The organism is Mycobacterium timonense, from assembly GCF_025821985.1.
Taxonomy (GTDB): Bacteria; Actinomycetota; Actinomycetes; order Mycobacteriales; family Mycobacteriaceae; genus Mycobacterium; species Mycobacterium avium.
The window spans coordinates 170,415-226,207 of record NZ_JACKSY010000026.1 but is presented as its reverse complement, the minus strand read 5'-3'; the positions used below and the strand labels follow the sequence as shown (position 1 = coordinate 226,207).

At 70.9% G+C, this 55,793-nt stretch carries 55 protein-coding genes and 2 pseudogenes (2 of these 57 cut by a window edge); 25 read left to right on the top strand and 32 right to left on the bottom strand.

The annotated features are described in order from the left end of the window. The 3 genes in view from H7I87_RS09310 to H7I87_RS09300 are tightly spaced (at most 52 nt apart) and all read right to left on the bottom strand, a layout consistent with a single transcriptional unit that may run on beyond the window. Nucleotides 1-160 carry the beginning of a CheR family methyltransferase gene (locus H7I87_RS09310; protein ID WP_003878844.1) on the bottom strand. The gene continues 1,691 nt to the left of window position 1, outside the view, so only the first 160 of its 1,851 coding nucleotides appear in the window; it begins with the start codon at nt 158-160; the stop codon falls past the left edge of the window. Between the two features lie 52 nt (nt 161-212). Next, complete coding sequence (locus H7I87_RS09305) at nt 213-971, bottom strand: STAS domain-containing protein (RefSeq protein WP_003874786.1); 759 nt, start codon at nt 969-971, stop codon at nt 213-215. Further along, nucleotides 968-1,984, bottom strand: a complete 1,017-nt coding sequence (locus H7I87_RS09300) for a chemotaxis protein CheB (RefSeq protein WP_009978522.1) — start codon at nt 1,982-1,984, stop codon at nt 968-970. Before H7I87_RS09300 ends, H7I87_RS09305 begins: the two co-directional genes overlap by 4 nt. A 126-nt stretch (nt 1,985-2,110) precedes the next feature. Here H7I87_RS09300 and H7I87_RS09295 point away from each other — a divergent pair, with 126 nt between their 5' ends. Together H7I87_RS09295 and H7I87_RS09290 are read left to right on the top strand one after the other, a co-directional pair. Next, nucleotides 2,111-4,231 (top strand): catalase, encoded by a 2,121-nt coding sequence (locus H7I87_RS09295; protein WP_009978523.1) that lies wholly within the window; start codon nt 2,111-2,113, stop codon nt 4,229-4,231. An 89-nt stretch (nt 4,232-4,320) separates the two neighbouring features. Continuing rightward, nucleotides 4,321-4,578 (top strand): DUF7218 family protein, encoded by a 258-nt coding sequence (locus H7I87_RS09290; RefSeq protein ID WP_003874783.1) that lies wholly within the window; start codon nt 4,321-4,323, stop codon nt 4,576-4,578. A 4-nt stretch (nt 4,579-4,582) separates the two neighbouring features. Here H7I87_RS09290 and H7I87_RS09285 read toward each other — a convergent pair whose 3' ends face one another. From H7I87_RS09285 to H7I87_RS09260, 6 genes and pseudogenes are all read right to left on the bottom strand, one after another. Further along, nucleotides 4,583-5,158 carry a nucleotidyltransferase family protein gene (locus tag H7I87_RS09285; RefSeq protein WP_033726119.1) on the bottom strand — a complete coding sequence of 192 codons (576 nt, stop codon included), beginning with the start codon at nt 5,156-5,158 and terminating at the stop codon, nt 4,583-4,585. Further along, nucleotides 5,149-6,051, bottom strand: a pseudogene (locus H7I87_RS09280) (glycosyltransferase); the annotation flags it as partial. The pseudogene H7I87_RS09280 and the gene H7I87_RS09285, both read right to left, overlap by 10 nt. 17 nt (nt 6,052-6,068) lie before the next feature. Beyond that, nucleotides 6,069-7,037: a glycosyltransferase gene (locus H7I87_RS09275; protein WP_050483958.1), complete on the bottom strand. Its 969-nt coding sequence runs from the start codon at nt 7,035-7,037 to the stop codon at nt 6,069-6,071. 285 nt (nt 7,038-7,322) lie between these two features. After that, complete coding sequence (locus tag H7I87_RS09270; RefSeq protein ID WP_009978530.1) at nt 7,323-8,378, bottom strand: DNA topoisomerase IB; 1,056 nt, start codon at nt 8,376-8,378, stop codon at nt 7,323-7,325. A 173-nt stretch (nt 8,379-8,551) separates the two neighbouring features. Further along, nucleotides 8,552-8,950: a heme-binding protein gene (locus tag H7I87_RS09265; RefSeq protein WP_003874774.1), complete on the bottom strand. Its 399-nt coding sequence runs from the start codon at nt 8,948-8,950 to the stop codon at nt 8,552-8,554. Nucleotides 8,951-9,182: 232 nt separating this feature from the next. Continuing rightward, nucleotides 9,183-10,019: an SDR family oxidoreductase gene (locus H7I87_RS09260; protein WP_033726117.1), complete on the bottom strand. Its 837-nt coding sequence runs from the start codon at nt 10,017-10,019 to the stop codon at nt 9,183-9,185. Nucleotides 10,020-10,243: 224 nt separating this feature from the next. Here H7I87_RS09260 and mbp1 point away from each other — a divergent pair, with 224 nt between their 5' ends. Together mbp1 and H7I87_RS09250 are read left to right on the top strand one after the other, a co-directional pair. After that, nucleotides 10,244-10,480 carry a microaggregate-binding protein 1 gene (gene mbp1, locus H7I87_RS09255; RefSeq protein WP_011725860.1) on the top strand — a complete coding sequence of 79 codons (237 nt, stop codon included), beginning with the start codon at nt 10,244-10,246 and terminating at the stop codon, nt 10,478-10,480. Nucleotides 10,481-10,623: 143 nt separating this feature from the next. Continuing rightward, a complete protein-coding gene (locus tag H7I87_RS09250) occupies nt 10,624-10,935 on the top strand; it encodes a DUF3349 domain-containing protein (protein ID WP_011725859.1) in 312 nt (103 codons plus the stop codon). Here H7I87_RS09250 and H7I87_RS09245 read toward each other — a convergent pair. From H7I87_RS09245 to H7I87_RS09235, 3 genes are all read right to left on the bottom strand, one after another. After that, entirely contained in the window at nt 10,899-11,663 is a 765-nt protein-coding gene (locus tag H7I87_RS09245) for an endonuclease/exonuclease/phosphatase family protein (RefSeq protein WP_024637751.1), read from the bottom strand. The genes H7I87_RS09250 and H7I87_RS09245 overlap by 37 nt on opposite strands. A 62-nt stretch (nt 11,664-11,725) precedes the next feature. After that, complete coding sequence (locus H7I87_RS09240) at nt 11,726-12,493, bottom strand: PIG-L deacetylase family protein (protein ID WP_033726115.1); 768 nt, start codon at nt 12,491-12,493, stop codon at nt 11,726-11,728. After that, a complete protein-coding gene (locus H7I87_RS09235; protein ID WP_003874781.1) occupies nt 12,490-13,443 on the bottom strand; it encodes an acyl-CoA dehydrogenase family protein in 954 nt (317 codons plus the stop codon). The genes H7I87_RS09240 and H7I87_RS09235 overlap by 4 nt, the downstream gene beginning before the upstream one ends. A 318-nt stretch (nt 13,444-13,761) precedes the next feature. Between H7I87_RS09235 and H7I87_RS09230 the strand changes: the two are divergent. Continuing rightward, nucleotides 13,762-14,085: pseudogene (locus tag H7I87_RS09230) on the top strand (glycosyltransferase); the annotation flags it as partial. A 9-nt stretch (nt 14,086-14,094) separates the two neighbouring features. Here the strand turns inward: H7I87_RS09230 and H7I87_RS09225 are convergent. Continuing rightward, the gene (locus H7I87_RS09225; protein WP_033726112.1) at nt 14,095-14,967 is read right to left on the bottom strand and encodes a glycosyltransferase family 2 protein; all 873 of its coding nucleotides are present in this window, start codon (nt 14,965-14,967) and stop codon (nt 14,095-14,097) included. Between H7I87_RS09225 and H7I87_RS09220 the strand changes: the two genes are divergently transcribed. The 10 genes from H7I87_RS09220 (at nt 14,957) to H7I87_RS09175 (ending at nt 27,169) form a co-directional block, all read left to right on the top strand. Next, nucleotides 14,957-16,042 (top strand): NAD-dependent epimerase/dehydratase family protein, encoded by a 1,086-nt coding sequence (locus tag H7I87_RS09220; RefSeq protein ID WP_176217675.1) that lies wholly within the window; start codon nt 14,957-14,959, stop codon nt 16,040-16,042. The two genes, H7I87_RS09225 and H7I87_RS09220, sit on opposite strands and share 11 nt — an antisense overlap. Nucleotides 16,043-16,053: 11 nt before the next feature. Continuing rightward, nucleotides 16,054-17,694 (top strand): carbamoyltransferase family protein, encoded by a 1,641-nt coding sequence (locus tag H7I87_RS09215; RefSeq protein WP_011725866.1) that lies wholly within the window; start codon nt 16,054-16,056, stop codon nt 17,692-17,694. Further along, entirely contained in the window at nt 17,691-19,181 is a 1,491-nt protein-coding gene (locus H7I87_RS09210) for an HAD-IIIA family hydrolase (RefSeq protein ID WP_011725867.1), read from the top strand. Before H7I87_RS09215 ends, H7I87_RS09210 begins: the two co-directional genes overlap by 4 nt. Beyond that, nucleotides 19,178-20,209, top strand: a complete 1,032-nt coding sequence (locus tag H7I87_RS09205) for a glycosyltransferase family 9 protein (RefSeq protein WP_003874693.1) — start codon at nt 19,178-19,180, stop codon at nt 20,207-20,209. Before H7I87_RS09210 ends, H7I87_RS09205 begins: the two co-directional genes overlap by 4 nt. Next, nucleotides 20,206-20,775 carry a D-sedoheptulose-7-phosphate isomerase gene (locus tag H7I87_RS09200; protein ID WP_023863257.1) on the top strand — a complete coding sequence of 190 codons (570 nt, stop codon included), beginning with the start codon at nt 20,206-20,208 and terminating at the stop codon, nt 20,773-20,775. The genes H7I87_RS09205 and H7I87_RS09200 overlap by 4 nt, the downstream gene beginning before the upstream one ends. Further along, entirely contained in the window at nt 20,772-22,181 is a 1,410-nt protein-coding gene (locus H7I87_RS09195; RefSeq protein WP_003874691.1) for a PfkB family carbohydrate kinase, read from the top strand. Before H7I87_RS09200 ends, H7I87_RS09195 begins: the two co-directional genes overlap by 4 nt. Nucleotides 22,182-22,195: 14 nt before the next feature. Next, a complete protein-coding gene (locus H7I87_RS09190; RefSeq protein ID WP_023863254.1) occupies nt 22,196-22,891 on the top strand; it encodes an SDR family oxidoreductase in 696 nt (231 codons plus the stop codon). Then, the gene (locus H7I87_RS09185) at nt 22,882-23,847 is read left to right on the top strand and encodes a glycosyltransferase family 9 protein (protein WP_033727231.1); all 966 of its coding nucleotides are present in this window, start codon (nt 22,882-22,884) and stop codon (nt 23,845-23,847) included. The genes H7I87_RS09190 and H7I87_RS09185 overlap by 10 nt, the downstream gene beginning before the upstream one ends. After that, nucleotides 23,844-25,148 (top strand): UDP-glucose dehydrogenase family protein, encoded by a 1,305-nt coding sequence (locus tag H7I87_RS09180; protein WP_023868235.1) that lies wholly within the window; start codon nt 23,844-23,846, stop codon nt 25,146-25,148. The genes H7I87_RS09185 and H7I87_RS09180 overlap by 4 nt, the downstream gene beginning before the upstream one ends. Before the next feature lie 227 nt (nt 25,149-25,375). Continuing rightward, nucleotides 25,376-27,169 (top strand): thiamine pyrophosphate-requiring protein, encoded by a 1,794-nt coding sequence (locus H7I87_RS09175; protein ID WP_023860991.1) that lies wholly within the window; start codon nt 25,376-25,378, stop codon nt 27,167-27,169. A gap of 10 nt (nt 27,170-27,179) precedes the next feature. On the opposite strand, the gene H7I87_RS09170 is transcribed toward H7I87_RS09175, so the two are convergent. Then, a complete protein-coding gene (locus tag H7I87_RS09170) occupies nt 27,180-27,845 on the bottom strand; it encodes a UdgX family uracil-DNA binding protein (protein WP_011725872.1) in 666 nt (221 codons plus the stop codon). Between the two features lie 64 nt (nt 27,846-27,909). After that, nucleotides 27,910-28,470: a hemerythrin domain-containing protein gene (locus tag H7I87_RS09165; RefSeq protein WP_003874684.1), complete on the bottom strand. Its 561-nt coding sequence runs from the start codon at nt 28,468-28,470 to the stop codon at nt 27,910-27,912. 166 nt (nt 28,471-28,636) lie between these two features. Here H7I87_RS09165 and H7I87_RS09160 point away from each other — a divergent pair, with 166 nt between their 5' ends. The 3 genes from H7I87_RS09160 (at nt 28,637) to H7I87_RS09150 (ending at nt 31,774) form a co-directional block, all read left to right on the top strand. Further along, nucleotides 28,637-29,683 (top strand): YncE family protein, encoded by a 1,047-nt coding sequence (locus tag H7I87_RS09160; RefSeq protein ID WP_011725873.1) that lies wholly within the window; start codon nt 28,637-28,639, stop codon nt 29,681-29,683. 82 nt (nt 29,684-29,765) lie between these two features. Then, nucleotides 29,766-30,767, top strand: a complete 1,002-nt coding sequence (locus H7I87_RS09155; RefSeq protein ID WP_063967174.1) for a sensor domain-containing protein — start codon at nt 29,766-29,768, stop codon at nt 30,765-30,767. 32 nt (nt 30,768-30,799) lie between these two features. Further along, nucleotides 30,800-31,774, top strand: a complete 975-nt coding sequence (locus H7I87_RS09150) for an aldo/keto reductase (protein ID WP_003874681.1) — start codon at nt 30,800-30,802, stop codon at nt 31,772-31,774. An 18-nt stretch (nt 31,775-31,792) separates the two neighbouring features. Here H7I87_RS09150 and H7I87_RS09145 read toward each other — a convergent pair whose 3' ends face one another. From H7I87_RS09145 to H7I87_RS09130, 4 genes are all read right to left on the bottom strand, one after another. Continuing rightward, nucleotides 31,793-32,560, bottom strand: a complete 768-nt coding sequence (locus H7I87_RS09145) for an SDR family oxidoreductase (protein ID WP_011725874.1) — start codon at nt 32,558-32,560, stop codon at nt 31,793-31,795. 104 nt (nt 32,561-32,664) lie between these two features. Further along, nucleotides 32,665-34,815 (bottom strand): glycogen debranching protein GlgX, encoded by a 2,151-nt coding sequence (gene glgX / locus H7I87_RS09140; protein ID WP_011725875.1) that lies wholly within the window; start codon nt 34,813-34,815, stop codon nt 32,665-32,667. A gap of 93 nt (nt 34,816-34,908) precedes the next feature. Next, nucleotides 34,909-36,090 (bottom strand): zinc-dependent alcohol dehydrogenase, encoded by a 1,182-nt coding sequence (locus H7I87_RS09135; RefSeq protein ID WP_011725876.1) that lies wholly within the window; start codon nt 36,088-36,090, stop codon nt 34,909-34,911. Nucleotides 36,091-36,257: 167 nt separating this feature from the next. Then, nucleotides 36,258-36,965: a GAF and ANTAR domain-containing protein gene (locus H7I87_RS09130; protein ID WP_011725877.1), complete on the bottom strand. Its 708-nt coding sequence runs from the start codon at nt 36,963-36,965 to the stop codon at nt 36,258-36,260. Nucleotides 36,966-37,294: 329 nt separating this feature from the next. Between H7I87_RS09130 and H7I87_RS09125 the strand changes: the two genes are divergently transcribed. Continuing rightward, the gene (locus H7I87_RS09125; protein WP_023860988.1) at nt 37,295-38,599 is read left to right on the top strand and encodes an NAD(P)/FAD-dependent oxidoreductase; all 1,305 of its coding nucleotides are present in this window, start codon (nt 37,295-37,297) and stop codon (nt 38,597-38,599) included. Between the two features lie 12 nt (nt 38,600-38,611). On the opposite strand, the gene H7I87_RS09120 is transcribed toward H7I87_RS09125, so the two are convergent. Both H7I87_RS09120 and H7I87_RS09115 read right to left on the bottom strand, forming a co-directional pair. Further along, nucleotides 38,612-39,148 carry a DUF1360 domain-containing protein gene (locus H7I87_RS09120; RefSeq protein WP_009978581.1) on the bottom strand — a complete coding sequence of 179 codons (537 nt, stop codon included), beginning with the start codon at nt 39,146-39,148 and terminating at the stop codon, nt 38,612-38,614. Nucleotides 39,149-39,222: 74 nt separating this feature from the next. Further along, complete coding sequence (locus tag H7I87_RS09115) at nt 39,223-39,585, bottom strand: MerR family transcriptional regulator (protein ID WP_003874674.1); 363 nt, start codon at nt 39,583-39,585, stop codon at nt 39,223-39,225. Nucleotides 39,586-39,736: 151 nt separating this feature from the next. Between H7I87_RS09115 and H7I87_RS09110 the strand changes: the two genes are divergently transcribed. Beyond that, nucleotides 39,737-40,180 carry an Hsp20/alpha crystallin family protein gene (locus H7I87_RS09110; protein WP_011725879.1) on the top strand — a complete coding sequence of 148 codons (444 nt, stop codon included), beginning with the start codon at nt 39,737-39,739 and terminating at the stop codon, nt 40,178-40,180. Between the two features lie 125 nt (nt 40,181-40,305). Beyond that, a complete protein-coding gene (locus H7I87_RS09105) occupies nt 40,306-40,989 on the top strand; it encodes a PAS and ANTAR domain-containing protein (protein WP_011725880.1) in 684 nt (227 codons plus the stop codon). A 27-nt stretch (nt 40,990-41,016) separates the two neighbouring features. Here H7I87_RS09105 and H7I87_RS09100 read toward each other — a convergent pair whose 3' ends face one another. Together H7I87_RS09100 and dosR are read right to left on the bottom strand one after the other, a co-directional pair. After that, on the bottom strand, nt 41,017-42,672 hold the full coding sequence (locus H7I87_RS09100; protein ID WP_023860984.1) for a sensor histidine kinase: 1,656 nt from the start codon (nt 42,670-42,672) through the stop codon (nt 41,017-41,019). After that, complete coding sequence (dosR, locus tag H7I87_RS09095; protein WP_009978588.1) at nt 42,669-43,337, bottom strand: hypoxia response regulator transcription factor DosR/DevR; 669 nt, start codon at nt 43,335-43,337, stop codon at nt 42,669-42,671. Before dosR ends, H7I87_RS09100 begins: the two co-directional genes overlap by 4 nt. A 174-nt stretch (nt 43,338-43,511) precedes the next feature. On the opposite strand from dosR, the gene H7I87_RS09090 reads away from it, so the two are divergent. Next, entirely contained in the window at nt 43,512-43,967 is a 456-nt protein-coding gene (locus tag H7I87_RS09090; RefSeq protein WP_019734298.1) for a pyridoxamine 5'-phosphate oxidase family protein, read from the top strand. On the opposite strand, the gene H7I87_RS09085 is transcribed toward H7I87_RS09090, so the two are convergent. After that, nucleotides 43,968-44,942, bottom strand: coding sequence for an Acg family FMN-binding oxidoreductase (locus H7I87_RS09085; RefSeq protein ID WP_009978591.1), 975 nt, complete (start codon nt 44,940-44,942; stop codon nt 43,968-43,970). 141 nt (nt 44,943-45,083) lie between these two features. Between H7I87_RS09085 and macS the strand changes: the two genes are divergently transcribed. Both macS and H7I87_RS09075 read left to right on the top strand, forming a co-directional pair. Continuing rightward, nucleotides 45,084-46,244 (top strand): MacS family sensor histidine kinase, encoded by a 1,161-nt coding sequence (gene macS, locus H7I87_RS09080; protein WP_011725883.1) that lies wholly within the window; start codon nt 45,084-45,086, stop codon nt 46,242-46,244. Beyond that, the gene (locus H7I87_RS09075) at nt 46,234-46,899 is read left to right on the top strand and encodes a response regulator (RefSeq protein WP_011725884.1); all 666 of its coding nucleotides are present in this window, start codon (nt 46,234-46,236) and stop codon (nt 46,897-46,899) included. The genes macS and H7I87_RS09075 overlap by 11 nt, the downstream gene beginning before the upstream one ends. Here the strand turns inward: H7I87_RS09075 and H7I87_RS09070 are convergent. From H7I87_RS09070 to H7I87_RS09060, 3 genes are all read right to left on the bottom strand, one after another. Next, nucleotides 46,863-48,197: an acyltransferase family protein gene (locus H7I87_RS09070; protein WP_033722825.1), complete on the bottom strand. Its 1,335-nt coding sequence runs from the start codon at nt 48,195-48,197 to the stop codon at nt 46,863-46,865. The two genes, H7I87_RS09075 and H7I87_RS09070, sit on opposite strands and share 37 nt — an antisense overlap. A 120-nt stretch (nt 48,198-48,317) precedes the next feature. Beyond that, on the bottom strand, nt 48,318-48,608 hold the full coding sequence (locus H7I87_RS09065) for a YiaA/YiaB family inner membrane protein (protein WP_003874663.1): 291 nt from the start codon (nt 48,606-48,608) through the stop codon (nt 48,318-48,320). A 45-nt stretch (nt 48,609-48,653) separates the two neighbouring features. Then, nucleotides 48,654-49,937 (bottom strand): hypothetical protein, encoded by a 1,284-nt coding sequence (locus H7I87_RS09060; RefSeq protein ID WP_011725886.1) that lies wholly within the window; start codon nt 49,935-49,937, stop codon nt 48,654-48,656. Nucleotides 49,938-50,030: 93 nt separating this feature from the next. Here H7I87_RS09060 and H7I87_RS09055 point away from each other — a divergent pair, with 93 nt between their 5' ends. Then, complete coding sequence (locus tag H7I87_RS09055; RefSeq protein ID WP_011725887.1) at nt 50,031-51,086, top strand: hypothetical protein; 1,056 nt, start codon at nt 50,031-50,033, stop codon at nt 51,084-51,086. Between the two features lie 46 nt (nt 51,087-51,132). On the opposite strand, the gene H7I87_RS09050 is transcribed toward H7I87_RS09055, so the two are convergent. The 5 genes in view from H7I87_RS09050 to H7I87_RS09030 are tightly spaced (at most 47 nt apart) and all read right to left on the bottom strand, a layout consistent with a single transcriptional unit that may run on beyond the window. Then, nucleotides 51,133-52,311, bottom strand: a complete 1,179-nt coding sequence (locus H7I87_RS09050) for a cation:proton antiporter (protein ID WP_011725888.1) — start codon at nt 52,309-52,311, stop codon at nt 51,133-51,135. Between the two features lie 47 nt (nt 52,312-52,358). Further along, nucleotides 52,359-53,441, bottom strand: coding sequence for a PDR/VanB family oxidoreductase (locus H7I87_RS09045; protein WP_011725889.1), 1,083 nt, complete (start codon nt 53,439-53,441; stop codon nt 52,359-52,361). A gap of 2 nt (nt 53,442-53,443) precedes the next feature. Next, the gene (locus H7I87_RS09040) at nt 53,444-54,373 is read right to left on the bottom strand and encodes an alpha/beta fold hydrolase (RefSeq protein WP_011725890.1); all 930 of its coding nucleotides are present in this window, start codon (nt 54,371-54,373) and stop codon (nt 53,444-53,446) included. Nucleotides 54,374-54,375: 2 nt separating this feature from the next. Further along, the gene (locus H7I87_RS09035; protein ID WP_003878881.1) at nt 54,376-55,284 is read right to left on the bottom strand and encodes a metal-dependent hydrolase; all 909 of its coding nucleotides are present in this window, start codon (nt 55,282-55,284) and stop codon (nt 54,376-54,378) included. 30 nt (nt 55,285-55,314) lie between these two features. Further along, nucleotides 55,315-55,793, bottom strand: partial view of a thioester reductase domain-containing protein gene (locus H7I87_RS09030; RefSeq protein ID WP_019733353.1) — the 3' end only. The gene runs 2,773 nt beyond the window's last position; 479 of the gene's 3,252 nt are visible here — the last part of the coding sequence; its start codon lies beyond the right edge, outside the window; its stop codon occupies nt 55,315-55,317.

Sequence of the window (55,793 nt, the reverse complement as noted above, 5' to 3'; positions counted from 1 at the left end):
ACTCGTCGAAGGCGGTGTAGCCCGCCTGGTCCATCCGGTGCCGGACGCGGCGCATCAGCGAGGTGCGCTTGTAGCCGGTGAAGTCGAAGCCGCGCGAATCCCGCATGTACCGCAACAAGGCCTCGAATGCCTCGTCGGCCTCGTCAGTCGTGGAATTCATCCAAGTCCCGTCTGATAAGGGTGCCGAAGGACTTGAACACTACTCGCGGGACTCAGATCCGGTCTTCCCTGCCGACCGATCCCCACACGGTCTTGCCGGACGACGTGGGGGTGGCTCCCCACACCCGGCACAGCGCCGACACGATGGCCAGCCCGGAGACGATGTCGGCGCCGCGGTCGGCGTCCTCGTGCCGGCCGGGCAGCGCAAAGCTGTTGTCCTCGACCGCGACCGTGACGGTGTCGCGATGGCTCTCGACGATCAGCACCGGCGCGCTCTCGGTGTGGTCGAGGACGTTTTCGACGAACACGGTCGCCACCGTCGCCGCGACGGGGATGACCTCCCGGATGTCCCACTGGGTGAGCCAATCGGTGAGCACGGCGCGGGCCAGGTGCAGGCTGGTGTCGGAGCGCGGCAGTTCGGTGCGGGCCCGCCGCCGCACCTGCAGGGTCCGGCCGTGCACGGCCCGCACGGCCAGCTCGCGGGTGGGATGCACCGGCACGTAGCGGGTCACGCCGGCGGTGGTGATCTCGCGCCGCGTCTGCGGGTGCGCGCACACCAGCAGGATCGGGACGTCGGGCCAAATGCTGACGTGCCAGCGCGCGCTGGTGAACACCGTCCAGGCGGAGGCGGACGGGGCGCGCACCCGGTCGACGTCGACGACGACGGCGCGGGGTTCGTCGATCGCGGCCTTGATGACGGTGTCGCGCACGGTGCGGTAGGTCGAACTGTCGAGCACGCCGTCGACCGTCAGGACCGGCACGTCCCGGTCCTGTTCGGACGCGATCTGCACCGCGGACCGCTGCTCGTTCACCGGGTTTCACCCTCGGCGGCGCCGGCCAGCCGGTGGCTGAGCACGTGCAGCGCGCGTTCGCTTTCCTCGGCGATCTGGGTGTAGCGCCGCGAGAGCAGGCCCGCCCCGGCCTTGCCGGCCATGTCACGGGCCAGCCGGGCCTTCTCCTGCAGGCTGCGCACCGCCACCCACAGGGCGCCCTCGAGCTCGTTGTCCCGCGCGCTCAGCAGGGCCTCGGCCGTCCAGGCATGACCGACCCGGCAGCGGTAGTTGCCCTCGCTGAGCGAGACCAGCGAGCCGTTGCAGTCGGGACAGGTGTAGCCGGACGGCGGGCCCAGCTTTTCGGTGTCGAAGTCGGTGGCGAACCGCGACATCATGGCGATGCGGTTCTCCAGCTCCATCCCGGGGTCGCGTTGCATGTCGGGATCCTCTATCTCTCGGTGCGCCAGCTCCTTGAGCACCACGCCGATGTCGGCCGCGGCGGCCTGCCGGTCCACCACACCGGCGTCCAGGGCGTTGGCCGGCATCGCCGGGAACAGTGCGTCGTCGGGTGATTGGCAGACGGTGACCCCGCCGCGGGAGCGGATGGCCGCCATCCCCAGCACGCCGTCGTCGAGCACACCGGAGAGCAGCACGCCGATCGCGCGCGGCCCGAACGTCAGCGCCACCGACCGGAACAACGCGTTGATGGCGGGCCGGTGGCCGTTCTCGGTCGGCCCCTGCGACAGCAGCACGTGCGCGCCGTCGACCAGCAGATGCCGGTCCGGGACGCCGACGTAGATGTGCCCGGGTTGCAGCGGCGCGCCGTCCTGCGCGGCGGAGGCGGGCAGCGGACCGCTGCGGTCGATGATGCGGGCCAGGATGCTGGGCGCTCCCGCGGGCACGTGCAGCACCATCAGATACGCGAACGGCACGTCCGGCGACAACCCGGCGGCGAGGTTCGACAGCGCCTCGACGCCGCCGGCCGACGCACCGATCGCTACCGCGCCACGAAGGTCGCTCTGAAGGTCGCCGTCTGCCGCCGCAATCACCACTTTCGACTACCCCTATCGATCGTAGGCAACCCACCCACCGATGGATAGGGGCACAGCCGCGCCGTTTGCGCGGGTGAGCCGGTGGTACTCCCCCACGGTCGAAAGGGTCGAAAGGAGAGGCAACACATGGCCACCGACCACACTTCGGGTGCGCCCGATCCCAAGCAGCGCGATCTGGAGTCCGCGCGGTTCCGCCGCGACACCGGATACCTGACCACGCAGCAGGGCGTGCGCGTCGACCACACCGACGATGCGCTCACCGTCGGCGAGCGGGGTCCGACGCTGCTCGAGGATTTCCACGCCCGGGAGAAGATCACCCACTTCGACCACGAGCGCATCCCGGAGCGTGTGGTGCATGCGCGCGGGGCCGGCGCCTACGGCTATTTCGAACCGTACGACGACCGGTTGGCGCAGTACACGGCGGCGAAGTTCCTGACCTCGCCGGGCACCAGGACGCCGGTGTTCGTGCGTTTCTCGACGGTCGCCGGATCGCGCGGTTCGGCCGACACCGTCCGCGACGTGCGCGGGTTCGCCACCAAGTTCTATACCGAACAAGGCAATTACGACTTGGTGGGCAACAACTTCCCGGTGTTCTTCATCCAGGACGGCATCAAGTTCCCCGACTTCGTGCACGCGGTGAAACCCGAGCCGCACAACGAGATTCCGCAGGCGCAGTCGGCGCACGACACGCTGTGGGACTTCGTGTCGCTGCAGCCCGAGACGTTGCACGCCATCATGTGGCTGATGTCGGACCGGGCGCTGCCGCGCAGCTACCGCATGATGCAGGGGTTCGGGGTGCACACCTTCCGGCTGGTGAACGCCCGCGGCGAGGGGACTTTCGTGAAGTTCCACTGGAAGCCCCGACTCGGCGTGCACTCGCTGATCTGGGACGAATGCCAGAAGATCGCCGGCAAAGACCCCGATTACAACCGCCGCGACCTGTGGGAGGCCATCGAATCCGGCCAGTACCCGGAGTGGGAGCTGGGCGTGCAGCTGGTCGCCGAGGACGACGAGTTCAGCTTCGACTTCGATCTGCTGGACGCGACGAAAATCATTCCGGAAGAACAGGTTCCGGTATTGCCGGTGGGCAAGATGGTGTTGAACCGCAACCCCGACAACTTTTTCGCCGAGACCGAGCAGGTCGCGTTCCACACCGCCAACGTGGTGCCGGGCATCGATTTCACCAACGACCCGTTGCTGCAGTTCCGCAACTTCTCCTATCTGGACACGCAGCTGATCCGGTTGGGCGGCCCCAACTTCGCGCAGCTGCCGGTCAACCGCCCGGTGGCGCAGGTGCGGACCAACCAGCACGACGGTTACGGGCAGCACGCGATTCCGCAGGGCCGGTCCAGTTACTTCAAGAACAGCATCGGCGGCGGTTGTCCCGCACTGGCCGACGAGGACGTGTTCCGGCACTACACCCAGCGGGTGGACGGGCAGACGATGCGCAAGCGCGCCGAGGCGTTCCAGAACCACTACGGCCAGGCGCGGATGTTCTTCAAGAGCATGTCGCCGGTGGAGGCCGAACACATCGTGGCCGCCTTCGCCTTCGAACTCGGCAAGGTGGAGATGCCCGAAATCCGTTCCGCGGTGGTGGCACAACTCGCCCGCGTCGATGACCAGCTGGCCGCCCAGGTCGCGGCGAAACTGGGGCTGCCCGAGCCGCCCGAGGAGCAGGTGGACGAGTCGGCACCAGTTTCCCCGGCGCTTTCGCAGGTCACCGACGGCGGCGACACCATCGCGTCGCGCCGGATCGCGGTGCTGGCCGCCGACGGCGTCGACGTGGTGGGCACGCAACGCTTCACCGAGCTGATGGAGCAGCGCGGCGCGGTGGTCGAGGTGCTGGCCCCGGTGGCCGGCGGCACGCTGGCGGGTGGGTCCGGCGGCGAGCTGCGGGTGGACCGGTCCTTCACGACGATGGCGTCGGTGCTCTACGACGCGGTGGTGGTGGCGTGCGGACCGCGGTCGGTGTCGACGCTGTCCGACGACGGCTACGCCGTGCACTTCGTCACCGAGGCCTACAAACACCTCAAGCCGATCGGCGCCTACGGGGCCGGTGTCGACCTGCTCCGCAAGGCCGGCATCGACAACCGGCTCGCCGAGGACACCGACGTGCTCAACGACCAAGCGGTGGTCACCACCAAGGCCGCCGCCGACGAGCTGCCCGAGCGCTTCGCCGAGGAATTCGCCGCCGCGCTCGCGCAGCACCGGTGCTGGCAGCGGCGCACCGACGCGGTGCCGGCCTGAAAGCCGGCCGAAGACCGCCAAAAGGTTTTCCCGGCCGCCGGGACGGGCATCCGGCTCAGAAGGCGTCATCGTGGACAGGAGGACAAGTCATGCCGCGCTCGTCGATCAAGAACGAAAAGATGTATCAGGATCTGCGCAAGAAGGGCGAATCCAAGGAGAAGGCCGCGCGCATCTCCAATGCGGCCGCCGGCCAAGGCAAGTCGTCGGTGGGCCGCCGCGGCGGCAAGTCCGGGTCCTATCAGGACTGGACCGTGCCGGAATTGAAGAAGCGGGCCAAAGAGCTTGGCATTTCCGGCTATTCGGGCCTGACCAAGGACAAGCTGGTCGCCAAACTGCGCAACCACTGATCCGTCATCTCGTCAACCGCAGTCGTTCGGCCAGCACCAGGAAGGCGACCGCGTAGTCGTTGTCGGCGGTCTGAGCCCGGATTTCGTCCCAGTCCAGCCGTTCGCGCACGGCGCGCACCGCGGGCAGCAGCTTGGCGAAGTCGCAGTGGTGCTCGCCCAGCGAGCGCAGCTGCTGGACGAGCACCATGGTGGGTGGCAGCACCGGCATGCCGATCGCCAGCACGTCGTGGTGCTCGGCGCGGTCCAGGGTCTGCGCATCGACGGGCACGCCGTTGAGGCGGTGCAGCACATCGACCCGCATGTCGCCGGTGCGGGCCTTGAAGAGCCAGTCCTCCGGCGGGCGTTCGATTTCGAACCCGGCGCTGGCCAGGGTGGTCACCGCGGTCTCCACGTCCGCCTCGGCCACCACCAGGTCGGCGTCGTGGCTGGGTTCCGGTGCGCCGTAAGCCCATAACGCGTAGCTGCCGGCCAGGGCGAAACGCGGGCCCTTCTCCTTGAGCGCCGATGCCGCCGCGCGCAGCGCCTCCCGCAGCCGCGGGGCGGCCGCGGCGGTGTCGGCGCGCGCGTCGCCTCGTACCACGGCGTGCAGGCCACCACGTCGGCCGAGCGCAGCAACGCCGGCATCTGCGCGCGGGTGACCCCGCCCAGCAGCCGCACCCGGTCGGCGACGCCGAGCTCGCCGGCCAGTCGTTGCAGCCGCCGCGCCTGCTCGTCGCCGGCCAGTTCGGCCGCCGGCGGCCCGCCCACGATCACCAACTCGGCGTCCGGGATGCGGGGCAGGGCGCGCACGATGGTGTCAAAACCCTTGCGCGGCACCAGCCGTCCCACCGTGACAATGCGCGGCCGCGCACCGCGGGCAGCGACCGGGCCGTCGGGGGTGAACGCATCGAGGTCCACTCCGCACGGCACCACCGAGGTGCGGGATCGGGCCCGGCCCATGCGCACCAGCTCGAAGACCTCGTCGGTGCTGGTGGCCGCCACCCAGTCGGCTTCCCGGGCGACCCGGGCTTCGACGTCGATCCGGCAGTCCGGGCTGGTGTCGTCGCTGCCCTGGTGCAGCCGCTTGGTCAGCCCGAGCGCGTGGAAGGTCTGCACGGTCGGTATCGAATGCGCGCGGGCGGCCCGCTGGGTGGCCACCCCCGACATCCAGAAGTGCGCATGGGCCACATCGGGCCCGTCCGAGCACCACTGCTGGCGCAGGAACTGCGCGAAGCCGTACATGTATTGCAGCAACTCGTCTTTGGGCAGCACCCGCGCCGGTCCCGCCGGCACGTGCACCACGCTGTAGCCGTGCGGGGTTTCGACCGAGTCGGGAAGCCGCGGGTCGTCGCGGCGCGTGTAGACCACCACGTCGTGGCCGCGCCGCGCCAGCGCGCAGGACAGCTCGGCGACGTGGACGTTCTGTCCGCCCGCGTCCACGCCGCCCAAATGTGCCAGCGGGCTGGCGTGTTCGGAGATCATCGCGATTCTCATGCGGGTTCCTTCCCTGCTCATCTGCACAGCTCCCCGATCACTCGGTCCCAGTCGGCCAGAAAGCGTTTGAGTCCGAACCGGGCGGTGGCGAAGTCCCGGGCGGCCTTGCCGGCGGCCACCGCCCTCGCCCGGTCGTCCAGGAAGCCCCGCAACCCCTCACCCAGTCTGGCTGGGTCGGCGCTGACAACTCCTGCCTCGCAAGGGATTACGAACGGCGCCATGGTCGAGCCGACGGCCACCACCGGCATGCCCAGCAGCATGGCCTCGATCAGGGACAGCCCGAGTGAGGTCCAGCGGGCGGTGTGCAGGTAGACCCGCCGGCGCGCGACGTCTCCGAACAGCCGCGGGGTGGGCACGTCGCCGCGGCCGCGCACCGCGCCGCGGTTGGCGCACAACCCCTCGGTGCCGATGCCCCATACGTCGATCTGGGCGTAGGCCGACAACGGTTCCAGCAGATCGGCGCCGACGATGCGGCCGCGGCGCCCCGGCTCGTTGATCATGGTGGCCACCCGGGGAATCTCGCCGCTGTACAGCGGCCCCGGATCGGCCACCCCGTGGTCGATGACCCGGGTCGGCGCAATCCCGTTGTCCCACATCAACCGGTTGAAGTCGGTGACGTGCACCAGGGGGATGTCGGCGCGGTCGGCCAGCGGATGCCGGGTCTGTGCCGCGCTGGGGCGCGGGGTGTTGTGCTCGACGTAGACCGCCGGCACGTCGACCCCGACCCGGCGGCCCGCCCAGCGGGCGACCAGCTCGGCCTCGTGCGGGCGTTGCAGCACCACCAGGTCGATATCGCGGTCGGCCAGGTCCTCGAATGCCACCTCGCGGGCGTTGGGCCAGCACCGGCCGGCCAGTCCGATGCCGTCCGGGCCGCGGTCGGGGGCCACCGGGATCAGGTAGCGGTGCCGGCCCGCGACGAAGGACTGCGTCCACGACCCGTGCACATGCCACACCAGGACGCTCTTTGCTCGGACAGGATCCAACATGGCGGGCCAAATACCCTGTAGGTACTGGCATAAACAGCGCCGGGCCCGACGTTTTCCCCGGGCGCACGGTCCCGGCGAGGCGCAGCGAACCTCTGTAAACCGTTAGTGGGCAAGTGATTCCACGCGTAGGGAACCGATTCTCCGGCGCCCGCGGCGCGCGCCGGTTCTGTCCAGTAAGCGAATCGCCGGGGACATTTGACGAACGGTTGTCGGTGTCGAACCGGTTTGCCCGGCCGCCGGCCCCGCGCGGGTGCCGGGCCGCGCGGACAAACCTGCCGGGCGGCGCTAGGCCGATTTCGGCAGCGCGGATGCTCCGGAGGCGCTGTGGCCCTTGGCCACTCGCCGGATCAGCATCCGGGTGGCCTTGTCCAGGATCTCCTGGGCGGCGTCGGGGTCGCGGGCGCGGCCCGCGCGCCGCGTCGCCGCGCCGATGGTCAGTCCCCGCTCATACCCGGTGATCACCCGCGGGTCCACATAGGAGCCGCGCGCCACCGCCGGGGTGTTGCCCAGCTCCTCGGCCACCTCTTTCATCACCGCCGCCTCGACCCGCCTGGCGACCCGCCGCGACACCGCGGGATCGGCCTCGGCGAACGCCGCCGCCGCCAGCACCGTGCCGTGCCAGGTGCGCAAGTCCTTGACCGTGTACTGGTCGCCGACCAGCTCCTTGAACCGGTCGTTGAGGTCGTCGGCGCGCACCTCCGACCATCCGGATGCGGTGCGGCACACCAACAACCGGTCTCCGCGGTGCCGCCGTCGCATCAGCGCACGCACCGCCCTGACCACTTCGCGATCCTCGACCCGCACGGTGCGCCGGACCCCGCTCTTGGCCGGGAAGTCGAACTCCACCGCGTCACGCCGGACCGTCACGTGCTCGCACAGCAGGGTGGACAACCCGTAGGACTCGTTCTCCTCGGCGTACTGCTCGCCGCCGGAACGGAAGTAGCCGCGATCGAGCAGCCGCAGCCCCAGCGCCAGCACCCGCTCGCGGGTCAAACCCCGGGCGGCCAGGTCCTCGGCGATTCGGGCCCGCCAGGCCGGCAGCTCGGTGGACAGCTCCAGCACCCGGTCGAACTTCTCCTCCGCGCGTTCCTGCTGCCACGCGCAGTGGTACAGGTACTGGCGGCGACCGGCCGCGTCGACGCCGACGGCCTGGATGTGGCCGTTGGGGTGGGGCGAGATCCACACTTTCTTCCACGCCGGCGGAATGACCAGATCCTTGATGCGCTGCAGGGTTTCGGGATCGCGCACCGTGGTGCCGTCCGGCGCGTGATAAGAAAATCCCTTACCGCGCCGTTTGCGGGTGATCCCCGGTTTGCTCAGCACGCTGCGACGGAGCCGCATTCGGAACCCTCCAGTTTTCTTGGCTGTCCGCAACGGCCGGCCGCAACGCAATTGCGGGCCGGGGCCATTCGCCTCAGATACCCACCCGAGAAGTCGTTCACACCGCGGCGGCGCCGGCAGGCGAATGCGAAAACGACCCGCCACGGCGTTGTGGCGGGTCGTCTCCGATGGCGTCAGCCGGCCATGAACTCCTGGTACGCCGACTCCAGATACGGCGGCAGCGCGGTGACATTGCACTGCCGTTCGGTGTCGCCGATCGGCGCCAGGATGCCGCGCAGGTCGTTGTACTCCTGCGGGTGACCGGTGAAATAGCTGCGCAGGCTGGATTCGGCCTGCGGCCTCGGCTGGCCGTAGGCGGCGGTCACCACCTGGTTGGCGTCCGGGTGTGCCGCCAGGTACTGCTGGGCCGAGCCCTCCACCGCGGACACGGTGGAGTTCACACCGCTGGGACTGCAGTCGGGTGCGGCGGCCGCCGACGGTGCGCCGACGATGCCCATGGCCATTCCCCCGAGCAGACAGCCGGCGCTGACCCCGGCCACTTTCCGGCGCGCGACGATACTGCTGATTTTCATGTGCTTTGTTGTCCTTCGAATTCGAAGCGAAATGTTCTCGACTGAGGCTCCCGATCCTCGAAATCCAAAGTAGCGGAGGCCAACAGTGGCCGTGTTCGCTGACAACGAACCCACCGTGCCGGTAAGGGCCGTGGGACGGGTGTTTGCTAAGCGAATGATCAACCGAGCCGCGAATCTTTAAGAAATGGCGCCGCGCTCTTAGGCAATGGTGAGGGTGATTGTGACGGAATCGTTATCCGCGCCGGGGCTTTCCGTCCCCGTCGGGGCCCCGATGTCCGTCCCCGCCAGCGCCCCGATGGCCGTCGCCGCCGGGCGGCGCCAGGGTCTGCAGCCAGGTGTCGACGTCGGGCCCGACGACCACCGCGTGCCCGGAGGCCAGCAGCGCCCCGGCGCCGAGCGCGGACACCGCGGGCTCGACACTGCGCACTGCTCGGCGATCACCTTGCCGCACAAGCAGTTTCGAGGTCAGTTCGGGAAGCCGGATGGCGTCCGGGCCGGTGATGGTGCGCGGCGTGTGGGTCTGCGCCAGGGCGGTTTCGACCAACACGTCGGCGACGGTGTCGGCGGCGATGGGCTGGATCAGCCAGTCCTCGACGATCACCTCGTTGTCGTCACAGCTCACCGCGTCGTGGTTGGTGGCGAATTCGTACCACTGCGTCGACTTCACGACGGTGGTCGGGACCGGGCCGTCGAGCAGGATCTCCTTCGCCTCCCGTTTGGCCTGGTAGTAGGGGAATCCGTCGAACACCGGGTCCTCGATGCCGGCGATCGTCAACACAACCAGGCGCTGTACTTCCTGGGTGGCGCACGCCCCCATGATGTTGCGGGCGGCGGTGGCCAGCGTCTGCCGGATGTCGGATCGCCCGTCGGGCGGCACCGGATTGGAGACGTCGATGACGACGTCGACCCCCTCGAGCGCCCGGGTGAGCCCGGGTGCGTCGAACACGTCGACACCCTGCGCCCGGGAGATCTCGACCACCGCGACGTCACGCGGCCTCAGCCGGGCGACGACGCGGGAGCCGGCCGTGCCGGTTGCCCCTATCACGGCGATGGTGGTCAGTGCGCTCACCTGCCTTCTGCTCCGTGCCGCGGGGGAGCTACCCAGTAACGGCCCGTTCAAACCCGCCGACCGTCGGTCCGCGGCGTGACCTGCGCCGGCGGCCGGGCCCGCGGTGACGACCCGCACATCCCGGGCGCGATACCGGGCGAACCGTTTGACACCGCCCGCGGCGGGAACGCCTTGGATGCCATCGAGCGCAAGCTCACTCACCACCTACCAGAGAGGTCGAACCCATGGGGGACCAGCAGAGCGGGCCGCAGGAAGCGGTCAAGGGCGCCGTCGAGGGCGTGAAGGGCAAGGCCAAGGAGGTCGGCGGGACCATCCTCGGCCGCGACGACCTGACCGAAGAGGGTCAGGCCCAGCAGGACAAGGCCGACGCCCAGCGCGACGCGGGCAAGAAGGAAGCCGAGGCCGAGTCGGCGCGGGCCGGCGCGGATGCCGCCGAGGAGCGCCAGAAGAAGAACCAATAGGCTGCCCGCCAAGGGGAGGGGCCCGGTCCGATCGGCGGACCGGGCCCTTTCCGTGCGCGTGGGTTTCAACCGATCGGGTCCGGCTATTCGGGGTGCAACGGCGTTGGCGGCGTGCGGCGTGCGGTGAGGTAGCGAGGTGAGACATGGGCCTGGGGCAGCTGGTGGGCGGCGTGGTCGGGTTTTTGCGCGCGGGCTATCCCCGGCAGGCGCCCGCTGTCGGCTACGCGCCGGCGCTGGCGCTGCTGCCGCGGCGCACCCCCGACGACGACATCGCCACCGTCGCGAGAATTCTTGCGCCGCAAGGTATCACGGGCACAGCGCGGATCGACGCGGCCGAGATCGGCGCGCAGATCGTCCGCATCGCCGACGAGCTACCCGCCCCAGGCGACGTCGAGCGGGTGCTGGCGGCGATGAGCCGTCACACCCGCTGCAGGTCCACCACCAACGGGCGGTGATCCGAGATCGGCATCAGGTCGGCCTGCACGGCGGCGCAGCGCAGCCGGCGATCATCGGTCAGGATGTGGTCGAGCTGGCGGTTGGGGTTGTCCGCCGGAAAGGTTTTGGCGTTGCCCAGCGCCCGCATCCCCGACCAGCGGCGCACCGTCTGCGGCGTCATGTTCAGGTCCCCGGTCAGCAGCCGCGGCCCGGGCAAGCCGCGCAGGTCGCGAATCAGCCGGCGCAGCTGGCGCCGGTTCCAGCCGGGAACGAAGGACAGGTGGGTGTTGGCCACCGTGAGTTCGCCGATCGGGGTGCGCAGCTGCGCGATGACGGCGGCGCGCGGTTCCTCGTCGACGATCATCACCCGGTTGGGGCCGGGCAGGTACATCGGAAATCGCATCGGAATGCGGGGTAACCGCAGCACCTGCCAGCTGGCCACCGGATACCGGGACAGCAGCGCGATCCCGTAGGCGGCGGTGCCGGGTTGCTCGTCGCCGGTGGCCGCCATCCAGGTGGCCCCCGGCGTGCCCGAAATCGCGGCCACGAAGCGGTGTTCCACCGCGCCCATGGCCTCGGCCGCCGCGCCGGTCAGATCGGCGTGTTCGGACCGGGGTTGGTCGCAGTCCACCTCCTGCAGGCTGAGCACGTCCGGATCGAGCCGGCGTATGCAGTCCCGCAGCCGCTCCACGATGACGCCGTCGCCGACGGTGCGACCGTGCAGGATGTTGAAGGTCGCCACACGCATAGCTTTTCGGCTGCTCACTTTCCCCTCGTACGGTCACCCCCCGCGCCGTGCGCCCGAGCGGGTTACCGAAAAACCACCTCGCCCACCGCCAGCAACCGCGCCAGCACGAACCCCGGCAGCGCGGGGGCCGAGCCGCCGGTGGGCTCGAATCGGCTGCGATACCGTTGCGCGGCAAGGCGTTTGCGACTCACCGCCCAGGCCGGCGCGGGCACCGCATGGGCCCGGTCCCACGGTACCGCCGGGTCGCCCGGAACGGCCCAGTGCCACATCCACACCGGATATTCCAGCAGCGCGGCCCCGGTGTGCGCGCAGGCGGCCCACGCGGCGTGTCCCACGGCCTCGTGATCGGGATGCCCGTCGCCGCGCCACGGCGCCGCACACCAGGCGCCGGGCGCGGCGGCGCGCAGGATCTCGGTCAACGCCCCGGTGAGACGGTCCTCGTGAGCGGTCAACTCGCCGCCCGGAAGGCCCAGCGACAGCGGGGGAGGAGCGTTCAATGTGTTTGTCGCCGACCGTAATTCGAATCTGCGGATGGTCTGGGCGCGGAGCCGCTCCGAGGCCGCGGCGCCGGGCCGCGCCCCGCCGTCGCTGACGCAGACCACCTGCACGCGAACGCCGATCGCCACCAGCTGGGTGATCATCGCGCCCACACCGAGTGTTTCGTCGTCGGGGTGGGCGGCGACGACGACCAGGCCGGGACAGCCGGCCAGGTCCAGGGCGGGCAGCGGCGCCTCTTGAAAAGCGGCCAGCCACAACGGGACCGGGGTGCCGCTGTGGGTCAGCGGCTTGGCGGCGAACCTGGCCCGGTTGCCCGCCGGCACGGTCGTCACGGCGCCCGCACCGCCCGCCGTCCGGCCAGCCGGCCGAGTTCGGCCAGGTCGCGCTCGGCGTGGCTTTGCCGGATGTAGATGCTCAGGTCGGCGACGCGCTGGGCGTGCCGGCCGTCCTGGCACAGCGGGCCGGGCCCCAGGGCCCGGCCGGTGCGGGTGATCGCCTCGTCCACGGCGTGTTCCACCACCGTGCGCACCCGGCGGGCCAGCAGCTGTGCGGTACCGGCCCGGTCGAACGGGTCGGCGTCGACCTGCGCCGCGGCCGCGGCCAGCATCGCGTCCCCCGCGGCCAGCGCGGCGTCCACGGCGCCCAGGTGCGCCAGCGAATACGCGTCAGCGGATTGGCTTGCCGCGCAACGATACAGCGGATCGGCGACCCGGCGCGCGCCGCCCAGCCAGCAGGCGGCCACGCCGATGGCGCCGTGCCAGAAGCCGGGCCGGATCAGATAGTCGCCCGGGTCGCCGACGGCGACGGCGTGGGTGTTGGTGAACTGCACCGGCCTGGTGTCGCTGCCGGCCATCCCCGCGTTCCACCAGGTGCTGGGCAACGCCTTGACGGTCGGGTCGGTCACGGTCACCGCGAACAGGCCCGGTGTTCCGTCGTCGCGGCGCGCGGTCACCAGCGCATGCGTGCAGAACCCGGCGCCCGGGCACCACACCTTGGTGCCGTTCAACAGGTACGCGCCGCGGATGTCGGTGGCGGTCAGCACCGCGTCCGGGGCCTCGGCCGCCCACACGCTCCACAACTGCCCCGGTTCCGGGGGCTTGCCGCCCAGTTCGTGCAGGATCGCGACGGCGTCGACGTGCGCCTCGGCCACCCTGGCCGCCACGATGTTCTCCGCGGCCAGCTCGGCCAGGCGTTGCCAGCGTTCGGCGGTGCGCCCCGAGGCGGGTAGCGGCAACTCGAGCCGCCCCGACTCCAGCCAGTGCTTGACCAACCCCGCCGTCACGCGCAATCACCCGCCACCGATCCCCCCAATTGGCCAAAGCGACAGACGATTCCGTCGAGCCGGCCGGCGCCGGGCCGACCGGCCAGCCAGCCCGCATCCACCCGGCTCCCGGCGCCGGTGCACGTCGCCGGCTTGGCTGCCTCGTTGTGCGCGGGAATCACCACGGCGACAGCATCATAGGCGCATGGCACAGGAGTTGACATAACCCACGATTTCCCAATCGGCCGCAAGTTAAACGGTCTTGACAACCGCGCGGCGCCGTGACCAGGGGTCAACGGGTTGGCCGCCCTGCGGGCGGGGTATGACTATGCACCATGACATCCGCCGTTCGGCATCGTGCCGCTGGAAGCCATGGCGTGCGGGGTCCCGGTGGTGGCCACCGCGGTGGGCGGGATCCGCGACACCGTCGTCGACGGCGCCACCGGCCGGCTGGTGCCGCCCAAGGACCCGGACGCTCTGGGTGAGGCCGTCGCCGCCCTGCTGCGCGACGGCCGCCGCGGCCGGACGCTGGGCGAGGCCGGGCGGGAGCGGGCCCGGGCCCGCTACAGCTGGGACCGGGTGGCGGCCGACACCGAACGCATCTACGAACGGCTGTCCCCCGCCCGGCGCGGGGTCGGCACCCCGAGCACGCGATCCGGGTGATCTTGTGGCTCAACCACTTTCCAGCATCCGCAGCGAACGCTCGACGGCATCGGGCAGCCGCCGGCGTTCCCGCAGTGCGGCCGGCAACGCCGCCGTCGCCTCGAGCAACGCCTTGGCGTGGGCCGCGTCGTGCAGCGCCGCCCAGGCCAGCGCCGCACCCGCCCGGGCGCACCGGTCGACGGGGCGGCGCAGGCAGGCCGTGAGCAGCGCGTTGCGCAGGATCCGGGCACGCTGCGCCCGGCTCGCCGAGCGGATCTGCGACGGCCGGTGGTATGCCACCAGCTCGGGGCAGAAGCACAGGTCCCAGCCGTCGGCGGCCAGATCGCAGGCCAGCAGGGTTTCCTCACCGCGGAAGTGCAGGATCGGGCTGAACCCGCCGACGCGTCGGAACGCCCACGCGCGCACCAGTGCCGAGCAGGCCTGGAACCCGAGAATGGACGGCCCGGGCAGGCCCGCGCGGTGCCCGAGTGGGCTGTGGGCGAGCTGCTCGGTGAACTCGTCGTCGCGGCGCGCCGGCAGTAACACGGTGCGCGCGGCCAACAGCGCGACGGTGCCGAACGTGTCGAAGATCCGCTCGGCCCGCGCGATCGCGTCCGGCGCCCACCACGAGTCGTCGTCGCAGAACGCCACGTACGGTGTGCCGCACCGCGCCACACCGATGTTGCGCGCCGCTGCGCCGGCGTTGCGGCTCAGCGGTATGACGGTCACCCGGCCGGCGGCGGCGATGCGGCTGGCGGCGGCGACCGAGTCGTCGCGGGATGCGTTGTCCACCACGATGATCGGGCACCCGGTGGTGTCCAGCAGGCGGGTCAGCGTGCCGGTCAGCTCCGCCGAGCGGTCCCGGGTGGCGATGACGAAGGAGGTGCGCGGCATGGTCGACATGACCGGGGCGACTACCCCGAAGGGCAACGGTGAAACGGGGTTTCACCCCAGACCTGACGGGTACCAGAGCCCGATGCGATCACTGACCCGGGTGCTGATCACCGGCGGCGCCGGCTTTTTGGGCGCGCACCTGTGCGCGCGGCTACTCGACGACGGCGTCGAGGTGGTCAGCGTGGACGACCTGTCCACCAGCGGGCCTGCGGTCCGATTCGGCGACCGGCCCGGATACCGGTTCGTGCAGCGCGACGTCTGCGACCCCGGGTTGATCGACGAGGTCGGCAGCGGCTTCGACGCCGTATTCCATTTGGCCTCAGCGGCTTCCCCGGTCGACTACCAGCGCCGCCCGATCCAGACGCTGCGCACCGGCTCGGCGGGCACCGCGACCGCGCTGGAGATCGCCGAGCGCGCCGGCGCCCGGTTCGTGTTGGCGTCCACCAGCGAGGTGTACGGCGACCCCGAGTCGCATCCGCAGCGCGAAAGCTATTGGGGCAACGTCAATCCGGTGGGCCCGCGCAGCGTATACGACGAAGCCAAGCGGTACGCCGAAGCGTTGACGTTCGCCTATCACCGCCTCGGCCGCGCCGATGTCGGGGTGGCCCGGATCTTCAACACGTACGGGCCCGGCATGCGGGCGGACGACGGCCGGATGGTGCCGACGTTCTGCTTGCAGGCGCTGCGCGGCGATCCGCTGACGGTGTCCGGCACCGGGCTGCAGACCCGGTCGCTGTGCTACGTCGACGACACCATCACCGGGCTGATCGCGTTGGCGCACAGCGACTTCGCGGGCCCGGTGAACATCGGCAATCCGACCGAGCTGACCGTGCTGTCCGCCGCCGAGTTGATCCGGGAGCTGGCCGGCAGCACGTCGACCATCCAGTTCACCCCGCCGGCCACCGACGACCCGCAGCGCCGCTGCCCGGACATCCGGCTGGCCCGCCAAAGGCTGGGCTGGCGGCCGCGGGTCGACTATCGCACCGGCTTGAGCACCACCCTGGCGTGGTTCGCCGAGCGGGCCGGGCGCACCGGTGAGTCGGCGCAACAGCTCGTCGCGACCACTGACCGGCGGACCCGGTAGGAGGCAGCAGAGTGCGAATACTCGGAGTCAATGCGGTATTTCACGATCCGGCCGCCGCGCTGGTGATCGACGGCCGGGTGGTGGCGGCCGCCGAGGAAGAGCGGTTCTCCCGCCGCAAGCACGGCAAACCGGCGGTCCCCTTCGCCACCTGGGAGCTGCCCGTCGCGGCCATCCGCTGGTGCCTGGATCACGCCGGCGTGCGGGCCGAGGACATCGACGCGGTCGGCTATTCCTACGACCCGGCACTGATGTACGAGGAACCGCTCGACCCCGCCGGGCTGGACCGGGACTGGGAGCACCTGCGCACCCTGTATGCCGAACGGGCGCCGGGCTTTCTGAAGACCGCGCTGCCCGGCCTCAACCCCGCGGTGGTGCATCACGTGCGCCACCACGTCGCGCACGCGGCGTCGACGGCGCTGGCCTCCCCGCATCCCGAGACCGCGGTGCTGGTGGTCGACGGGCGCGGTGAGCGCGCCTCCATGCTGGCCGGGGTGTATCGGGAGCACAAGCTCGACGTGCTGGCCGTCCAGCAGCTGCCGCACTCGCTGGGGCTGCTGTACGAAAGCCTCACCGAGCACCTGGGTTTCACCCGCTCCAGCGACGAATACAAGGTGATGGCGATGGCCTCCTACGGCCGGCCCCGCTTCGCCGACCGGCTGCGCGGGCGGGTGTACGCGCGCGGCGACGGCGGGTTCTGCACCGAGCCCATCGACTGGGAGCGACTCGCCCCGCCCCGGCCGCCGCACGCGGCGACGCTCGACCCGGTGCACGCCGACCTGGCCTGCAGCGTGCAGCGCGTCGTCGAGGACGTGTTGCTCGAGCTGGTCGGCTGGCTGCGCGACCGCACCGACGGCGACGCGCTGTGCCTGGCCGGCGGGGTGGCGCTGAATTGCGTTGCCAACACCCGCATCCACGCCGAGGGCGGTTTCGACCGGGTGTGGGTGCAGCCGGCCGCCGGCGACGCGGGCACCGCGCTCGGCGCGGCGCTGCACCTGGCCGCATCCTTCGACGAGCCGATCGCACCGATGCCCGGCGCGCAGCTGGGCCGCGGCTGGTCCGACGCGGCGGTCAGGGCGGCACTCGACGACGCGGCGGTCAGTTACGAACGCCCGCACGACCTTCCGTCGGCCGTCGGCGACGCGCTGGCCGAGAACCAGTTGATCGGCTGGTTCCAGGGCCGCGCCGAGTTCGGGCCGCGCGCACTCGGCGGCCGCTCGCTGCTGGCCGATCCGCGCTATCCGGCCAACACCGAACGGCTCAACGCCGTCAAGGGCCGCGAACAGTTCCGGCCGGTCGCCCCCATGGTGCTGGCCGAGCGCGCCGCCGAGATCTTTTCCCGCGGACCGCTTCCCAGCCCGTACATGCTGTTCGTGCACGACGTCGCCGAGCACTGGCGCAGCCGGATTCCCGCGGTCACCCACGTCGACGGCACGGCGCGGATCCAGACCGTGGACGCGGATGCGGACCCGCTGCTGCACGCCACCATCAACCGGTTCGCGCAGCACACCGGGGTGCCGGTGGTCGTCAACACCAGCTTCAACACCGCCGGACGGCCCATGGTGGACACCCCGCGCGACGCCCTCGAGGTGTTCGGCAGCTCCCCGATCGACGTGCTGGCCGTCGGCCCCTACCTGGTCAGGCGGTATCTGTGAGGCACGACGACTACACGCTGGTGATACCCACGGTGGGGCGGGAATCGTTGCGCCGCTTGCTGATTGCGCTGCGCGAGAGCATGGGTCCGCAGCCGCCGGAGGTTGTGGTGGTCGACGACCGGCCCCGCCCGGGCGACGGTCTGCCGCTGCCGGACGACCCGCCGGTGCGGGTGTTGCGCAGCGGCGGGCGCGGACCGGCGGCCGCCCGCAACGTCGGCTGGCGCGCCAGCCGCAGCCGCTGGGTGTGCTTCCTGGACGACGACGTGCTGCCCGACCGCGACTGGATATCGGCGTTGTGCCTCGACCTGAAGGCCGCCGACGCGTGCGGCGCCGCCGGCTCCCAGGCGGTGCTCGAGGTGCCGACACCGCGGCGGCCCAGCGACGACCAACGCCGGACCGCGCGGCTGGCCACCGCGCAATGGATCACCGCGGACATGGCCTATCGCCGCGACATACTGGTCGCCGCAGGCGGTTTCGACGAGCGGTTCCCCCGCGCCTACCGGGAGGACTCCGACCTGGCGCTGCGGATCGTGTCGGCCGGCGGAACCATCCTACGCGGCGAGCGTCGCTGCACCCACCCGGTGGCGCCGGCGACCTGGCGCTCGAGCGTGCGGGCCCAGATCGGCAACCGCGACAACGCGCTGATGCGGCGCAAGCACGGCCGCCGCTGGCGGACCCGAATCGGCGAGGGACCAGGCCGGATGCCGGCGCACGCCGCCACCACCGCGGCCGGCACCGCCGCGCTGCTGGCCGGGCTGCTGGGCCGGCGCGCCACCGCCCGCCGCGCCGCCGCGCTGTGGCTGCTGTGCACGATCGAGTTCGCGGCGCGGCGCTGGCTCAGCGGGCCGCGCAATGTGCGTGAGGCACTTGGCCTTTCGGCCACCAGCGTGCTCATCCCGCCGGTCGCGGTGGCTCACCGGCTGGCCGGGGAATGGACCTTTCGGCGCGCGCGTCCCGAGCCGCCGCTGGCCGTGCTGCTGGACCGCGACGACACCCTGATCGTCGACCGGCCCTACCTCAACGACCCCGCGGGCGTGCGGCCCACCTACGACGCCGCCAAGGCGCTGACCCGGCTGCGCCGCCGCGGCCTGCTGCTGGCGGTGGTGACCAACCAGTCCGGCGTGGCGCGCGGGCTGATCAGCGCCGGCCAGCTGGCCGCCGTCAACGACCGGGTCGACGAGGTGCTCGGCCCGTTCGATTCCTGGCAGGTGTGCGTGCACGGCGCGGCCGACGGCTGCGGCTGCCGCAAGCCGCGGCCCGGCCTGATCCTGGCGGCCGCCGAGGCGCTGGGGGTGCCGGCCCGGCGCTGCGTGATGATCGGCGACACCGGCGCCGACGTGCGCGCCGCCCTGGCCGCCGGCGCCGCGGCCGTGCTGGTGCCCACCGACCGCACCCTGCCCGCCGAGGTCGAGCACGCGCGCGCCCACGCCCGGGTGGCCGCGACGCTGAACGACGCTGTCTCCCTTGTGCTTTCGGAGTGCCGATGAGTACCGCGGTGGTGGCCCGCCTGGACAGCGCCGGTGACGTGCTGATCACCGGGCCGGCGGTGCGCGCGGTGGCCGCCCGGCACGACCGGGTGACCATGCTGGTCGGCCCGCGCGGGCGGGCCGCCGCCGAGCTACTGCCCGGTGTGGACGAGCTGATCGAATGGCAGGCGCCGTGGGTGGACTTCGAGGCGCCCGAGCTGACCGCCGCGCACGCCGAGGCGCTGATCAAACAGCTGCGCGACCTCGCGCCCGACCGGGTCTACATCTGCACGTCGTTTCACCAGTCGCCACTGCCGCTGGCGCTGCTGTGCCGGATGGCCGCGGTGCCCTGGGTGGGAGCGGTCAGCGTCGACTACCCCGGCGCGCTGCTGAACCTGCGGCATCGGGTGCCGGACGGGATTCCCGAGCCGCAGCGGGCGCTGTCGCTGGCCGAGGCCGCCGGCTGCGCCCTGCCCGCCGGCGACGACGGCGCGCTGCGGATCCGGGCCGTCGACCCGCTGCCGGCGCGGCTGGCCGAGCAACTCGCGCCCCGGCCGTTCGTGGTGTTCCACCCCGGCGCCGCGGTACCGGCCCGCCGGCCCAGCCCGTCCCGCAGCGCGGCGATGGTGGCCGCGCTGGCCGGCGCCGGCCACCGGGTCGTCGTCACCGGAAGCCCCGACGAGGCCGCGCTGACCGCGGCGGTGGCGGGCGACGTCGCCGTCGATCTGGGCGGGCGCACCAGCTTCGCCGAACTCGCGGCGGTGTTCGCGGCGGCCCGCGTCGTGGTCGTCCCCAACACCGGACCCGCACACCTGGCCGCCGCGGTGGGCACACCGGTGGTGTCGCTGTTCGCCCCGGTGGTGCCCGCCGGCCAGTGGCGCCCCTACGGGCGGCGGGTCCGCGTGCTCGGCGACCAGTTCGCGCCCTGCCGGGCCAGCCGCGCCCGGGTGTGCCCGGTGCCGGGTCACCCCTGCCTGGACCGCATCACCGACGCGGAGTTGCTCGCCGCCGTGGCAGAAGGCGCCGTGGCAGAAGGAGGGAAGCCATGATCGAGGTCCACTTCGACGCGCTGCGGGAAGCGGTGCGGCGCACCAGCATCCAGGCCCCCCGGTTGCGCGGGTGGGGCGGACGGCTGGCCACGGTGCTGCCCGCCGGAGGCCGGTTGTTGGCCTGCGGGAACGGGGGCAGCGCCGCCGAGGCCCAGCACCTCACCGCCGAACTGGTGGGCCGATTCCGCGAGGAGCGAATTCCCATGTCCGCCATAGCCTTACACGCCGACACCTCGGCGCTGACCGCGATCGCCAACGACTACGGCGATGACGAGGTGTTCGCCCGCGGGGTGCGGTCGCACGGCCGGCCGGGCGACGTGCTGGTGGCGCTGTCCACCAGCGGCGCCAGCCGCAACGTGATCGCGGCGGTCAAGGCCGCGCACGACGTCGGCATGGTGACCTGGGCGCTGACCGGACCGGCCCCCAACGAGCTGGCCGGCATGTGCGACGAGGCGATCTGCGTGGACGCCGCCGGCACCGCGACGGTGCAGGAGGTCCATCTGCTGCTGATCCACGGGCTGTGCATGGCGCTCGACGACCACCTTTTACGACGGGAAGCATCATGAGCACATCGAAACCTCTTGTCGTCGTGGGTGATTCGATGCTGGACGTCGACATCCTGGGTTCGGCGACCAGGCTCAGCCCGGAGGCGCCGGTGCCGGTGGTGGACGCCGAACGGCACGTGCAACGGCCGGGCGGGGCGGGGCTGGCCGCCCTGCTCGCGGCCCGGACCGAGGCGCCGGTGGTGTTGATCACCGGCATCGCCGACGACGACGCCGGCCGGGCGCTGCACGATCTGCTGAGCTGCTCGGGGGTTCGGGTGCTGGCGCTGCCGGTGAGCGGAACGACGGTGTGCAAGATCAGGATCCGGGCCCGCGGCCAGTCGGTGCTGCGGCTCGATCGCGGCGACGCGACCCCGGTCGACGGGCCGCTGCCGGCCGCGGCGGCCGACGCCCTGGCCGATGCCCGGGCGATCTGCGTCGCCGACTACGGCGCGGGGGTGACCGCGCTGCCGGCGGTCCGGGCGGCGCTGACCGAGTCGGCCCGTCGCGTCCCGGTGGTCTGGGACCCGCATCCGCGCGGCGCGCCGCCGGTGCCGGGATGCGCGCTGGTGACACCGAATCACGAAGAGGCGCGGGGCTTTTGCCACGACGACGGCTCGGGTGACGGCGGTGAGGCGCTGCTGCGGACCTGGGCCGCCGACGCGGTGTGCATCACCCGCGGCGCCCAGGGGGCCCGGGTGTACGAGCCGCGGGCCGGCGTGCACCGGGTCGCGATCCCGCAGCGGGCCGCGCCCGCCGCCGGCGATGTCTGCGGCGCCGGCGATCGGTTCGCCGTCGCCGCGGCGGTGGCGCTGGCCGCGGGCAACGACGCCGTCGCCGCGGTGCGGGCCGCGGTCGGCGACGCGGCGCGTTTCGTCGCCGCCGGCGGCGCGGCCGCGGTCTCGATCCCGGTGTCCGACACCGGATCCGACCCGCTGACCAGCCGGTCGCGGCCCGCGGACGCCAGCGCGGTGGACGCGCTGGGCCTGGCCGCGCGGCTGCGCCGGCAGGGCCGCACCGTGGTGGCCACCGGCGGCTGCTTCGACCTGCTGCACACCGGGCACATCCGGCTGCTCCGGCAGGCCCGCGAGCTGGGCGACGCCCTGATCGTGCTGGTCAATTCCGACGCGTCGGTGCGCGCGCTGAAGGGCAGCGGGCGTCCGGTGATGCGCGATGCGGACCGGGCCCGCGTCCTGGCCGCGCTGGCCTGCGTCGACGCGGTGGCCGTCTTCGACGGCCTGACCCCCGAACGCATGCTGGAGGATTTGCGTCCCGACATCTGGGTCAAGGGCGGCGACTACGTGGCCGCCGAGCTGCCGGAGGCCGACGTGGTGTACCGGCACGGCGGCGAGGTGGTGATCCTGCCCACGGTGGCCGGTTATTCGTCGTCCCGCTTGATCGCCGCGGCGGCCACCGGCCGCCCAGAGTAGCGAAAGGTGTTGATATGAAAGCACAATCACTGGAAGGCGTATTGATCTCCGGCGGTTCTTCCGGCCTGGGCGCGGCCACCGTGGCCGCGGTGGCCGACCGCGGCGGGGTGCCGCTGGTGATCGACCGGAAACCGCCGGCCGCCGACGTGCCCTACGTCGGTTGCGATCTGGCCGACACCGACGCGGTGGCCGGCGCCGTCGAGTCGCTGGCCGGCAAGGTGGGCGGCCGCATCACCGGGGTGTTCACCCCGGCCGGCATCGACTCGTGCGGCACCCTGGAACAGGTCCCGGCCAAGGACTGGGAGCAGGTGATCGCCGTCAATCTGGTCGGGACCGCCGCGGTGATCCGGGCCGCCCTGCCGTACCTGAAGGCCACCGGGGGCCGGATCGTCACCTGCGCGTCGACGCTGGGCATCAAGGCGGTCAGCGACGCCACCGCCTACTGCGCATCCAAGTTCGGGGTGGTCGGCTTCACCCGCGCGCTGGCGGCCGAGCTGGCGGGCCAGGTCGGCGTGACGCTGCTCATCCCCGGCGGAATGCACACCCCGTTCTTCGACGGGCGGCCCGAACAGTACAAGCCGCCGGCCGACGCCAAACTCAACCAGCCCGAGGACGTCGCCCAAACGGTGCTCTTCGCGCTCTGCCAACCGGCCGGCTGCGAGGTGCGCGAGATGGTGGTGTGCGCCTCGACGGAGTCGTCGTGGCCCTAGCGGCCGGCGCCACCCGGGCCGGGCCGCGGGAGCGCATCGTGGTGTTGCGCGCCCTGGGACTCGGCGACCTGCTGACCGCGGTGCCCGCGCTGCGCGGGCTGCGCCGGCACTACCCCGACGCGCGGGTGATGCTGGCCGCTCCGGACCGCTACCGCGAGCTGGCCATGCTCACCGGCGCCGTGGACGAGCTGCTGCCCACCGCCGGACTCGGCGACGTGCAGCCGCTCACCGACGCGCCGGCGCTGGCGGTCAACCTGCACGGCTGCGGCCCGCAGAGCATCGACCACCTGCTGGCCTGGGAACCCCGGTCGGTGATCAGCCATTGCCACGACTGCCATCCCGGCCTGCCCGGGCCGCGCTGGCGCGCCGACCTGCACGAGGTGCAGCGCTGGTGCGCCCTGTTGGAGTGGGCCGGAATCCCTTGCGACTCAACCGATATCCTCCTTGAACGCCCGTCCATCCCGCGGGACGAGACCGGTGCCGTGCTGATCCACCCCGGGGCGTCCGCGCCGGCCCGGCAGTGGCCGCCGGACCGGTTCGCGGCGGTGGCCGCGGCGCTGCGCGACGACGGCCACGAGATCCTGATCACCGGATCACCGAGCGAATTCGACCTCGCGCACGCCGTCGCCCGCGCCGCCCGGTTGCCGCGCACCGCCGTGGTGTCCGGAGTCCTCGACCTGCCGGCGCTGACCGCGCTGGTCGCCGACAGCCGGATGGTGATCTGCGGCGACACCGGTGTGGCGCACTTGGCCGCCGCGACCGGCACCGCCTCGGTGGTGCTGTTCGGCCCCACCTCCCCGCGGCGGTGGGGACCGCGCGGGCCGGCGCCGCACGCCGCGCTGTGGGCCGGCCGCAGCGGCGACCCGCACGCCGCGACGCCGCACCCCGGACTGCTCGAGCTGACCGTCGCGCAGGTGCTGTCGGCCTGCCGCGGGGTGCTGGGGGAGACGGCATGAGCACCGAGCCGCTGGTCGGGGTGGTCGGTGTCGGCTACGTGGGTCTGACCACCGCGGTCTGCGTGGCCGCTGCGGGGCGCAAGACCGTTGCGGTGGACATCAACCCGGACCGGGTGGGCAGGCTGCGCGCCGGGGTGGCGGTGATCGACGAACCCGGGCTGTCCGAGCTGCTGGGTGACGGGCTGGCCGGCGGCGTGCTGCGCTTCAGCGCCGATTTCGCCGAGCTGGCCGACCGCGACGTCGTCTTCGTGTGCGTGCCCACGCCCAGCGCCCCGGACGGACACGCGGACCTGGCCGCGGTGGAGTCGGTGATCGACCGGCTCGGCCGCGTGCTGCGCCGCGGTGCCGTGGTGGCGCTGAAATCGACCGTCCCGGTCGGCACCACGTCGACCATGGCACAGCGGCTGTGCCACAAGGGGATTCGTGTCGTCTCCACCCCCGAGTTCCTGCGCGAGGGACGCGCGGTCGACGACTTCCGCAACCCGGACCGGCTGGTGATCGGCAGCCACGACGAACTGGCGGCCCAGCTGGTGCACCAGGCCTACGGCCTGGCCGGACACCGGGTGCTGCGGATGAGCCCGGAAAGCGCCGAGCTGGCCAAGTACGCCAGCAATGCCTTTCTGGCCGTCAAGCTGTCCTACACGAATTCGCTGGCGGCGCTGTGCGCGCGGGTGGGCGCCGACATCGACGACGTCACCTGCTGCATGGGCGCCGACCGGCGGATCGGCGCGGAGTTCTTGCGCCCGGGCCCGGGTTGGGGCGGTTCCTGCCTGCCCAAGGACACCGCGGCGCTGCTGGACATCGCGCACCGGCACCGGGTGTCCTTCGCCGAAGTGGAGGCCGCCCGCCAGACCAACACCGCGCAGGCGCGACGGATCGTCACCGCGCTGCGGCACACCCTCGGCCGGCCGTTGTCGGGTTGCCGGATCACCGCGCTGGGGCTCACCTTCAAGGCCGCCACCAGTGACACCCGGGAGTCGCCGGCGCTGGCGGCATGCCGAAAGCTGGCCGCGGCCGGCGCCCAGGTGGCCGGCTACGACCCGCAGTTGCCCAACATCGACCCCGCCGTCCTGCAGCAAAACCGGGTGACCGCGGTCGACGACCCGTACCGGGCGGCCAAGGCCGCCGACGCGGTCGTGGTGCTGACCGAATGGCCGCAGTTCCGCAGCCTCGACTGGCGGGCGGTCGCACAGGACGCGCCGCTGGCGGTGGTGCTGGACGCCAGGAATTCGCTGGACCCGGCCACCGTGCGGGAAGCCGGCCTGCGCTATCTGGGAAACGGTGTGCGACAAGGGTTTTGACTATTCGTGGCGGGCGCCGGCGGCCGTCGGCGCCGCGCCGGCGACTGGCAGGTGGCTGGGAGTCGGCTGACCGGGGCGGGCGGCAGCGCATAACACCGGCGAATCCGGGTAACCCGGCTCGTGTGGGACGTGCCGAGGCCGCCGCCGCGGCGGCAGCCTGCCTGGTTCAACCACCAGCCACACACCCACCCGCCAGCACGGTCGGCCGTTTGCCGAGGAGGAAAGACATGTCCAAACAAGAGGTTTCCGACTATCTGCTCGAGCGTTTACGGGCGTGGGGCGTCGAGCATGTATTCGGGTACCCCGGCGACGGCATCAACGGGCTGCTCGCCGCATGGGGCCGCGCCGACAACAAGCCGCAGTTCATCCAGTCGCGGCACGAGGAGATGAGCGCCTTCCAGGCGGTCGGCTACGCGAAGTTCACCGGCCGGGTGGGCGTGTGCGCGGCGACCTCCGGCCCCGGCGCCATCCATCTGCTCAACGGCCTCTACGACGCCAAACTCGACCACGTCCCGGTGGTGGCCATCGTCGGCCAGACCAACCGCACCGCGATGGGCGGCAACTACCAGCAAGAGGTCGACCTGCTCAGCCTTTTCAAGGACGTCGCCAGCGACTACGTCCAAATGGTCACCGTGCCCGAGCAACTGCCCAACGTGCTGGACCGCGCGATCCGCATCGCGATGACCCAGCGGGCCCCGACGGCGCTGATCATCCCGGCCGACGTGCAGGAGCTGCCGTACTCGCCGCCCGAGCACGCGTTCAAGATGGTGCCCTCCAGCCTGGGCATCGAATACCCGGCCATCGCCCCGGAGGACGCCGCCATCGCCCGTGCGGCCGAGATCCTCAACGCGGGCAAGAAGGTGGCCATGCTGGTCGGCACCGGCGCCCGCGGGGCGCACCAGGAGCTGGCCGAGGTCGCCGACCTGCTCGGCGCCGGTGCGGCCAAGGCGCTGTTGGGCAAGGACGTGCTGTCCGACGAATTGCCTTGGGTCACCGGCTCTATCGGGCTTTTGGGCACGCGGCCCAGCTATGAGCTGATGCGCGACTGCGATACGTTGCTCACGGTCGGATCCGGCTTTCCCTACACGCAGTTCCTGCCGGAGTTCGGGCAGTGTCGGGCGGTGCAGATCGACATCGACGGCCGGCTCATCGGGATGCGCTACCCCTACGAGGTGAACCTGGTCGCCGACGCGAAGGCCGCACTGCGCGCGCTGATTCCGCACCTGAAGCGCAAGGAGGACCGGTCCTGGCGGGAAGGCATCGAGAAGAACGTGGCCCGCTGGTGGGAGACCATGGACAAGGAGGCGATGGTCGGTGCGGACCCGATCAACCCGCTGCGGCTGTTCTCCGAGCTGTCCCCGCTGCTGCCCGACAACGCCATCGTGACAGCCGATTCCGGCTCGTCGGCCAACTGGTACGCCCGCAATCTGCGCTTCCGCGGCAACATGCGCGGCTCGCTGTCGGGCACGCTGGCGACGATGGGCCCCGGGGTCCCGTACGGCATCGGCGCCAAGTTCGGCCAGCCGGACCGGCCCGTCATCGTGTTCAGCGGTGACGGCGCCATGCAGATGAACGGCATGGCCGAACTGATCACCGTCAAGCGGTACTGGAACGAATGGAAAGATCCGCGGCTGATCATCGCGGTGCTGCACAACAACGACCTCAACCAGGTCACCTGGGAGATGAGGGCGATGGCCGGAGCGCCGAAATTCGCTGAGTCGCAAAGCCTTCCGGATGTCGACTTCGCCGCGTTCGCGGCCGGGCTGGGGTTGAACGCGATGGCCATCAAGGATCCCGACGAGTTGTCCGACGCGTGGCGCAGCGCCCTGTCGGCCGACCGTCCCACCGTGCTGGACGTCTACACCGATCCCGACATGCCGCCGATCCCGCCGCACGCCACCTGGGAGCAGTTCAAGTCGGCGACCGCGGCGGTGCTCTCCGGCGACGAGGACCGCACCGGCTTCGTCAAGGTCGGCCTGAAAACCAAGATGCAGGAGTTCTTGCCGCACAAGAAAAGCTGACCGCGCCCGTTCAGCCCAGCGCGGAGCGGGCGCTGCGCAGGTCGTCGACGAACAACCGGTAGACCTCGTCGTGTCGTTCGCTGCGGTCGCGCAGCACCGACGACGGGTGCACCGTCGCCACCAGCACCGGCTCGGGCGCCACGTCGGGTATCACCTCGGGCGAGGCCGGCAGCTTGAGCGGTTGGCCGCGTTGGGCGGAAACCCGAAAGCTGGTGCCCAGCAACGATTGTGCGGCGGTGGCCCCCAGACACACGATGACCCGGGGGTGCACCGCCTCGATCTCGGCGATCAGCCAGGGCCGGCAGGCGACGATCTCGGTGCGGCCCGGCTTCTGATGGATCCGCCGCTTGCCGTCCTTGCGGGTGAACTTGAAATGCTTGACCGCGTTGGTCTGATAGGTCAGCCCGGGATCGATGCCGGCGTCGTGCAGCGCCCGGGCCAGCAGCCGCCCGGCCGGGCCGACGAAGGGTGCACCGGCGCGGTCCTCCTGGTCGCCGGGCTGCTCACCCACCAGCATGATCGGGGCACCCGGATGTCCGTTGCCGAACACCGTCTGGGTGGCGTCGGCGAAAAGTGAACAGCCGCGACATGTTTCGGCCGCATGCTTGAGCGCCTCGATGTCCCGCTGCTCGGGGAGGTAGCGGTCGGCGCCCGGGGCCTTCGAAGTCGCGGTCATGGTAGGGGGCGGCGAGGTGCCCCCACTCCCCCACCGAGCGGGGGTACCTCGCCTGGGATGGCCGTCAGCCCTTGCCGACGATGACGTCGCGGGCTCGGTCGAGCATCGCGGCGAACGGGCCGGCGGCCAGGTTGGCCAGTTGCGATTCCACTCCGGCGTGCGGCCGGGTGGGCGCGATCGCTTCGGCCAGTTTGGCGGCGCGGCCCATCCGTTCCAGCTCGTCGCCGCTCAATTCCTGGCCCAGCTTGGCGAACTCGTCGTGCTCCTCGTGCTCGGCGTGGTCGATCACCGCGTCCCGCAGCTTGGTGAGCTCGCGGGTGAACTCCTCGCTGTCGACGTCGAGCTTTTCCAGCTTCTGCAGCGCGGTCTTGGCCTCGTGCTCTTCGTGCAGGCGTTCCTCGACCACGCCTGCCCCGCCAGCGATCTTGCGCTTGGCGCGCGGATGCACGATCTCCTCTTCGGCGGTCTCGTGCACGGCGAGCAGGCGCCGCAGTTCGATGAAGGCCTCCTCGCGGGCCTTTCCGGACGCCGCCAACGTGTTGGCGAACATCGCCTTGATCTGCTGGTGCTGGCTGACCAGAAAGTCGACCACATCGGTGGGCGACTTGATGGCGGTCGGTGCCATGCTGTCCCTCCCATCTGCTCTGGTTCGGCGCGCAGGGCTGTTGCGCGCTCTGGTTGCGGCTACCCGAGCCACCCGAGGGTCAAACGGGTGTGGCGGTGGCCAGGCGGGGTATGCCCTGGAAAAACAGGGCGGGAGGCAAAAGTTGCGCGCGGGAGTAGGTTCCGGTGTGGTGCTACGCCGCGGCGCGCTGACGGGCGTGCTGGCGGTGAGCGTCGGCGCGCTGGTCATGAGCGTGGCCTGCTCGCGGCCCGGCGCGGCGACCGAAAGCGCGCCCGAGCTGACGGTCTGGCCGGTCGGCACGGCGCTGCACCAGCCGGTGTGGTCGTATCGCGGGCGCGCCCTGGTGGCCGTCACCGAGGACCAGCGGGTGGCCGAGGTTGCCGAAGACCGCGCCGCGGCGGCGACCACCCGGCTGTCGGCGCCGCTGGCGGCGGGACGCAATCTGCAGATCAGCACCAAGGATCCGGCGGTGGTTTTCGTGCCGCAGCCCACGCGCGGCCGGGTGGCCGTCGTCGATCTGCAAAGTCTGCGCCAGGTGGGCGATTTCGACGCCGGGCCCGCCCCGGCCTACCTGTCCGAGGACGCCGGGTTGCGGATGCTGCTGGCGCTGTCGTCGGACGGCCGGTCGGTGACCCCGGTCGATCAGTACGGCTACCGCAAGCTGGCGACCGCGCCGATCGGCGGCGCCCCCGCCGAGGTCATCGACGGCGCCAACCGCGGCCGCGAAATCGACTACCACGTCTACGCGCCGTCCGGGATCCGGCATTACCAGGGCCCCGATTCCCCGGCGCCGCAACGCGGTTCGCTGGACATCGACGTCGCGGTCTCCGCCGGCGACGGCACCGCGGTGACCCGCAGCTATGTGGCCGGCCACGACGACGCCGTGCTGTACGCGGTGGACTCGCGCCGCGGCGGGCAAGGGATAGAGGTGCTGGCCAGCACCCGGCTGCCCGCCCCGATCCGGGCGCTGGGCACCGACGACACCCGCATCTACGCGGCCACCGACCGGCAGCTGGTGACCCTGGAAACGGCGAGCTTCACCGGGTTTCCGGCCCGGCACATTCCGGTGCTGCGCACCGTCGACTACCGCTCGGCGCTGCCCGAGTCCGCGCGCCGAGCCCCACTCTCCGGCATGGCCGTCGGGCCGCATCGGGTCTACCTGACCTTGGCCCAGGCGCCCTTTGTGCTCGGCATCGCCAAGCCGCGGCTGTGACGGGTTCGGTTTGGGCACCGGGCCCGCTCGGCTACATTTCGGGCAGGTTCGGCCGCCGAGGAGGCCCCTAAGGAGGCGCTGCGTGACCAACCAGCAGGATCCGTATTGGCGCAACCCGCTGAGTTACGACCCGCTCGGCCGGGTCCCGCCGCCCGAACCCGAGCCCGTCGGCCCGCCGCCGACGCAACCAGCCACTCTCGCACCGCCGTACCGCCCGGGCGTCAACACGTTGGCGACGCTGTCGCTGGTCTTCGCGTTCCTGTTCGCGCCCGCGGGCGCGGTGCTGGGTCACCTCGGGCTGGCGCAGATCCGCCGCACCGGCGAACTCGGCCGGGACCGCGCCCTGGTGGGCGTCACCCTGTCGTACGTGTTCATCCTGCTGGCGGTGCTCGCGCTGGCCGGGTGGGCCACGCTGGGCGGTTCCACCGCCGCCCACCGCGCCGCGCACGAGGCCACCACGTCGGCCGGGCCGCCGCCGCCCACGGTGCCGCCGGACACCATCACCACCCTGCTGCCCGGGCTGGACGCGCTGCGCAACATCACCGCCGACGCCAACCTCGACGTCGGCCCGACCTGGAACAGCCCGGGCCGCTCGGCGCAGGACGGCAGCATCGACCGCCCGGAATGCTGGGGCAGCATCGCCGCCAGCAGCCCGGACGCCTACACCCCCGGCGCCTTCACCGGCTATCACGCCGGCGAATTCACCGACACCCGCAGCATGCTGAAGTCGATCCAGGTCATCCAGGGCGTGGCGGCGTTCCGCGACGCGCCCGGCGCGCAGGCGCAACTGGACGCGCTGCTGGCCGGGTGGCGCCAGTGCGGCGGCTCGACGGTCACCGTGACGGCGCCGGGCGGGCAGCCGATCGCGATGGCGTTGAGCACACCGGCCGACGCCGGCAACGGCATCACCACGTTGGACCTGACGCCCAAGGGAATTCAGGTGCGCTCCGCGCGGGCGGTCGCCGCCAAGGCCAACGTCGTCGTCGACCTGAACGTGTCGGCCAGCGGCACGACCGACAGCGAGCGGCCCCGGCTGGCCGCGGTCAGCATCGCCAACTACATTCTCGGCAAGATTCCCGGCTGAGCGGCCCGCCCACCGATCAGTAGGCTGGGCGGATGAAATACGTTGACGTCGACGGGGTCGGCCGCCTCAGCCGGATCGGGTTGGGCACCTGGCAGTTCGGCTCCCGCGAGTGGGGCTACGGGGACAGCTACGCCGCCGGTGCCGCGGGCGACATCGTGCGCCGCGCGCTGGCGTTGGGTGTGACGCTGTTCGACACCGCCGAGATCTACGGGTTCGGCAAGAGCGAGCGGATCCTGGGCGACGCGCTCGGCGAGCAGCGCGCCGAGGTGGCGGTGGCCAGCAAGATCATGCCGGTGGCCCCCTTCCCCGCGGTGGTCAGGCAACGCGCGCGGGCCAGCGCCCGGCGGCTCGGACTGGACCGCATCCCGCTCTACCAGGTGCACCAGCCCAACCCGGTGTTCCCCGATTCGGTGATCATGCCCGGCATGCGCGACCTGCTGGACAGCGGCGAGATCGGCGCCGCCGGGGTCTCCAACTATTCGCTGCAGCGCTGGCGGAAGGCCGACGCGGCGCTGGGCCGGCCGGTGATCAGCAACCAGGTGCACTTCTCGCTCGCCTACCCCAAGGCGCTGAAGAACCTGGTGCCGTTCGCCGAACGGGAGAACCGCATCGTCATCGCCTACAGCCCGCTGGAACAGGGTCTGCTGGGCGGCAAGTACGGCGTCGACAACCGGCCGGGCGGCGTGCGCGCGGTCAACGCGCTGTTCGGCACCGAGAACCTGCGCCGCATCGAGCCGCTGCTGCAGCTACTGCGCGACGTCGCGGCCCAGGTCGACGCCAAGCCCGCCCAGGTGGCGCTGGCCTGGCTGATCAGCTACCCGGGGGTGGTCGCCATTCCCGGCGCCTCCAGCGTCGAGCAGCTGGAATTCAACGTGGCCGCCGCCGACATCGAGCTGCCCGCCGAGTCGCGGGACGCGCTCACCGACGCGGCGCTGGCCTTCCGGCCCACGTCGGCCGCGCGGTTCCTGACCGACCTGGCCCGGGAGCGGATCCCCGGCCGGGGCTAGGTCTGGCTTACGACTGGCTCAGGACTGATTGGCCTCGGCGAACGCGGCCTGGCTGGCGGGCGCGCCACGCGCCACCACCAGCGGCATCGAGGTCGAGGCGTTGGTGCGCAGGATGGTGTGCACCACGTCGATGAGGTCCTCCACCGGCATCAGCTTGCCGGGCATGCAGCCGCGCGACGACCACAGCGGAACCGCCTTCATCGCCAGATCCATGTCCCAGCCCTGGTTCATGCCGGTCTGCCCGTCGCCCTCGCCGCCCGCGCACTCCCCGACGATCAGGCAGGTGAAGCCGATGTCGGGGTGTTCGGCCCGCCACGCTTCGACCAGGCGCTCCAGCGCGGCCTTGCTGACGCCGTAGGCGCCCAGCCCCGGCCACGGCGGCCCGAACGCGCCGGCGTCCGACGACAGGTACACCGCCTTGCCGGCCGAGGCGCTCAGGTGCGGCACCGCGGCGGCGGTGACCAGCGACGCGCCGATGACGTTGGTGTCGAAGATGCGCCGCCAGGTGTCGGCGTCGGTGTCCACCATGCGCACCAGCGGGCCCACCGCGGGGGTGTAGACGATGTTGTCGATCCCACCCAGCGCGTCGACGGCCTCCCCGATCGCCGAGGCGCAGGACGCCTGGTCGGTGACGTCGCACTCGATGGCGACCGCACCCGGGCCGGCGTCCTTGGCCGCGGCCTCGATGCGCTGCCGGCGCCGGGCCAGCAGCGCCACCCGGTCGCCGCGCTGCGCCAGACCGACCCCGATGCAGCGCCCCAACCCGCTGGAGGCGCCGACCACCACTGTCCTTGACATATTCGCCCTCTCTTGTAACGAGCCCGCTGCAGCCACAGCGTATCGGGCGGCGGCGCGCTACGTGACGTTCGGGCGGATTCGTGTCAAGGTGCTCAGCCGCCGTCAGGTGCCCGCAGCACCACCGCGGTGTGGGCGTCGACGTTGAGCACGCCGGCACCGGGCACCTCGTCGGCTGGCGTGGTCTCCTCCGGCCCGGTGTACACCACGACCTGCCATGATGCACCGAACTCCTTTGGCGGAAGGGTGAATTCGATGGACTCGTGGTGGGCGTTGAAGCACAGCAGGAACGAGTCGTCCAGCAGCCGTTGACCGCGCGCGTCGCGGTCGGGGATGCCGTGGCCGTTGAGGAACACCGTGACGGACTTGGCGAAATTGGCGCCCCAATCCTCGTCGGTCATCTCGGTGCCGTCGGGGGTGAACCAGGCGATGTCGCGCAGCCCGTCCTGGCCGCGCCGGCCCACCGGCTTGCCGGAGAAGAACCGGCGCCGGCGGAACACCGCGTGCTCGGCGCGCAGCGCCGACACCACCCGGGTGAAGGCCAGCAGGTCCACGTCCGCGTTGGCCCAGTCGATCCAGGTGAGCTCGTTGTCCTGGCAGTAGCCGTTGTTGTTGCCGTTCTGGGTGCGGCCCAGCTCGTCGCCGTGGCAGATCATCGGCACGCCCTGCGACAGCAGCAGCGTGGTCAGGAAATTGCGCTGCTGGCGGGCCCGCAGCGCGTTGACCTGCTCGTCGTCGGTCGGTCCCTCGGCGCCGCAGTTCCAGGACCGGTTGTGGCTCTCGCCGTCGTTGTTGTCCTCGCCGTTGGCCTCGTTGTGCTTCTCGTTGTAGGACACCAGGTCACGCAGCGTGAACCCGTCGTGGGCGGTGACGAAGTTGATCGAGGCGACCGGCCGGCGCCCGGTGTGTTCGTACAGGTCGGCCGAACCGGACAGCCGGTAGGCGAACTCGTCGAGGGTGGCGGGTTCGCCGCGCCAGAAGTCGCGGACGGTGTCGCGGTACTTGCCGTTCCACTCCGTCCACTGCGGCGGGAAGTTGCCCACCTGGTAGCCGCCCGGCCCGACGTCCCACGGTTCGGCGATCAGCTTGACCTGGCTGACCGTCGGATCCTGTTGCACCAGTTCGAAAAACGTCGCCAGCCGGTCGACGTCGTAGAACTCGCGGGCCAGGGTGGCGGCCAGGTCGAAGCGGAATCCGTCGACGTGCATCTCGGTCACCCAGTAGCGCAGCGAGTCCATGATCAGCTGCAGGGCGTGCGGGTGCCCGACGTTGAGGCTGTTGCCGGTGCCGGTGTAGTCCATGTAGTACCGCTTGTCGTCGTCGACCAGCCGGTAGTAGGCGGCGTTGTCGATGCCGCGCATCGACAGGGTGGGGCCCAGGTGATTGCCCTCGGCGGTGTGGTTGTAGACCACGTCGAGGATGACCTCGATGCCGGCCTCGTGCAGCGAGCGCACCATGGCCTTGAACTCCTGCACCTGCCCGCCCGGCGTGGCGGCGCTGGAGTATTTTGTGTCCGGGGCGAAGAAGCCGATGGTGTTGTAGCCCCAGTAGTTGGACAGGCCCTTGTCGATCAGGGTGGAGTCGTTGGCGAAGTGATGCACCGGCATCAGTTCGATCGCGGTGACCCCGATGCTCTGCAGGTGCTCGATGATCACCGGGTGCGCCACCGCGCCGTAGCTGCCGCGCATCTGTTCGGGGATGTCGGGGTGGGTCTGGGTGAGGCCCTTGACGTGCGCCTCGTAGACGACGGTGTCGGCGTAGTGGTGGTCCGGCGGGCGGTCGTTGCCCCAGTCGAAGTACGGGTTGATCACCACCGACTTGGGCATGCTGGGCGCCGAGTCGTCGTCGTTGCGGCTGTCCGGGTCACCGAAGTTGTAGCCGAACAGCGACTGGTTCCACTCGAAGGTGCCGTCGATGGCCTTCGAATACGGGTCCAGCAGCAGCTTGTTCGGGTTGCACCGCTGCCCGGCCGCTGGGTCGTAGGGGCCGTGTACCCGATACCCGTAGCGCTGCCCCGGTTCGATGCCGGGGATGTAGGCGTGCCAGACGAAGCCGTCGACCTCGGGCAGCGCCACCCGGCTCTCGGTGCCGTCGCCGTCGAACAGGCACAACTCGACCCGCTCGGCCACCTCGCTGAACACCGCGAAGTTGGTGCCGGCGCCGTCGTAGCTGGCGCCCAGCGGGTAGGCCTTGCCAGGCCACACCTCTCCGGTGGGCGTGGGAGCGGCAGCCTTTGCAGAGGTCATGGCGCATCCAATACCCTGCCGGTGCGCCCGTCAAACTCGGGCGCCCGTGGCGGCGTTGCCGGTGGGAAGCGGAATGCGTTGCCGTAGAAGCGATCACGGCTTGAGTATGACTTTGACCGCTCCGTCCTGCTTCTTCTGGAAGATCTCATAGGCGTGCGGGGCCCGCTCCAGCGGCAGCACGTGGGTGGCGAAGTCGTCCACGCCCAGCGGATCGTCGTCGGTGAGCAGCGGCATGATGTCGTCGACCCAGCGCTTGACGTTGGCCTGCCCCATCCGCAGCGTCACCTGCTTGTCGAACAGGGTGAGCATCGGCAGCGGGTCGGCCATCCCGCCGTACACCCCGATCAGCGAGATCGTCCCGCCGCGCCGCACGGCATCGATCGCCGAGTACAGCGCCGACAGCCGGTCCACGCCCGCGGTCTGCATCAGCCGCTTGCCGAGCGCATCCGGCAGCACGCCGGCCACCTGCTGGGCCAGCTTGGCCGCCGGCGAGCCGTGCGCCTCCATGCCCACCGCGTCGATCACCGAGTCGGCGCCGCGGCCGTCGGTCAGGTCCCGGATCGCGTCACCGAGCCCGGCGTCCAGCCGCGCCAGGTCGATGGTGTGGATTCCGCGTTGCGCGGCCCGGCCCAGCCGCTCGGGCACCAGGTCGACCGCGATGACCCGGTAGCCGAGGTGATCGGCGATGCGGGAGGCCATGTCGCCGATCGGCCCCAGGCCGAGCACCGCGACCGTGCCGCCATCGGGGATGTCGGCGTAGGCCACCGCCTGCCACGCGGTGGGCAGCACGTCAGACAGATACACGAACCGCGAATCCGGCGGTCCCACAGGCACTTTGATGTGGGTGAACTGGGCCTGCGGCACCCGCAGCAGCTCGGCCTGCCCGCCGGGGACTTCACCGTAGAGCTCGGAATAGCCGAACAGCGCCGCCCCCATGCCCTGGTCGCGCACCTGGGTGGTCTCGCACTGGGTGTACAGCTGCTGGCCGCACATGTAGCAACTGCCGCAACAGATTTGGAAGGGGATGACCACGCGGTCGCCGACGCGCAGGTCGCCGGTTTCGGTGCCGACCTCGCGCACGACGCCCATCGGTTCGTGCCCCAGGATGTCCCCGGGCTTCATGAAAGCCCCGAGGATCTCGTAGAGGTGCAGATCCGAACCGCAGATGTTGGTCGAGGTGACCTCGATGATCGCGTCGGTGGGCTGCTCGATCTTGGGATCGGGCACCGAGTCCACCCGCACATCGCGTTTGCCGTGCCACGTGACAGCCTTCATGCCGGGGGCGCATACCCGCCCGCTCAGCGCCGAAACGGCAGCCGCGGTTGAGCCCGCGCAGCGCGGGTACCACCCGTCGTCGCGGTGCTGACCCACAACGCCTACGACGACTACGAGCTGGGCGAGCGGCTGATCGCACAGCACCGGCCTGCGCCGGTGGCGATGGGCTAGCGCCGGCGCTGCTTGAGCGGGTGTTCGCTGTCGATGAGTGCGGCCGCGATGTCGACCACCCGGGTGTTGGACTGCTGCGAGAGCCGGGTGAGCAGTTCGAAGGCTTCCACCGCGTCGAGATCGAAGCGCTCCATGATCACGCCCTTGGCCTGCCCGATGATGTCGCGGGAGGCCAGGGCGCTGCGGAACTGGTCCTGGCGGCGCATCATCGACCAGGCCAGGGCGATGTGGGTGGCGTAGACGGTGCCGAGCTCGACCGACTCCTCGGTGAACGCGTGCGGCGGGTCGGCGTAGAAGTTGAGGGCGGCCATGCTGGTGCGGTCGACGAACAGCTCGAACGACAGGATGGAGCGGATCGGGGTCTGCTCGAGCGCGTGCCGCCGGTAGCGCTGCCAGCGCTGTTCGGCGGCCAGGTCGGCGATGTGCATGACGTGGTGTTCCCAGGCCGCGGCCAGGCACGGCCCCTCGCCGTATTTGTTCTGGATGGCGTCCAGCACCATCGGGTAGCGATGCGTGGCCGCCACGCTGTTGACCGATTTGCTCTTCTCGGCCAGGGTGATCCCCGCGTACTGGGAGCCGGTGACGTGGTGGACGCCGTTGTCGATGAGTTCGTGCAGCCCGGCCGCGGTGTCGCTGTTCTCCCGCTCCAAACTGGTCACCAGCTCCACCAGCTGAGTGACGATCGTGGTGCTGGCCTCGCGCATCACATCACCCCCGGAGCCGTCTGGCGGCAAGGCCCTTCCCTGCCGGCATCACGGGAGGCATTGACATTTTCGCGGCTGCCAACACCCACCCAGAAGTCTATGAGCCAGACAACGAAGCGCAAGGCCGGATAACGAAACGGGCGGCCGGGCGGCGCCCCGGAAACGACGGCCCAGCCGGGCCGGGCCGGGCCGCGCGGCCGCGCCCGACGGCGACCTCCGCCCCGGCCGCCGGTCCGAAATCATTGCTAGTCAACGGGTTTCAGCGGGGGCCGGTCGCGGCCCGATCGCGCATGGGCTCCCCCGGCCGGCCGGCGCCTACACTCGGGGCGGTGACCTCCATTGTGATCGTGGGAAGCGGCTTCACCGGATTCACCTGCGCCCGCCGGCTGGCCAAAACGCTGCGCCGGGCGCCGGTGGACATCACGATGATCTCCCCCGTCGACTACATGCTGTACACACCGTTGCTGCCCGACGTCGCCGGCGGGGTGGTCGACGCGCGGTTCGTCGCTGTGCCGCTGGCCAATTCGCTGCGCGGCATGCACGCCGTGCGCGGCCGGGTGGACGCGGTCGACTTCACCGGGCGCACGCTGACCTACCGCGACCCCGAGGAACGCAGCCATTCCATGTCCTGGGACCGGCTGGTGCTCACGCCGGGATCGGTCACCAAGCTGTTCGACGTCCCGGGGCTGGCCCGGCACGCCCGCGGGTTGAAAACCACCGCCGAGGCGCTGTATCTGCGGGACCACTTCGTCGAACAACTGGAGCTGGCCAACATCGAGGACGACCCCCGAGTAGCGGCGGCCCGGCGCACCGTCGTGGTGGTCGGCGCGTCGTATTCGGGCACCGAACTGGTGGCGCAGCTGCGGGCGCTGGCCGACGCGGCGGCCCGGCAGATGGGCTTTGATCCCGGCGCGGTGCGGTTCCTGCTGCTGGACCTGGCCGAGCAGGTGATGCCCGAGGTGGGCAAGAAGCTGGGCGACGCCGCGCTGAAGGTGCTGCGCCGCCGCGGCATCGACGTCCGGCTCGGCACCACCCTCAAGGAGGCGCACGCGGATCACGTTGTGCTCAGCGATGGTTCGCGGATCGACACGCACACCATCGCCTGGGTGACCGGGGTGACCGGCGCGCCGCTGATCCAGGACCTGGGGCTGCCGACCGAGAAGGGCCGGCTGAAGGTGCAGCCCGATCTGCAGGTCCCCGGCCATCCCGGCGTGTTCGCGGCCGGGGACGCCGCCGCGGTTCCCGACCTCACCCAGCCCGGCAAGATCACCCCGCCGACCGCCCAGCACGCGACCCGGCAGGGCAAGGTGCTGGCCCGCAACGTGGCCGCCAGCCTGGGTCACGGCAGCGCCAAGGAATACAAGCACCGCAACCTGGGTCTGGTGGTCGACCTCGGACCGCGCTACGCGGTGGCCAACCCGCTCAACATTCACTTGTCGGGGCTGCCCGCCAAGGCCGTCACCCGGGGCTATCACCTGTATGCGATTCCGCGCGGCGTGAACCGGTGGGCGGTGTCGCTGGCCTACCTCACCGACGCGCTGTTCGCCCGCTCCGTCGTATCCATCGGGCTGTCCTCCGAGGACGACGCGCAATTCACCGCCAGCGAGGGCATTCCGATGCCGAAGACGGGCTGAGCGCGCGACGGCTCAGCCCTGCGCCGCCTGCTGCGCGATCGCGTAGCCGAGCTGAAGAAAGTCCGCACCGGTCAGCGCGCTGAACACGCCCGCGACCAGCCGGGTGTAGCGCGGCGCGAACACCAGGCCGATGGCGAACCCGGTGGCAACCCACATGTCCAGGCAGAACGGGCAGGTCAGCAGCTCGCCCAGGCTGTGCCGCAGCTGGCTCTGTTCGCGGACCTCCTCCTGCACCTCGGCCGGGCCGCCGGTGCCCGCGTAGTGGGTGAACGGCGCGCGCAGCGGGCTGGTCACCGCGTCCTTGGTCAGGGTGCGCGACAGCTTGTGGGTGCCCAGGGTGAGGATCAGCAGGTCCTGGGCGCGCCATCGGGTCGGCAGGCTGCGGCCACTGGCCAGGGCGGCCAGCGTCGCGGCCGTCACCACCAGGCCGTAGACGACCAGCACCGCCAGGTAGCCGCCCAGCGGGCGGGGATTGTCGCCGCGGTAGGCCTGCGCTTCGCGCCGCGCGCCGTCGACCACCTGGGCGCCGGTGTCGGCCAACTCACCCATCGCTTCACCTCGAGGCTTGGAAGGCATAGCCCGTCGGGTACCCGGACTCGACCGGCGCAACCCGGGACGGCGGCTCAGCCGGTGGCCGCGTCGCCGTCGGCGGTCTTCGCGGCTTCCCGCAACGCCCGGTTGGTCGACCGCAGGTCGGTGTTGGCCGCCGACAGCGTGGCGTTGTCGTCCTCCAGGGCGAGGATGCGGGCCACGCCGGCCAGGTTGACCCCGGCGTCGACCAGCTTGCTGATCCGCTTGAGCCGGGCCAGGTCGTCGGCGCTGTACCGGCGGGTTCCGCCCTGGCTTCGGGCCGGTGTGACCAGGCCGTGGCGTTCGTAGAGCCGCAGCGACTGCACCGCGATCCCGGACAGCTCGGCGGCCACCGAGATGCCGTAAACACCCTGGTCGGACGCCGGAGCACCCGCGTTGCCGCGGCGGTCGGCCATCGCGCATCTCCCTCGCTCATGCCCTGATAACGCCCAGAAAATCTGTTTAGCACAGTTGCGTCATATTGTCGAGGATGATATATCAAATCTATATTGTTAGACATAGAAAACCACATACACGTCACCTAGATCACACTGAGGGGTGAACATCATGCTGATGCGTTCGGACCCGTTCCGCGAACTCGACCGACTGACCAACCAGGTCCTGGGCACCGCCACCCGGCCGGCGGTGATGCCGATGGACGCCTGGCGGGAAGGCGAGCACTTCGTAGTCGAATTCGACCTGCCCGGTATCGATGCCGATTCGCTCGACATCGACATCGAGCGCAATGTGTTGACCGTGCGCGCCGAACGGCCGGCCCTCGACCCCAACCGCGAGATGCTGGCCTCCGAGCGGCCGCGCGGCGTGTTCAGCCGTGAGCTGGTGCTCGGCGACAACCTCGACACCGACAAGATCGAGGCCTCGTACCGCGACGGCGTGCTGAGCCTGCACATCCCGGTGGCCGAGAAGGCCAAGCCGCGCAAGATCGCCGTCGGCCGCGGCGAGGCACCCCGGGCCGTCACCGAAACCGCGCGAGAGGTCGTCAACGCCTGACCGCCCGGAGGCGGGCGGCGGCCGCACGCGCCAGGCGCTTTCGCGCGCCCGTCGCCCGCCTGCGGCTCCAGGGCTCGGGCGTGCACCTCTCGCCCGGTGAGCCCAGTGAGAGGGAGGGATTGACGATGACTTGGAATCTCGACGGCCAGACCGCCAACGTCGAGCAGGCGCTGGCCGGCGGCCACACACAGCCCGCGGGCTGGTTTCGGTTCTACTTCGCCGACCAGCGGTGGGAATGGTCGGAGCAGGTGCAGCGCATGCACGGATACGAACCGGGCAGCATCACTCCGACCACCGAGCTGGTGCTCTCGCACAAGCACCCCGACGACCGGGCACGGGTCGCCGCCACGATCGATGAGATCGTCACCAACCATCAGGCGTTCAGCACCCGGCACCGGATCATCGACGCCGCCGGAAACGTCCGTCACGTCGTCGTCGTCGGTGATCGGCTGACCGACGAACAGGGCGAGGTGATCGGGGCGCAGGGCTTCTACATCGACGTCTCCATCCCGCACCAGCAGGTGCAGGAGGAGATGATGAGCGCGAGACTGGCTGAGATCAGCCGGAATCGGGCCCGCATCGAACAAACCAAGGGCATGCTGATGCTGATCTACGGCATCAGCGACAGCGCGGCCTTCGAGTTGCTCAAATGGCTTTCGCAGGAAGGAAACGTCAAGCTGCGACCGCTGGCCGAGCAGATCGCCGAGGACTTCCGCGGCGCCGACGTGCCGCTGCCCACGCGGTCGGAATTCGACCACCTGCTGCTGACCGCGCACCAACGCCTGAAGGCCTCCGACACCCGCAGCTGATCGGTTGCGGGCCAAGGCTTTTGGTGCTCAGTGGTCGAGCAGCGGGGCGGTCCAATGCACCCGGGTGCCGCCGCCGGGCGGGCTGCTGATCTCGCAGCTGCCGCCGAGTTGCTCGGCCCGCCGTGTCATGTTGGCCAGCCCGCTGCGACGGGTGTTGCCGGCCGCGATGCCGCGGCCGTTGTCGATCACGTCCAGGGTGAACATGTCGGCGACACCGATCTGCACCGTCAGCCGCGACGCGCCCGAGTGGCGGACGGCGTTGCTGACGGCTTCGGCGGTCACCGCCTCGGCGTGCTCGGCGAGCTCGGCGCCGACCGCCGTCATCGGACCGTCCATGCGCACCGTGGTGACCAGGTCGCGGTTCTCGGTCAGCTCGGCGATGACCCGCTGGATGCGGTGCCGGAAGTCGCCGGCGACGGCCGCCGGGGAGCGCAGCGCGAAGATCGTGGTGCGGATCTCCTCGATGATCGTCTGCAGGTCGTCGAGCGTCCGGTTGAGCCGGTCGGCCACCTCCGGCGACCGCGCCCGGGCCAGCGTGCCCTGCAGATCCATGCCGGCGGCGAACAGCCGCTGGATGACGTGGTCGTGCAGGTCGTGCGCGATGCGCTCCCGCTCGGCCAAAACGGCCAGCTGCCGCGCGTCCTCGCGCGCCGCGGCGAGCACCAGCGCGATGGCGGCGTGGGTGGCGAAGTCGCGCACCAGGTCCAGATAGCTCTCGTCGAACGGCGGCTGCTCGGTGCCGCGGGCGATCGCGATCACCCCGACCACTTCGTCGCGGGCGCGCAGCGGCATCACGATCGCCGGTCGCCGCCCGGCATCGGTGAAAGCCTGGATGGGATAACGGAATTCGTCGGTGATCAGCGGTTCGCCGGACTTGAAGACCGCGCCGCTGGTGGAGCCGCGCACCGGGACCCGCTGCCCGAGCACGTCGGCGGCGGGCAGGCCCACCGCCGCCGAGACCACCAGGGTGTCCACCTCCGGGTTGCCGGGCTGCTCGGGGTCGGCGGGCACCAGCACGATGGCCTGTTCGGCGTCGGTCAACGCGCAGGCGCGTTCGGCGATCAGCTGCATCGGGCGCCGGTGCGGCTCGGTGCGCGACAGCAGCGCGGTGGTGATCTCGCGGCTGGCTTCGATCCATTTCACCGACATCCGCTCGCGCTCGAAGACCTGCGCGTTGTCGATGGCGACCGCCGCCGCGAAAGCCAGGGCGCGCGCGGCCATCTCGTCGGCGTCGGAGAACACCCGCGCCTCATCGACGTGGGTCAGATACAGGTTGCCGAACACCGCGCCGCGGATGGTGATCGGCACCGCGAGAAAGGCCCGCATCGCCGGATGGTGCTCGGGGAATCCGGCGGCGGCGGGGTGGGCGGTCAGGTCGTCCATCCGCAGCGCCGGGGTGTCCAGCAGGGACAGACTGAGCAGCCCCTTGCCGACCGGGTGGTGCCCGATGCGCCGCACCGTCTCGGCGTCCATGCCTTCGTGCACAAAGGAGATCAGGTTGGCATGCCGGTCGCGCACGGCCAGGGCACCGTACGGGGCCGACGTCAATTCCCTTGCCGCGCTGATGATCCGGTGCAGCGTCGCGTCGAGATCCAGGCCCGCGCCGATCTCGGCGATCACCCGCAGCAGTTTCTCGGTTTGATCGCGCGCGGCCGCCAGTTCGTCGAACCGGTTCCCGGTCACCCCGGCCAGTCCGGTGGGGTCGGCGGACGGCCGGCCTGCTGGTTGAGTTTCGACGCGAACACCGCCGCCTGGGTCCGGCGCTCCATGCCGAGTTTGGCCAGCAGCCGGGACACGTAGTTCTTGACCGTCTTCTCCGCGAGGAACATTCGCGCGGCGATCTGCCGGTTGGTCAGGCCCTCGCTGAGCAGCCCGAGCAGCGTTCGTTCCTGTTCGGTCAGGCCCGACAGCGGGTCCGCCTGCGCGGCGCTGCCGCGCAGCTTGGCCATCAACGCTGCGGCGGCCCGGTTGTCCAGCAGCGATTTCCCGGCGCCCACGTCTTTGATCGCCCGGGCCAGCTCCATGCCCTTGATGTCCTTGATGACGAACCCGCTGGCGCCGGCCAGGATGGCCTCCAGCATCGCCTCGTCGGAGGTGAACGACGTCAGCATCAGGCAGCGCAGGTCGGGATGCTCGGAGAGCAGGTCGCGGCACAACTCGATGCCGTTGCCGTCGGGCAGCCGCACGTCGAGCACGGCCACGTCGGGCCGCGCCGCCGGTATCCGCGCCTTGGCCTCGGCCACCGTGCCGGCCTCGCCGACGATCCGCAGATCGGGATCCGAGGAGAGCAGATCGCACAGTCCGCGGCGGACGACTTCGTGGTCGTCGACCAGGAACACCTTGACCATGGCGAGCCTTCCTGTCGGCAGACCAGTCCAATATCCCACATTCTCGGCTCCCTGCGGGTCGGGGCGTAACTGGTTCAACGACTTTGGTCCCGACCGCAGAGGACCTTCGGCCGCCGCGTCGACCCGGGGCCGGCCAATAGCGTTGCGGCAGTGACCCATTGCGGCAGTGATTCATTGCGGCTCAACACCGCGGGCGCGGAAAGGGACGACGCGATGCCGGTGACCGATGACGGGGTGGAGATCCTGCCGGTGCACGAGTGCTGGGATCTGCTGCGCGGCCTGACGCTGGGCCGGCTGGTCACCCACGCCGACGGTCAGCCCGACATCTTCCCGGTCAACTACGTCGTGCAGCGCCGCACCGTGCTGTTCCGCACCGCGGAGGGCACCAAGCTGATCAGCGCGGCGATCAACAACCGGGTGCTGTTCGAGGTCGACGACCACAACGTCGCCGGGGCGTGGACCGTGATCATCCGGGGCATCGCCCGCTCGCTGCGCACTACCGAGGAGATCGAGGAGGCCGAGCGCGCGCAGGTGCTGCCGTGGACCAGGTCGGAGAAGACGCACTATGTACGCATCGTTCCCGAGAGCGTCACCGGCCGCCGCTTCCGGTTCGGGTCACCGGCGGGCTGATCAGCCGACCCACTCGACGAAGTCGGCGAGGTCGCGGCGCGGGGTCGCCGGCAACGGGTCCGCGTTGATCGGCGCCCAACCCACCCGCAGCAGCATCTGCGGATGGTGGCCGTCACCGAAGATGTCGGCGCGCACCGCCGCGCGCGTCTGCGGCGTCTCCAGCGGTTCGGTGACCGGGCAGCTGGCAAGCCCCGCCGAGGTGGCGGTGAGCAGCACCACCCCGGTGGCCTCGCCGGCGCGCAGCCGCGCCAGCCGGTCGTCGTGACGGGTGCCCAGCGCGAGCACCACGGCGTTGTCGTCGCCGGCCGACGAGCCCGGCGCCATCGGCAGCGCCGCGCCGGCGAACAACCGGGTCGGGATCTTGGCGGCCGGATCCGGGAACGGGGTGTTGCGGGCGGGCACCCCGGACACCGAGAAGTAGCGCCCGCTCCAGGTGGTCAGCTCGGCCAGATAGTCCTTGGTCAGGTGGTCGCGGATCGATTGCGCGACGATGTCGTGCAGGCCGCCGACGTCCTGCACCTGGTACAGCGTCACCCCGGCGCGGGCCGCCCGGGCCGCCATCAGCGCGATGTCGCCGACCGGCACCGGCCAACAGCTGTAGTGGCGCCGGTCGGTGCGCCGGCGCGGGATCGCGGCGGCGAGCGCGACGTCGACGTAGTCGGCGGTCTGGGGCGAAAACTCAAGCGTCGCAAGGTGATCCGGGTCGTCGGGATCCGGCAGCCTGCGCACCCTGGACCGCCAGCCGACGGCGGCGAACGCGGTGACGCAGTGCTGCAGGGCGATGCCGCAACTCAGGATCAAGTCGCGACCGTCGGGGTCGGTGTGGGGCAGTTGCCGGGCGGGGTCGGCGTACAGGTGCAGGCCGGCCGGATCGATGCGCCACCGCCACGGTTGGGTGTTGTGCACCGAGGGGGCTCGAGACGCCAGCGCCAGTGCCGTGCGGACCGTTTCCGGATCCGGGAAGCCGGTGTTCATGAGATTCCCCTCTTCTCGCCTGGCGCCCTGCGGTATCCACGATCACGCGTTCTCGGCGGCACCGCGAGGGCCCGACGGCTCTAGCGGGAGGGACTTTCGGCCGATATCCGTGGCCGGCCCGCCGCCGGCCGATCCGCCCTTATGCTGACCACGATGGCGAATCACGGCCCCGATCCCACCACGCCGCTGTGGCGCGCGGCGCAAGTGTTCCGCCTGCTGAGCTGCCTCTACGCCACCGGCTTCCAGATCGCCATCAACCCGGATCTGCTTCGCCCCGTGCTGGGTTGGGTGCTTTTCGCCGGGCTCATCGGCTGGAGCGCGGCCTGCGCGCTGGCCTATCTGCGGGGCTTCGGCCGCAAGCCGGCGTGGGTGCTGGCCGAGCTGGTGGTCGTCGTCTTGCTGATGTGGTCGAACCACCTCGTCGCGAGCCCGCACTGGGCGGCCGACAACCAGACCTGGCCGACGACGTTGTGGGCCAGCAATCCCACCATCTCGGCCGCCATCCAGTTCGGTCCAGTGGGCGGCATGCTGACGGGCCTGGCGGTGATGACCGCCAATTTCGCCGTCAAGAACTACTTCGCGCTCAACCTCGGGCACAACGCCACCGTCATCATCGAACTGGCGATCGGCATGGCGATCGGGATGGCCGCGCAGACCGCGCGGCGCGCCCACGACGAGCTGCAACGCGCGGCCCGATTGACCGCCGCGGCGCAAGAGCGCGACCGGCTGGCCCGCCAGGTGCACGACGGGGCCATCCAGGTGCTGGCGCTGGTCGCGAAGAAGGGGCACGAAATCGGCGGCGCCACAACCGAACTCGCCGACCTGGCGAGCGAGCAGGAACGCGCGCTGCGGCGCTGGCTGGCGTGTACGGATATCGATCGGGACGCCGACGGCGATACCGTCGACCTGCGCACGCTGCTGCGGCGCCGGGAATCCGATCGGGTGTCGATCAGCCTGCCCGGCACCCCGGTGAGGTTGGGGCGTTGGGCCGCAACCGAACTCGACGCCGCGGTGGGCAACGCGTTGGACAACGTGGTCGCCCACGCCGGCCCGGGGGCGCACGCGTTCGTGCTCGTGGAGGACCTCGGCGATTCCGTGTTGGTCAGTGTCCGCGACGACGGTGTGGGGATCGCCGCCGGCCGGGTCGAGGAAGCGGCGCGCCAGGGGCGCCTGGGCATCTCCCAATCGATCGTGGGACGGTTGGCGTCGCTGGGCGGCACCGCCGAACTGCACAGCGAGCCCGGGGCGGGCACCGAATGGGAGTTGTGCGTGCCGCGCCGGGAGGGACGCGATGACGGATGACGCGACGCCCACGACGGTGATGGTGGTCGACGACCATCCGATCTGGCGTGACGCGGTGGCTCGCGACCTGGCCGAAAGCGGCTTCGCGGTGGTCGCCACCGCCGACGGGGTGGCCACCGCCCAGCGGCGGGCGGGCGTGGTCAGGCCCGATGTGGTGGTGATGGACATGCAGCTGCCCGACGGCGACGGTGCGCAGGCCACCGCCGCGGTGCTGGCGGTCTCGCCCTCGTCGCGCGTGCTGGTGCTGTCGGCCTCCGACGAACGCGACGACGTCCTGCAGGCGGTCAAGGCAGGTGCGGCCGGCTACCTGGTGAAGAGCGCCTCGAAAGCCGAACTGGCGCAGGCGGTGACGGACACCGCCGCCGGGCGGGCCGTGTTCACCCCGAGCCTGGCCGGGCTGGTGCTGGGCGAATACCGGCGCATCGCGCAGAGCAAGGACGACGGCCCCACCCGCCCCCGGCTCACCGACCGCGAGACGGAGGTGTTGCGGTATGTCGCAAAAGGGCTGTCCGCCAAGCAGATCGCCGAGAAGCTCTCGCTGAGCCACCGCACGGTGGAAAACCATGTGCAGGCGACGTTTCGCAAACTGCAGGTCGCCAACCGGGTGGAATTGGCCCGCTACGCCATCGAACACGGCCTCGACGAAGAGCCGTGACCCGCGGGGCCGGCGTGCTGGGCCACGATCCGCGCGGCCACCAGCGCGGCCACCACCACGGCCATGCAGACCAGCCCGTCGTCCTTGAGCCCCCACCTGATCGCGGCGAGCAGCGCGACGCCGGCCACGCACAGCAGGGCACCGACGGCCGCACCCCACCCGCGCGACATCACCGCGGGCGCGCCGTCCCAGCCGGACAGCGGGTTGTTTTCCAGCGGCCGCAGCGCGACGAACAGCACCGCCACGGCGACGACCACCAGGAGCACCTGCGCGACGCTGATGGCGAGGAAGTCCGGCGCGCCCGGAAAGCGCGGGCAGCCGAGGTAATCGAAGGCCAGGTGCACGCCGAGCAGCACCGGCATGTGCCACAGGTACAGGGTCATCGCGCCGGAGTTGCCGATGGCGGTCCACCACCACACCCGCGGCCGCTGCGCCCAGCGCGCGATCGCCGGTGCGGCCGCGATCGCCAACGCGCTCAAGATGATTGCGTGCCCGGCCAGCAGCAGCGACGGCGGGCTGGTGTTGGACAGGTGGTGGTCGCCGGTGCCGACCATGCTGAGCTGATACGGGCCCCAGCGCACCAGGGCGACATCCGCGGCGAAGAAGGCGGCGGCGACGGCCAGCGCGGCACGCCCACCGAGCAGGCCGCGACGGTAGGCCGCCCCGAACATGGCCGGAATCAGCCAGACGGCCAGGTTGAGGTAACCCAGCGGCATCAGCGCCGGCCAGTGCAACCGGATCACGTCGATCAACGCGATGGCCCCGTAGACCGCCGCCACGCCGGCGGCAAGGCGCCCGGTGGTGGTGATGCGGTACAGCACGGGCATGGCGGCCAGCACCAGGACGTAGGCCCCCAGGAACCACAGCAGCTGTGTGCTGACGCCGGCGATCGGCTCGTAGATGTGTTGCGGCAGAGCCTGATACAGCACCGTCAGCGTCACCGCCCAGAACGCCAGATAGTAGAACACCGGGCGGAACAGCCGGGTGCAGCGCCTCATCAACCAGCCTCCCCAGTCGGTGCCGGGTGTCCAGGAGGACACGCACGCCGCCGCGCCGGCGAAGAAGAACAGCGGCATGATCTGGAGCAACCAGGTCATCGCCTGGAACAGCGCCGAGGTGGTGAGCAGGTTGTCCCAGATCAAGACGTGGTCGCGAATGATGCTGGCCGCCATCACGGTATGGCCGAGCACCACGCCGCCCAGGGAGACGATGCGGATGACATCCAGCACGCGATCGCGGTCGGCCGGTGTGCGCGCGGCCACCTCGGCCGCGTCGGGAAATCTCACAGGAGTTGTCATGGAAGCGAAATGCCCTTCTGCTGATGCGGATGCGTTGTGGTGGAGCACAAGTCGTGCAATGAGGGAAGCGTCGCCGATGGCGCGGGCGCGGACCTGCGCGTTACGGCGCAGTGGTACTACTCAGTTCGCGGTGTTGAGCGGGTCGTAATCGGCGAGCAGCCGTTCGATGCGGGCCTCGTCGAGTCGTACCCGCACGGTGGCGGCCTCCTGCTGGTCACGGATCACCTTGGCCAGGGTGAACGCGCTCGACACCAGGAACAGGAACGTGACGCCGAGGAACAACCGGGGCCACGGGTCGAGCGGGAGGAAGTAGATCCCGCCGAGCGCGGCCACGAAGCTGATCGCGAACGCGACGGCGGCCTGAACGAAGAAGGCGGCGGTGGTCTTCGGCATGGTGTGGGGAACGGTCATGCCGATAAGCCTGCGGCAGCGCACCGCCCGCGGGGATCCGTAAGACTACTCAGATTTCGCGGTGCGTTCGCGGTGCCGCGCCAGCAAGGGCGCCGCGCCCGCGGCGCCTACCCCGATCGCCGCGGCGACCACCGTCGCCACCTGGACCGGCGCGAACTGGGAGTCCACCAGCGGTTTGACCACCGCCACCACCGCCAGCGCGGGCATCACCAGCCGCACCCACCAGGCCACCACGCTGTCGCCGGGGATCCGCGAATTAGCCTCTGCGACAAGCACGTACAGCGCCATCAGGAGTAGGGGTGCCGCGCCCAGGATGACCATTCCGATCGAGCGCATGCCGTGCGCCGATACCACGACGGCAACCACCGCGACGAGCCCCATCACCGTCAGTCGCAGACCCGCGTTCGGTGTCGCCCCGCGCATGGCCGCCAGGCCCGCGGCGGCGCGCGTCGCGGCCCATCCGGTGACCAGCGCAGCGGCCACGGCCAACGCGATGCCGGCCGCCGCCATCCACCGCCGGCCCTCGTCGGTGTAGAACTCGGGCACCGCCTCGGCCAGCATCGTGGCGCTCCATCGCCACGGCCCCGCCACACCGCGGTGATCGCCCACCCACAACACGACCGCCGCCGCTGCCACCACCGCGGTGGCCAGCGACATGGATCGTCCCGGCCTGGCGATGCGCGGGGTGCGGACCGTGAGCAGTTCGACGCCGACCATCCCCAGGCCGAAGCCGACGAGCTGGCCGGACAGCGGGCGCGGCGTTGCCGCCGACCCGATGACGACGGGATCGGTGCTGAGCGTGACGAGGGCGGTCACCGCCACCGCGAGGCAGACGTAGAGCAGCAGGCCCGCGAGCACGAGCGGCATCGCCAGTGACGCCACGGCGCGGGTCGACGCCCAACAGGCGGTGGCGCCGACGACGAGCGCCGCGGCCGCGGCGCCGACCGGCAGCCACGACACGATCGCGGCGGGATCGTCGCCGGGCGAAAGCAGCTGCAGCAGCTGCAATCCGAGCGTGGCCGCGAATTGCGCGGCCAGCACCAGGTAGGCGAGTAACTGAACGATGCCCGCGGCCGTCCCCGCTTTCCGGCCCAGCATGGCACCGATCAACTCGGCGGTACTGCGCGCCTGCGGCGCATGGCGACGCAACCGCGCCAGCGCGTAGATCACCGGAATCATCACCGCCGCGCCGAGCAGCGCGCCCAGCCCGTACCACGCCGCGGGCGCGATCACGGCCATGCTCAGCGCGGCGGCCCGCCACGTCCCCAGCACGTACTCCCCCGACCCGGATTCCGGCCGCGCTTGCGCCAGTAGCGATCTCTTCGGCATCGCCTAAGCATGACGCAGCGGCCACGCAATTGATCCCGGAACGCGGCGCGGTTTCGATACTTTTGTAGGTCCAACGGCAGTGAGGGCTCAGATATGACTGACACGGTCAAGGTGTCCGTGGACCGCAGCTCGGTCGCCATGGGCGACGATGTCGAGTCGCACCGCGAATTCTGGGTCTTCCCCGAATCGGCCACCGTCGACGACCTACTGGTCGAGATTTCCTCGCACTTCTTGCCGGGAATCGCCGGACCGGCCGGCTGGCGCGTGTACCTCGGGACTCGTCGCGATGAGCAGCAGGAGATCGGCCTCATCTACACCCGCGACGACCTCGGACAGCAGGACCAAATCTGTCGGTTGTCGGCCGGCAAAACAACGCTGGGTGAGTTGGCCCGACGCACTGGACTACCCGAGCTGGACGTCTATGCGTCGTACCTCACCTTCGACCGGGCCCGGCCTTTGGCGCTCGACGAGATCACGGGGGGCCCCACCTTCACCGGCTGCCGACCGGACAAACTGGAATCCGAGGCGGCCGCCGACGCCAAGCGGGATTGGGTGATGTTGCGTGAGCTGGACCGGCGCGCCGCCGCCGTCGCCAGCACGCGCCGGGACTGGGTTCGGCGCACCCTGCTGGCCGCTCCCCCGCCGTGGATCGATGTCTTCATCGCACGCAACTTTCACTACCTGACCGAGCTGCACTGCCCGGCCAGCATGGCTCTGGCCGCAAAGTTGTTGGGCGTCAACGAGTCCCCTCCAGAGGACTTCGCGGCCCGGGCCCACGCGGAGGTCCGGCCCAACGTCGTGATCCTGGCGATGGTGCTGGCCGCGTTCGAATGGGGAACCGAGCGCGACACGTGGCGCGTCGGCGAACGACCGTACCGCAAGGCCTATCTCGAGCTGCTCGCCCATTGCGGCTACCGGCTCTCTCCGATCGAGCAGGTCATGGCCGGCCACATCGGCATCGAGCAGCTCAAACTTTCCAAGGCCGACAGCGCCAGGCTCGACCGCATCCGGCAACTGCGGGACCAGCAATACCAGCTCCGCATGAACCGCTACTACACAAAAACCCTCAGCGAGGAGCAGTACCGGGCCGCCATCGAACCCGTCCATGCCGAGCTTTCCAGTTTGGGAGAGCTTCCCGGGCCGATGTAGGTCATCGAGACCGGCTGCGCTCGAACAGAATCGGTGGCGCCCGCGGTTACCTGGCGGGCTCGCCCGGTTCGGGAGCACCCTGGCGGCGCGCCGCGAGCCCGGCCGCGATCGATGCGGCGGCGATGGTCAGCAGCGCACCGAACATCAGCGCCGAGGCTTCACCCGGGGCCAGCAGGTGCTGCTGGGTGCCGATGGTGGCCGCCGCCACCGGCACCCCGAGCTGCGCGGCCGAGAGCACCGCCAGGGTGAGCGGCTGGCCGAGCAGCCTGCCGGCGCAATGTGCCAGCACCGCACCGCATCCCAGGCCGGCGCCCAGCAGGATCAGCTGCGGGTGCGCCCCCAGCTCCCGCACCTGCAGTGAGGCGCCCAGCCACACGAAGAACAGCGGGCTGAAAAACCCTTCGGTGATGCCGAAGAGCTGACGGGCCAAGCGGTGCGGCTCGCCGACCGCGCCGACCACCAGGCCCACCGCGAAGCCCGCCAACATGATCGACACCTGGGTGGCCACCGCCAGCGCCGCCAGCGCGAACAGCACCAGCAGGCTGGTCCGCAATTCCAGCGCGAACCGGTGCTGCTCGGAGTAGGCGTGCAGACGTCTGCGCCAGCCCTTGCGGTCGGCCGCGCGCAGCAACACGAACAGCGCCGCCGCGCAACCCGCCACCGCCAGCGCGCCCAGCGCCGCCGTCGGCGCCCGTCGGATGTCAATCACCAACGGCAGCAACACGATACAGGCGGCATCGGCGATGGCGATCTGCGTGGTCACCGACAGCACCCGCGGTCCGCGCAGCCGCAGCGAATCGATCACCGGCAGCGCCAGCGCCGCCGACGAGGACGCCATCAACACCGCGTACAGCGCCGCGTGCCCGGTGTCGAACTGCACCGCCAGCGCGACACCCAGCACCGCCGCGATGCCGCCCGCCAGCGCAGCGCGGGCCAGCGCCGCCGGCAACGCCGAGCGCATCAGCCGGGCGCGCAGCGGAACATGGGTGCCCACCACGAACATCACCAACGCGAAGCCGATGTTCGCCAACAGCTGGAACGTCGGGTCGGCGACGTCGACGACACCGAAGCCGGTCCGGCCGATCGCCAGGCCCGCGATCAGCTCACCGATGACCACCGGTATGCGAAATCGCTTCGCCGAAGCCAACAACGGACCGGCGAAACCGACGGCGGTCAGCAGCGCCAGGGTGTGGAAGCCGAATCCCTGCACCCGCTCATTCTGCACGCCGCGCGCAGAACCGGCGGCGCAACACCGGGGCGCGGGCGGATAGTTCAGGCGTCGATGACCAGGCGGTCGTTTTTCGCCCGGGAGACGCAGACCAGCATTTCGTCGTCGCCCTCGACGGTGCGCCCGCGCCGATCCACTTGCCCGGCAAGCACCTTCACCTTGCAGGTGCCGCAGAACCCCTGCTGGCAGGAATACGGGGTGGCCGGATCGCGGTCGAGCATGACGTCCAGCGCCGAGCGGTTCCCCGGCACCGTGAGCACCCGCCGCGAGCGGGCCAGCTCCAGCTCGAACGGGACGCCGTCGACCACCGGCGGCGGCCCGAACCGCTCGTAGTGCAGTGGCGCGTCGGCGTGTTCGTCGCGCGCGGTGCGCACCGCTTCCAGCATGGCGGTGGGCCCGCACACGTACACGGCGGTCGCCGGCCCGGCCTCGGCGAGCAGGTCTGCGGCGGTGGGGATTCGGCCGCGCTCGTCGTCGGCCCACACGCTGACCCGCTCGGGCGCCACGGCCACGACCTCGTCCAGCAGCGGCATGTAGTCGCGGCTGCGCCCGGCGTACACGGCGCGCCAATTGATCCCGTGCTGCTGGGCGGTCTGGATCATCGGCAGGATCGGCGTCACCCCGATGCCGCCGATCACGAACAACACGTCACGCTCGTCGGTGACGAGATAGAACGCGTTGCGGGGACCCTCGAACTCGAGGGCGTCGCCCACCCTGAAGGTGTCGTGCATCTCGATCGAGCCGCCGCCGCCGTCTTCGATGCGCCGCACCGCGATTCGGTAGTCGGTGCGCCGTCCGGGCGGGCCGCACAGCGAATACTGCCGGCGCCGGCCCGACGGCAACCGGACGTCGATGTGCGCGCCCGGCGTCCAGGACGGCAACAGGCCGCCGTGCGGGTCGGCCAGCGTGAAGGCGACCACGTCGGGTGCGAGCTCCTCGCGCTGGGTGACCACCGCGGTGGTGGTCCGGCGCACCGGAACCACCCGCGCGGGTGTCCACCGCGACGCCGACGCCAGGCCGCCGAACAGCGCACCCACGCCGTACAACGCCGTGTACATCCGGTCGCGTTTGCGGCGGCCGTACAGGTCGGCCGGAATGCTTTCCCAAATCGCTTGTGCCATCGTCATCCTCACGTCTGTCCCGTGTGGTGGCCGCCCGCCGGCCGCGTCGTCAGGTCGACCCAGTCGCCGGTGAGCCGGGCGATGACGTCGGGATGGGAGTTGACCACCCAATGTCCGCCGTCGATCGGGACGACCCGACTGCCGTCCGGGATGGAGCCGGTGAACCGTTGCAGGGCAGGCGATACGAAGTAGTCCCGGCGGGCGACGAGCACCTGCACCGGAACCGAGGTCTGCGGCAGCCGCGCCGGCGGCGACAGGATCGGTCCCGGCATGTTCGCCCGGTACAGGTTGAGCCCGTTGAGGTAGTCGTCGGTCGACCGGTACCCGGCTCCCCGCTGGGCGCCGGCGGTCGTGCTGCCGATACGTTCAACGGCCTCAAAGACTTTCACCGTCGCCCCGGACCGGATCGCCCACTCCGGCGCACCCGGGGCCAAAAAGAACCAGATGTAGGACGACGCCAGGATCTGCTTGACGACGTCGAGGACGCCGCCCGGCGTGCGCGCCGAGCGCAGGAACCGGCCGGCGTAGTTCAGGTGCGGGCCGGAGATCGAGGTGAACGAGGCGATCTTGCCCATCACCGACTCGTCGGTGACCGCCGCCCAGCCCTGGATGGAGCCCCAGTCGTGGGCCAGCAGGTGCACGCTGTCCACGCCGAGCCGGCCGATCACCGCGTCGACGTCGGCGACCAGCTGCTCCAGCCGGTAGCCGGAACGCTCTGGCGGCGTTGACGATTGGCCCGCGCCGCGCACGTCGTAGGCCACCACGTTGAACCGGCGGCGCAGCGCCGCGGCCACCCCGTCCCACACGTGGTGGTTGTCGGGGTAGCCGTGGATGGCCAGGACGGTCGGCCGTGCGGGGTCGATCCCGGTGTAGGTGTGCACCGCCAGTCGCACGCCGTCGGTGGCGGTGACCGTGGTGGAGGCCACTTCGGTGGTCATGGTCAGTGCGCGGCCCGGGCGGCCGGTGAGCGGGCCAGGTAGTCGACCGCGCGCCCCACCCCGCCCAGCTGGGACGGGTGAAAGCCCGGCGTGTAGTACGCGCCGATCACCCGCAGGAACTCGAACGGTCCTGGCACCAGACCGCGGCGCGCCGCCGAGAAGTAGTCACGCCAGCGCGGTTTGCTGCCCGGCGGCAGGTGCGGGTCGACCGAGTACATGAACCGCACGCCGCGGATGAACAGCCACAGCAACGCGGGGGTGACCAGCAGCTGGGTGCGCACCTGCCGCCAGTACCCGGCGCGCAGGTGCTTCATGGTGTCGAAGGCGACCGCCTTGTGCTCGACCTCCTCGGCGCCGTGCCAGCGCAGCAGGTCCAGCATCACCGGATCGGTGCCCAGCGCGTCGTGTTGCGGGGTGTCCAGGATCCATTCGCCGAGGATCGCGGTGTAGTGCTCGAGCGCGGCCACCATCGAGACCCGCTCCAGCAGCCAGCTCTGCCGCCGGCGCGGGCTCCAGCGCGGCCGGTCACCGATGAGTTGGCCGAACAGCCAACGCATTTGGTCGGTGAACGGGGTCACGTCGATGCCCTTGGCCGCGAAGTGCCCGAGCACCCCGGCGTGCGCCTGGGAGTGCATGGCCTCCTGGCTGATGAAGCCCTGCACGTCGCGCCGCAGTTGATCGTCCTTGATCAGCGGCAGGGTGTCCTTGAACGCCTCGACGATGAACTCCTCACCGGCCGGCAGCAGCAGGTGCAACACGTTGCAGAAGTGCGTGGTGAAGGGCTCGCCCGGCACGTAGTAGAACGGCAGCGCCGACCAGTCGAAGTCGACGTCGCGGGCCTGCAGGACGATCCGCTCGTGATCGAGGGCGGCGTCGTGCGGGCCGGTTGCCTTGTCGTCGACGGTGAACATCGTCGTCTTCCCTTCCGAGTAGCGCGCCGGTCAGGCGCTGCGTTGCGCCTCGTCCTCCACCTCAGTGATCATCCGCTCGGTGCGCAAGAACCGCACCAGGTGGTCGACCGTTTCGGTCAGCGCCGGCTCCCGCAGCCGCACCGGGACCAGCCCGCGCCGGTGCCGGTACTGGGTGTTGTCGTAACGCTTGTCGCGCATCGCGGCGATCTTGTCCGCCGACCGGGTGAGGAAATCGACCAGCGGATACATCTGGTCGTCCGGCGTGCAGCGGCGGTTGAGCTGCTCGGCGAACGAATCGATGTCGTGGTAGTCGAAGCGGTACCCGTACCGCTCGGACAGGATCCGCGTCACGTCGGTGAGGTTGTAGTAGTCGTCGGCGGTCATGTTGAACACGCTGCCCGACTCGTCCGGCAGATCCATCAGCGCGACGATGTGATCGGCGATCAAATCCGCCGGCAGCAGGCTGATCTGGTTGAGCGCGTTGACGGCCAGCCCGTGCTCGATCATGA

Coding starts and splice junctions, on each gene's coding strand:
- H7I87_RS09200 (WP_023863257.1), top strand. CDS start 20,206: ATGATCGAGGTCCACTTCGACGCGCTGCGGGAAGCGGTGCGGCGCACC.
- glgX (WP_011725875.1), bottom strand. CDS start 34,815: ATGACCTCTGCAAAGGCTGCCGCTCCCACGCCCACCGGAGAGGTGTGG.
- H7I87_RS09035 (WP_003878881.1), bottom strand. CDS start 55,284: ATGTTCACCGTCGACGACAAGGCAACCGGCCCGCACGACGCCGCCCTC.
- H7I87_RS09110 (WP_011725879.1), top strand. CDS start 39,737: ATGCTGATGCGTTCGGACCCGTTCCGCGAACTCGACCGACTGACCAAC.
- H7I87_RS09040 (WP_011725890.1), bottom strand. CDS start 54,373: ATGACCACCGAAGTGGCCTCCACCACGGTCACCGCCACCGACGGCGTG.
- H7I87_RS09045 (WP_011725889.1), bottom strand. CDS start 53,441: ATGACGATGGCACAAGCGATTTGGGAAAGCATTCCGGCCGACCTGTAC.
- H7I87_RS09070 (WP_033722825.1), bottom strand. CDS start 48,197: ATGACAACTCCTGTGAGATTTCCCGACGCGGCCGAGGTGGCCGCGCGC.
- H7I87_RS09275 (WP_050483958.1), bottom strand. CDS start 7,037: ATGTTGGATCCTGTCCGAGCAAAGAGCGTCCTGGTGTGGCATGTGCAC.
- H7I87_RS09250 (WP_011725859.1), top strand. CDS start 10,624: ATGGGCCTGGGGCAGCTGGTGGGCGGCGTGGTCGGGTTTTTGCGCGCG.
- H7I87_RS09270 (WP_009978530.1), bottom strand. CDS start 8,378: ATGCGGCTCCGTCGCAGCGTGCTGAGCAAACCGGGGATCACCCGCAAA.
- H7I87_RS09055 (WP_011725887.1), top strand. CDS start 50,031: ATGACTGACACGGTCAAGGTGTCCGTGGACCGCAGCTCGGTCGCCATG.
- H7I87_RS09165 (WP_003874684.1), bottom strand. CDS start 28,470: ATGGCACCGACCGCCATCAAGTCGCCCACCGATGTGGTCGACTTTCTG.
- H7I87_RS09065 (WP_003874663.1), bottom strand. CDS start 48,608: ATGACCGTTCCCCACACCATGCCGAAGACCACCGCCGCCTTCTTCGTT.
- H7I87_RS09105 (WP_011725880.1), top strand. CDS start 40,306: ATGACTTGGAATCTCGACGGCCAGACCGCCAACGTCGAGCAGGCGCTG.
- H7I87_RS09120 (WP_009978581.1), bottom strand. CDS start 39,148: ATGGGTGAGTTGGCCGACACCGGCGCCCAGGTGGTCGACGGCGCGCGG.
- H7I87_RS09265 (WP_003874774.1), bottom strand. CDS start 8,950: ATGAAAATCAGCAGTATCGTCGCGCGCCGGAAAGTGGCCGGGGTCAGC.
- H7I87_RS09245 (WP_024637751.1), bottom strand. CDS start 11,663: ATGCGTGTGGCGACCTTCAACATCCTGCACGGTCGCACCGTCGGCGAC.
- H7I87_RS09115 (WP_003874674.1), bottom strand. CDS start 39,585: ATGGCCGACCGCCGCGGCAACGCGGGTGCTCCGGCGTCCGACCAGGGT.
- H7I87_RS09060 (WP_011725886.1), bottom strand. CDS start 49,937: ATGCCGAAGAGATCGCTACTGGCGCAAGCGCGGCCGGAATCCGGGTCG.
- H7I87_RS09075 (WP_011725884.1), top strand. CDS start 46,234: ATGACGGATGACGCGACGCCCACGACGGTGATGGTGGTCGACGACCAT.
- H7I87_RS09085 (WP_009978591.1), bottom strand. CDS start 44,942: ATGAACACCGGCTTCCCGGATCCGGAAACGGTCCGCACGGCACTGGCG.
- H7I87_RS09290 (WP_003874783.1), top strand. CDS start 4,321: ATGCCGCGCTCGTCGATCAAGAACGAAAAGATGTATCAGGATCTGCGC.
- mbp1 (WP_011725860.1), top strand. CDS start 10,244: ATGGGGGACCAGCAGAGCGGGCCGCAGGAAGCGGTCAAGGGCGCCGTC.
- macS (WP_011725883.1), top strand. CDS start 45,084: ATGCTGACCACGATGGCGAATCACGGCCCCGATCCCACCACGCCGCTG.
- H7I87_RS09190 (WP_023863254.1), top strand. CDS start 22,196: ATGAAAGCACAATCACTGGAAGGCGTATTGATCTCCGGCGGTTCTTCC.
- H7I87_RS09295 (WP_009978523.1), top strand. CDS start 2,111: ATGGCCACCGACCACACTTCGGGTGCGCCCGATCCCAAGCAGCGCGAT.
- H7I87_RS09220 (WP_176217675.1), top strand. CDS start 14,957: ATGGTCGACATGACCGGGGCGACTACCCCGAAGGGCAACGGTGAAACG.
- H7I87_RS09205 (WP_003874693.1), top strand. CDS start 19,178: ATGAGTACCGCGGTGGTGGCCCGCCTGGACAGCGCCGGTGACGTGCTG.
- H7I87_RS09195 (WP_003874691.1), top strand. CDS start 20,772: ATGAGCACATCGAAACCTCTTGTCGTCGTGGGTGATTCGATGCTGGAC.
- H7I87_RS09130 (WP_011725877.1), bottom strand. CDS start 36,965: ATGCGCGAGGCCAGCACCACGATCGTCACTCAGCTGGTGGAGCTGGTG.
- H7I87_RS09225 (WP_033726112.1), bottom strand. CDS start 14,967: ATGTCGACCATGCCGCGCACCTCCTTCGTCATCGCCACCCGGGACCGC.
- H7I87_RS09175 (WP_023860991.1), top strand. CDS start 25,376: ATGTCCAAACAAGAGGTTTCCGACTATCTGCTCGAGCGTTTACGGGCG.
- H7I87_RS09170 (WP_011725872.1), bottom strand. CDS start 27,845: ATGACCGCGACTTCGAAGGCCCCGGGCGCCGACCGCTACCTCCCCGAG.
- dosR (WP_009978588.1), bottom strand. CDS start 43,337: ATGGTCAAGGTGTTCCTGGTCGACGACCACGAAGTCGTCCGCCGCGGA.
- H7I87_RS09150 (WP_003874681.1), top strand. CDS start 30,800: ATGAAATACGTTGACGTCGACGGGGTCGGCCGCCTCAGCCGGATCGGG.
- H7I87_RS09180 (WP_023868235.1), top strand. CDS start 23,844: ATGAGCACCGAGCCGCTGGTCGGGGTGGTCGGTGTCGGCTACGTGGGT.
- H7I87_RS09135 (WP_011725876.1), bottom strand. CDS start 36,090: ATGAAGGCTGTCACGTGGCACGGCAAACGCGATGTGCGGGTGGACTCG.